The sequence below is a fragment of the Pseudomonas sp. YQ_6 genome, assembly GCF_043103245.1.
In the GTDB taxonomy this organism is placed as follows: Bacteria; Pseudomonadota; Gammaproteobacteria; order Pseudomonadales; family Pseudomonadaceae; genus Aquipseudomonas; species Aquipseudomonas alloputida.
The window spans coordinates 1-40,995 of the sequence record NZ_JBICJR010000079.1 but is presented as its reverse complement, the minus strand read 5'-3'; the positions used below and the strand labels follow the sequence as shown (position 1 = coordinate 40,995).

The window sequence follows — 40,995 nt, the reverse complement described above, 5'->3', positions numbered from 1 at the left end:
GTTCACTGTCGCTGCCGCCACCGTATTCGCGGGTAAACCCGCTCCTACAGGGGGCGGGGCCGTTACTTGAACCGCCTCTCCACGCCTTTTTCGACCAGGATCTTGGCGGAAATCTCTTCCACCGAAAAATGCGTGGAATTGATATTGGGGATGTTCTCCCTGCGGAACAGGCTTTCCACTTCACGCACTTCGAATTCGCACTGGGCAAAGCTGGAATAGCGGCTGTTGGGCTTGCGTTCGTGGCGGATGGCGGTGAGGCGGTCGGGGTCGATGGTCAGGCCAAACAGCTTGCTGTGGTGCTTTTTCAGCACCGCCGGCAGCTGCAGGCGCTCCATGTCGTCCTCGGTCAGCGGGTAATTGGCGGCACGGATGCCGAACTGCATGGCCATGTACAGGCAGGTTGGGGTTTTGCCACAGCGCGACACACCAACCAGAATCAGGTCGGCTTTGTCGTAGTAGTGGGTGCGTGCACCATCGTCGTTATCCAGGGCGAAATTCACCGCCTCGATGCGTTCCATGTAGTTGGAATTGCCACCAATCGAGTGGGATTTGCCCACGGAATACGACGAATGGGCGATCAATTCCTGCTCAAGTGGGGATAAAAACGAAGAAAAGATGTCGATCATGAAGCCATTCGACGTCGCCAGGATCTCGCGGATGTCCTGGTTGACAATGGTGTCGAAGATGATCGGGCGGACCCCATCCCGCTCGGCCGCAGCGTTGATTTGCTGGACCATGGCCCGCGCTTTGTCCGGCGAATCGATGTAAGGACGGGTGAATTTGTTGAATGGAATGCTCTCGAATTGCGCGAGCAAACTCTGGCCCAGGGTTTCGGCAGTGATACCCGTGCCGTCGGAGATGAAGAACGCGGTTCGTTTCATTTGCGATCTGGGCCTTAAGCTGATGACGATTCTTGGATATGATAAGTTCGGTTTGCCGAATGCGGCTGTCGACATTCTGCCACATTTGCAGAGCCTATTTTCCAGGTACAGGCCACAAACGCCCGGCCAAGTCACAGAAGACAGGCGGGCGCCTTTTGAGCTTTTCCAACACAGTTAGTGGAGAGATCACCTTGGTAGAGTACGTAGTTTCCCTCGATAAGCTCGGCGTCCATGATGTGGAGCATGTGGGGGGCAAGAACGCATCCCTGGGCGAGATGATCAGTAACCTCGCCGGTGCCGGCGTGTCGGTGCCGGGCGGCTTTGCCACTACGGCTCAGGCGTACCGTGACTTTCTCGAGCAGAGCGGGCTGAACGACCGCATTCACGCCGCGCTCGACGCGCTGGATGTTGACGACATCAATGCCCTGACCAAGACCGGCGCGCAGATTCGCCAGTGGGTCATGGAAGCCGAATTCCCGCCACGCCTGGATTCGGAAATCCGTACGGCCTTCGCAGAAATGGCCGCCGGCAACGACAACATGGCCGTTGCTGTCCGTTCCTCGGCTACCGCTGAAGACCTGCCAGACGCCTCGTTCGCCGGCCAGCAGGAAACCTTCCTCAACATCCGCGGCGTCGATAACGTGATCCGCGCGGCCAAGGAAGTGTTCGCTTCGCTGTTCAATGACCGCGCCATCGCCTACCGCGTGCACCAGGGCTTCGATCACAAGCTGGTTGCCTTGTCTGCCGGTGTGCAGCGCATGGTTCGCTCCGAAACCGGCACCGCCGGCGTCATGTTCACCCTCGACACCGAGTCGGGCTTCCGCGACGTGGTGTTCATCACTGGCGCCTATGGCCTGGGCGAAACCGTCGTACAGGGTGCAGTCAACCCTGACGAATTCTACGTGCACAAGAACACCCTCCAGGCCGGCCGCCCGGCCATCCTGCGCCGCAACCTGGGCAGCAAGGCGATCAAGATGGTCTATGGCGACGAAGCCAAGGCCGGCCGTTCGGTCAAGACCGTCGAAGTCGACCGCGCCGAGCGCGCACGCTTCTGCCTGACCGATGCCGAGGTCAGCGAGCTGGCCAAGCAGGCCATGATCATCGAGCAGCACTACCAGCGCCCGATGGACATCGAGTGGGCCAAGGACGGTGACGATGGCAAGCTGTACATCGTCCAGGCCCGCCCTGAGACGGTGAAGAGCCGTTCCAGCGCCAACGTCATGGAACGCTACCTGCTCAAAGAGAAAGGCACCGTGCTGGTCGAAGGCCGTGCCATTGGCCAGCGTATCGGCGCCGGCAAGGTTCGCGTCATCAACGACGTATCGGAAATGGACAAGGTCCAGCCAGGCGACGTGCTGGTCTCCGACATGACTGACCCTGACTGGGAACCGGTGATGAAGCGCGCCAGTGCCATCGTCACCAACCGCGGTGGCCGTACCTGCCACGCAGCGATCATCGCCCGTGAGCTGGGTATCCCGGCGGTTGTCGGTTGCGGCAACGCTACCCAGATACTGAAAGACGGCCAGGGCGTGACCGTTTCCTGTGCCGAAGGCGATACCGGCTTTATCTTCGAAGGCGAGCTGGGCTTCGACATCAAGCAGAACTCGGTCGATGCCATGCCGGAACTGCCGTTCAAGATCATGATGAACGTCGGCAACCCGGACCGCGCCTTCGACTTCGCCCAGCTGCCCAACGCCGGTGTCGGGCTGGCACGCCTGGAGTTCATCATCAACCGCATGATCGGCGTGCACCCCAAGGCGCTGCTGAACTATGCGGGCCTGCCTGCCGACCTGAAAGAAAGCGTCGACAAGCGCATTGCCGGCTACAACGACCCGGTTGGCTTCTACGTCGAGAAGCTGGTAGAAGGCATCAGCACCCTGGCGGCGGCCTTCTACCCGAAAAAGGTCATCGTGCGCCTGTCGGACTTCAAGTCCAACGAGTACGCCAACCTCATCGGCGGCAAGCTGTACGAGCCGGAAGAAGAAAACCCGATGCTGGGCTTCCGCGGTGCTTCGCGTTACATCAGCGAATCGTTCCGTGACTGCTTCGAGCTCGAGTGCCGTGCACTTAAGCGTGTGCGCAACGAGATGGGCCTGACCAACGTCGAGATCATGGTGCCGTTCGTACGCACCTTGGGCGAAGCCAGCCAGGTCGTGGACCTGCTCGCCGAAAACGGCCTGGCCCGCGGCGACAACGGCCTGCGCGTGATCATGATGTGCGAACTGCCGTCCAACGCCATCCTCGCCGAAGAGTTCCTGGAATACTTCGACGGCTTCTCGATCGGTTCCAACGACCTGACCCAGCTGACCCTGGGCCTGGACCGTGACTCGGGCATCATTGCCCACCTGTTCGACGAGCGTAACCCTGCGGTGAAGAAGCTGCTGGCCAACGCCATTGCCGCGTGCAACAAGGCTGGCAAGTACATCGGCATCTGCGGCCAAGGCCCATCGGACCACCCGGACCTGGCCAAGTGGCTGATGGAGCAGGGCATCGAAAGCGTGTCGCTGAACCCGGACTCGGTACTCGAGACCTGGTTCTTCCTGGCCGAAGGCCAAGGCGCGGCCTGATGCAGTAAACGCGGGGGGGCGTCTGGCGCCCTCCTGCCTGGTTTTTTTCCAGGGCGAGTTCCAGCAATGGACCCCGCCCTTTTTTGTGCACCAAGCAACCTTATGCAAAGCAGCAGCACTTTATTCCCCGTGGCCCTGCTCAGTGCCGAGCGCCGCGGCGATCTCAGCGAAGACGTGTATCGGATCAAGGCCGGTAATGGTCCGGATCCCAGCGTCGAGCTCGCCATCACCCGTCTGGGGCTGGCCGACCAGGTTCAGGCCCAAGGCGTGCCGGTCATTCTCCTGCACGGCAGTTTTTCCAATCGGCGCTTCTGGTATTCGCCCAAAGGGGTTGGCCTGGGTGCCTACCTTGCGCGCGCCGGTTTCGATGTCTGGATCCCGGAAATGCGAGGCCACGGCCTGTCGCCGCGTAACCATGACTGGAAACACAACAGCGTTGCCGCCTACGCCCGTGATGACCTGCCGTTGATCAACGCGTTCGTGCGCGAGCAATCGGGCCAGGCGCCGCACTGGGTTGGCCATTCCCTGGGTGGCACCACCCTGGTAGCTGCGCTGGGCGGTGGTTTTCTGGCTGCCGAGCAGTTGGCCAGCGTGGCGGTGTTCGGTACCCAGATCAGCCGTGTCTATTGGCCGTTGAAAGTGCCGCCGCTGGCTTGGGGCGCGAAGCTGGTGCTCAAGCGTTGGGGGCAGATATCCGGGCCACGTTTCAAGCGTGGGCCTGAAGACGAGCCGATAGGCCTCGCCCTGGAGAGCATGCGCTGGCACGGCCTGTTCGGGCGCTTTGGCGACAAGAAGCACGATTGGTGGGCAGGGCTGGCTGAAGTGGATGTACCGCTGCTGGCGGTGGCCGGTGCCGGGGACTTCCAGGACCCTGTGTGGGCCTGTCGCAAGCTGTTCGAGCAGTTGGGCGGCGAGCGCAAGCAGTTCCTGCGGCTGGGTCGTGAAGAAGGTTTCGAGGCCTTTGGGCATGTCGACATGCTGGTGAGCAAGGCCGCGCAGGTGCAGGTGTGGCCGCTGGTGGAGCGCTGGCTGCGCAACCCGCTGCTGCCGGTGCATGCGTCCACTGTCGTTGCCGACCCTGTGCCTGCCAGTTGAGTTCGCTGTACCTGTCATGGCCTCTTCGCGGGTTTACCCGCGAAAGGGCCGGGCCTGCTGGCCAATCTCCACCCGCCGTTCACTGTTGACGCCGCCACCGTATTCGCGGGTAAACCCACTCTTACGCTGGATAGCGGCGCGTTCCTGTGCAGGTGCGGTCCCGCGTGGAAGGACCGGTACAGGATGAATACAAATGACTGCCCGGTCCCGGATGACTACGACAGCCTCCAAGGTGTAGCCTTGGCCGATACCCGCTTTCGTTGTGACTGACAGGAGCTTCCCATGCAGCATTACGTAACGCCCGACCTGTGTGACGCCTACCCGGACCTGGTGCAAGTGCTGGAACCGATGTTCAGCAATTTTGGTGGCCGCGATTCGTTCGGTGGCCAGATCGTTACCATCAAGTGTTTCGAGGACAATTCGCTGGTCAAGGAGCAGGTCGAACTCGACGGCAAGGGCAAAGTGCTGGTGGTCGATGGCGGGGGGTCGCTGCGCCGTGCGCTGCTCGGCGACATGCTCGCCGAAAAAGCCGCAAAAAACGGTTGGGAAGGCTTGGTGATCTACGGCTGCGTGCGTGATGTCGACGTGCTGATCCAGACCGACGTTGGCGTGCAGGCCCTGGCCAGCCACCCAATGAAGACTGACAAGCGCGGTATCGGCGATCTCAACGTGGTGGTCACCTTCGCCGGGGTCACCTTCCGCCCGGGTGAGTATGTATATGCCGACAACAATGGCGTGCTGGTCTCGCCAAGCCCGCTGAAAATGCCGGAGTAATGCGCCGCACGCGCTGATGGAGCTTTGATGTTCGAGGAAGACAACGCGCAGTGGGGGCTGGTGCATGCCCTGGTGCTCGATGGCAAAGGTGGCGCGCGCTCGATTGCCCGTACCGAACTGGACGACCTGCAGTTGCAACCGGAGCAGAGCCTGTGGCTGCACTGGGACCGCAGCCATCCGCAAACCCGTTCCTGGCTGCTGCACGACAGCGGCCTGAGCGAGTTCGCCTGCGAGCTGCTGCTGGAAGAAAACACCCGGCCGCGCCTGCTGCCCATGGCGGACGAACAGCTGTTGCTGTTCCTGCGGGGGGTCAACCTCAACCCGGGTGCCGAGCCCGAAGACATGGTTTCGGTACGCATCTTCGCCGAGGCGCAGCGGGTTATCTCGCTGCGCCTGCGGCCGTTGCGCGCCAGCGATGAAATTCTCCAGTTGCTGGAACAGGGCAGGGGACCGAAATCGGCCTCGGAACTGTTGTTGTTGATGGGTGAGTTGCTGACCGAAAAGGTCCAGGGCCTGGTCAGCGACCTGGCCGAGCTCGTCGACCTGGAGGAAGAAAAGGTCGAATCCGACGAGCGGTACACCCCGGAGCAGGGCAGCCTGCAGCAGATCCGCCGCCGTGCCGCTGGCTTGCGCCGCTTTCTCGCCCCGCAACGGGAAATCTACGCGCAGTTGTCGCGCAGCAGATGGAGCTGGTTCGCCAATGCCGACGCCGATTACTGGAATGAACTCAACAACAGCCTGATCCGCTACCTCGAAGAGCTGGAACTGGCCCGCGAACGCGCTGCGCTGGTGCTGGAAAGCGAGGACCGGCGGCGTAGCGAGCGGATGAACCGCACCATGTACCGCTTTGGCATCATCACCTGCATCTTCCTGCCCATGAGCTTCGTCACCGGGCTGCTGGGCATCAATGTCGGCGGCATCCCCGGGGCGGAAAACCCTTTGGGCTTCCTGTTCGCCTGCATCGTCGTGCTGGGGTTGGCCGTGGGGCAGTGGTGGCTGTTCCGGCGGTTGCGGTGGGTATAGCTGTGCAATTTGAAACCTTCGTGCCAACAGGATGTGTGACCCGTCGCCCGGCCATCTCGTCTCTTGCTGACACTGCGCGAGGTGCCCATGCACGATCCGTTTGAAGAATCCCTGCGCGACCTGCTCAAGGCGTCACCCTCCGGCAATGACCGGGACGACCGGGACGACGCCGCTTGCCTGGGTCGCGTGCTGAAAACCGCCAACCGCCAGGTTGGCGCGGGTGATCTGTTCAGCCTGCTTGGCCGCTGGAGCCAGGCGCTGCTGATTGCCGTGAACAATGGCTCGGCGCATGTTGCGCCGGTGCGTCGACACTCTTCCCGCAACGCTGCCACCGGCAGCAAAGCAGATAAGGCCGATTGAATATGGAACTCGATCTCTGGACCCAGAGCCTGGTCACCGCGATGACTGCCCTTTGGACCAAGGTAGCGAACTTCATCCCCAACCTGTTCGGCGCGCTGGTCGTGGTGCTGCTCGGTTTCGTGGTGGCCAAGCTGCTCGACACGCTGCTGTCCAAATTGTTGGCCAAATTTGGCCTGGACCGCCTGATGGCCGGCACCGGCCTCACCAAAATGCTCGGTCGCGGCGGTATCCAGGTGCCGATCTCGACCCTGATCGGCAAGATCGTCTATTGGTTCGTGCTGCTCATCTTCCTGGTCTCGGCCGCCGAATCGTTGGGCCTTGAGCGGGTTTCGGCAACCCTCGACATGCTTGCCCTGTACTTGCCCAAGGTGTTCGGCGCGGCCCTGGTGCTGCTGGCCGGCGTGCTGCTGGCGCAGGTGGCCAACGGCCTTGTGCGTGGCGCTGCCGAAGGTATCGGCCTGGAATACTCGGCGGGTCTGGGGCGTATTACCCAAGGCCTTGTGATCATCATCAGCATCTCGGTGGCCATCAGCCAGCTTGAAGTGAAAACCGACCTGCTGAACCACGTCATCGTTATCGGGCTGATTACCGTTGGTCTGGCCGTTGCCTTGGCCATGGGCCTTGGCAGTCGCGAAATTGCCGGGCAGATCCTGGCCGGCATCTACGTGCGCGAGCTGTACCAAGTCGGCCAGCAGGTGCGGATTGGAGAGGTCGAAGGGCATATCGAGGAGATCGGTACGGTGAAGACGACGCTGCTGACCGATGATGGCGAACTGGTGTCACTGGCTAACCGCGAGCTGCTTGAACAGCGCGTCAATAGCCGCTAACCGCACAAAAGCTGTTAATGTATGCCGCCGCGAAATTCGACCCACGGGGTCGCGCGGCGACATTGACCTGACTGTCGGCCAGATCCGTTTTGAATAAAGTTCATTCGCCGCCCATGCGCTATGACCCCCGCGAGCTCACAGACGAAGAGTTGGTGGCGCGTTCGCATGAGGAGCTGTACCACGTTACCCGCGCCTATGAAGAGCTCATGCGGCGCTACCAACGGACCCTGTTCAACGTCTGTGCGCGTTATCTGGGGAACGACCGTGACGCGGACGATGTCTGTCAGGAAGTGATGCTGAAAGTGCTGTACGGGCTGAAAAACTTCGAGGGTAAGTCGAAGTTCAAGACCTGGCTCTACAGCATCACCTACAACGAGTGCATTACCCAGTACCGCAAGGAGCGTCGCAAACGTCGGTTGATGGATGCCTTGAGTCTGGACCCTGTTGAAGAGGCGTCCGAGGACAAGGCTCCAAAGCCGGAAGAAAAAGGCGGGCTGGACAAGTGGCTGGTGCATGTGAACCCGATTGACCGGGAAATTCTGGTGCTGCGTTTTGTCGCAGAACTGGAGTTCCAGGAAATTGCCGACATCATGCACATGGGCCTGAGCGCGACGAAAATGCGTTACAAGCGCGCGCTAGACAAGCTTCGGGAGAAATTTGCCGGCCTTGATGAAACTTAGTGGCGTGCAAATATCTCTAACGAACCGGCGAGTTCTGCTAGACTCGCCGTCGAGTTGTCCCTCTTGTTTGTGGTGGGACTGCTTAACTATCACCAGATGGGGATTTAACGGATGAAATTGAAAAACACCTTGGGCTTGGCCATTGGTTCGCTTGTAGCCGCCACTTCGATTGGCGCTATGGCACAAGGTCAAGGCGCCGTCGAGACTGAAATCTTCTACAAGAAAGAATTCTTCGACAGCCAGCGCGACTTCAAGAACGACGGCAACCTGTTCGGCGGCTCGATCGGTTACTTCCTGACCGACGACGTTGAGCTGCGTCTGGGCTACGACGAAGTGCACAACGCTCGTGGCGAAGACGGCAAGAACATCAAGGGCTCGAACACCGCCCTGGACGCCGTTTACCACTTCAACAACCCGTACGACGCCATCCGTCCGTACGTTTCCGCTGGTTTCTCGCACCAGTCGCTGGGCCAGACCGGCCGTGGCGGTCGTGACCACTCCACCTTCGCCAACGTTGGCGCTGGCGCCAAGTGGTACATCACCGACATGTTCTATGCCCGTGCCGGCGTAGAAGCTCAGTACAACATCGACCAGGGCGACACCGAGTGGGCCCCGAGCGTTGGTGTTGGCCTGAACTTCGGCGGTAGCCCGAAGCAAGCTGAAGCTGCTCCTGCTCCAGTTGCTGAAGTCTGCTCCGACTCCGACAACGACGGCGTGTGCGACAACGTCGACAAGTGCCCAGACACCCCGGCCAACGTTACCGTTGACGCCGACGGCTGCCCGGCTGTTGCCGAAGTCGTTCGCGTTGAGCTGGACGTCAAGTTCGACTTCGACAAGTCGGTCGTCAAGCCTAACAGCTACGGCGACATCAAAAACCTGGCTGACTTCATGAAGCAGTACCCACAAACCACCACCGTGGTTGAAGGTCACACTGACTCCGTGGGTCCAGACGCTTACAACCAGAAGCTGTCCGAGCGTCGTGCCAACGCTGTCAAGCAAGTGCTGACCCAGCAGTACGGCGTAGAATCCAGCCGTGTTGACTCGGTTGGCTACGGCGAAACCCGTCCGGTTGCTGACAACGCCACCGAAGAAGGCCGTGCTGTCAACCGTCGCGTTGAAGCTCAGGTAGAAGCCCAGGCCAAGTAATTGGTTTGAAGCTTCATGAAAAACCCGGCCTCGGCCGGGTTTTTCTTTGGCTGGGTTTAACCGGCCTCGAAGGCTGCTCCTGCAGTCAGCCTGCGATTGCGATCCGCCCCACAGCCTGCTGCTCTCCAACCACCTCTCCAATCACCAGGATTGCCGGGCTACGCAAGCCAAACGCCCGCGCAGCTTCCATCATTCCCTGCACATCGCTTCTGCACTCCCGCTGCTGCGGCAACGAGGCATTTTCGATCATCGCCACTGGCATTCCCGGCGCCATGCCCCCTGCCAGCAATCCCTGGCGCACCTGTTCCAGCCGCGCCACCCCCATGTAGACCACCAGCGTTGTCCCGCCCTGAGCCAAGGCCGCCCAGTTCAGCTCGCTATCGTCCTGGGTGTGCGCCGTCACCAGCGTCACCCCTCGGCTCACGCCCCGTGAAGTCAGGGGGATCCCGCATTGGGTGGCCCCGGCCAGGCCGGCGGTGATGCCATTGATCACCTCCACTTCGATGCCATGCCCTTGCAACCACAGCGCCTCTTCACCGCCACGGCCGAAAATGCAAGGGTCGCCGCCCTTGAGCCGCACCACGCAACGGCCCTGTCGCGCGTGGCGCAGCATCAGGCGCTGAATGAACGCTTGCGGTGTAGAGCGGCAGCCACCGCGCTTGCCCACGGTCATTACCCGGGCCTGCGGGCAATGCTCGAGCACTGCCGGGTTGACGAGGTCGTCGACCATGACCACGGCGGCTTGCTGCAACGCACGCACTGCCTTGAGGGTGAGCAGTTCAGGGTCACCAGGGCCGGCACCGACCAGCCATACTTTTGCATTCATCAGCGTTTCCTCATCGGCAAGGCGCGTTCAGCCCTTGAGCAGGGTGAACAGCAGTATCAGATTGATCAGCAACGACAACAGGGCCAGGGTGCGCCACACCTTCAGCGGCTCGCGCTCCAGCAGCGGCCGGGGGCGACTGGGCAGTTCCTGGCGGTCGCCACGCTCGAGCAGCAGCAACCAGTGTTCGGCGGTTTCGAAGCGCTGCGTCGGGTCGCTCGCCACAGCCTGCAGCAGGTTGTGCTGCAGCCATTCCGGCAGGTCGGGTCGGTAGCGCGCGGCGTTGACCGGCTGGCCGAAGCGCGGGCGCTGGAAAGCCTCTACCTCGCCGTACGGGTAGTGTCCGGTCAGCAGGTGGTACAGGGTCACGCCCACTGCATACAAGTCCTGACGCGGGCTGGGCGGGTGGCCTTCGAATGCTTCCGGGGCGATGTACGAGGGCGTGCCCGGCAGCTCGTGCAGCGGGTCTTCGGACAGGCCTGGGCAATAAGCCAGGCCGAAGTCCAGCAGGCGCAGCTGGCCATCACGGCCCAGGTGCAGGTTGTCTGGCTTGATATCGCGGTGCAGCAAGTTGCGCCGATGCAGCACACCGACTGCCTGCAGCAGTTGCCGGGCGACTTCCAGCCATTGCGGCAGGGGCAGCGGGCCTTGTTCGGCCAGCAACGCCGCCAGGTTCTGGCCGGGATATTCGCGCATTACGTAGTACAGGTGCTGGCGCTGACTGGCGGCGTGTAGCTCGGGGAAGTGCCGGCCGGCGATGCGGCGCAGAAACCACTCTTCCAGCAACAGCCCTTGCGCCGCCCCCGGTTCCTGTTCACGTGCAGTGGGCAGGGTCTTGAGCAGCCAAGGCTGGTTCTGGCTATCGCGCACTTTGTACAGCAAGGACTGGCGGCTGTGCGCATGCAATGTTTCGACCTGCCAGCCGTCGATCACCTGGCCTTCGCGCAGCGCGCCGGGCACTGGCCATTGTTGCAGTTGCGCCAGGGTATCGCCCAGGTTGGCCGTGCCCAGTTGCTCGACTTGTACCAGCAAGGCGCTGGCGTTGTCCTTGCTGCCGTTGAGGTGGGCACTGGCCACCAGGGTGTCGGCGGCCAGTTGCAGGTCAGTTTGCTCGCGCAGCACGGCCTGGATGTGCTGTTCGCCCAGGCTGGCCCAGACCCCGTCGCTAAGCAGCAGAAAACATTCGCCCGGTTGCAGCTCGCCTTCCAGGTAGTCCACCAGCAGGTGCTGGTCCAGGCCCAGTGCCCGTTTCAGTACATGCTGCATGCCCGGTTGGTCCCATACATGGTCTTCGCTCAGGCATTGCAGGTTCCCCTCGTGCCAGCGGTACACCCGGCAGTCGCCTACATGGGCCAAGGTAAAGCGCCGGCCGCGCAACACCAGCGCGCTAAGCGTGGTCAGCAACGGCTGGCCGCTGCCCTGGGCGCGCAACCAGCGGTTTTGCGCCAGCAGCAGGCGGTCGAGGGCCTGGGCCACGCTCCAGGTGGCCGGGGTGGCGTAGTAATCCAGTGCCAGTGCCTGCAGGCTGGCGCGCGCCGCCAGGCCGCCGTCGGCACATTGGCTGACGCCGTCGGCCAAGGCGAACAGGTAGCCTTTGCTGGCGGCCAGTTCTGGTGCCGGCGTCACCAGGCGCAGGGCGTCCTGGTTTTCCGCGCGCGGCCCGGTGGCGCTGGCCTGGGCAAAGCTCAGTAGCAGGCTCATCGGCGTGCCTCAGACCCGCGCTGCAGTGACTGCAGCCGAGCCCCAGGTGGTGCGCCAGCGCTGTTTCACCCCGTGCAGGCCGAACCAGGCCAGCAGGCCCAGGCTGGCGAACAGCCACAGCCCCAGTTGGTAATCGCCAGTGTGCTGTTTGATGGTGCCAAGCCCGGCCGCCAGCAGGAAGCCGCCGATGCCCCCGGCCATGCCGATCAGGCCGGTCATTACCCCGATCTCTTGGCGGAAGCGTTGTGGCACCAGTTGGAACACTGCGCCATTGCCGGCACCCAGGCCGAGCATGGCGCTGACGAACAGCGCCAGTGCGGCTGCGGCAGAGGGCAGGTTGAAGCCGACTGCGGCAATGCAGATGGCGGCGACGCCGTACATGCCCAGCAGGGTGCGGATGCCGCCAAAACGGTCAGCCAGGGCGCCGCCGAGCGGGCGCATCAGGCTGCCGGCGAACACGCAAGCGGCGGTGTAGTAGCCGGCGGTGACCGGGCTCAGGCCGTACTGGTCACTGAAGTAGCCGGGCAGGGCACTGGCCAGGCCGATGAAGCCGCCGAAGGTAACGCTGTAGAAAAACATGAACCACCAGCTGTCACGGTCGCCCAGTGCCTTGAGGTAGTCGGCCATGGCTTTCGGCTTGGGCCGTTGCGGGGCATTGCGCGCCAACAGGGCGAACACCACCAGCGCCAGTGACAGCGGGATCAGCGCAAAGCCGAACACATTGTTCCAGCCAAAGCCCGCTGCCAGTGCCGGTGCCAGCAAGGCCGCGAACACCGTGCCGGAGTTGCCGGCGCCGGCGATGCCCATGGCCTTGCCTTGGTGCTGTGGCGGGTACCACTGTGAGGCCAGCGGCAGCGAGACGGCGAAGGACGCACCGGCAAAGCCCAGGAAAACACCTAGCAGCAGGGCCTGTTCATAGCTGTGTACGCCAAGGTACCAGGCTGCGGCGAGGGCGACGATGACCACCACCTGGCCGATCAGGCCAGCCGTCTTGGGCGACAGGCGGTCGACCAGAACGCCCATGGCGAAGCGCAGAATCGCCCCGGCCAGGATCGGCGTGGCCACCATCAGGCCCCGTTGTTGTGCGCTCAGTTGCAGGTCGGCAGCAATCTGCACCGCCAACGGGCCCAGCAGGTACCAGACCATGAAGCTGAGGTCGAAGTACAGAAATGCGGCGAACAGCGTGGGCACATGCCCGGATTTCCAGAAGCTGGCACTCATCGAACACCTCACTCGGTAGTACAACGGAACGAAAAAGACGCCGCTACCCGCTCCATGGGTGTGGAGGGGAGAGCGACGTCTTTGTCGGGATTCAAGTGGGGTAACCGCCGTTGGCTACCGGTGAAATTTGTTGAGCAAGAGATGGGCCAACTTCTGGTGGGGCTGGCTTGAGATTTTCAGCGCATCAGCCGAGCATCTCATGCATGGCAATGATCTGTTCGGCCACCTGGATCAGCTTCTGCTGCCGGCTCATGGCCTGGCGACGCATCAGGGTATAGGCCTGCTCTTCGTTGCAATCCTTCATCTTCATCAGCAAACCCTTGGCCTGCTCGATGCGCTTGCGTTCGGCCAATTGCTGGTCGCGCGCCAGCAACTGCGCCTTCAGTGCCTGGTCGCTTTCGAAGCGGGCCATGGCCACGTCCAGGATCGGCTGCAGCCGCGCAGCATGGATGCCTTCGACGATATAGGCACTGACCCCTGCCTGGATCGCCTGGCGCATCATCCCGGGGTCGTGCTCGTCAGTGAACAACACGATGGGCCGCGGCTGGTCACGGCTGACCAGCACTACCTGTTCCATCACATCGCGGTCTGGCGAGTCGGTATCGATCAGCACCACGTCCGGGCGCACCGTTTCGACGCAGGCGGGCAGGTCGATGGTCAGGTCTGGGGCTTCGATGATCTCGAAGCCGGCCTCACTCAACGCCGCCCTGAGGCGACCGAGCTTGCTCTGGGTATCGTCGATCAGCAGGATGCGCAACATGTTCGTCCCCCTCACGCGCCGACACGGGCATCGGGCAGGTCGCCCAAGGCATGCAAGCTGAAACTGCGGGCATAGCCGAAGGGGTCGCTGCCGTCCCAGCGGGAGCCATCGATCAGCAGGCTGCTGCGCATCGGTTGGCCTGGGCAAGCGATGCCCAGGCTCTGTGCGGCCTCGCTGTACAACTGCAGTTGCTGGACATGCCGGGCCACGCCGAGGTAGTCGGGGTCTTCGCGCAGCAGGCCCCAGCGGCGGAACTGGGTCATGAACCACATACCGTCGGACAGGTAGGGCAGGTTGGCCCGGCCTTGGTCGAACAGGCGCAGGGCGTGTGGGTCTTGCCACTGGTTGCCCAGGCCATCCTCATAATGGCCGAGCAGGCGGGGGGCTATGCTGTCCAGCGGGGTGTCCAGGTAGGCGCTTGCGCTGAGCAGTTGCGCGGTGCTGCGGCGGTTTTCCGGGCTTTGCTCGATGAACCGGCTGGCGGTGAGGATCGCCTTGATCAGCGCACGGGCGCTGTTGGGGTATTGCTCGGCAAAGACGCGGGCGCAGGCCAGGACCTTTTCCGGGTGATCCGGCCAGATCGACTGGCTGGTGGCCAGGGTGAAGCCTTGGCCTTTGGCCACGGCGTCGGCGGCCCAGGGCTCGCCGACGCAGAAACCGTCAATGCGCCCGGCCTGGAGGTGTGCAGCCATCTGCGCCGGTGGCACCACTACGCTGTCGACGTCGCGCAGCGGGTGAATGCCCTGGCTGGCCAGCCAGTAATACAGCCACATGGCGTGGGTGCCGGTGGGGAAGGTCTGGGCGAACGTCAGGCGTGCGCCATGCTGGTGCACCAGACGCGCCAGTGCCTCAGGGTTGGTCACGCCCTTGCGCTGCAAGGCAGGGGACAGGTTGATAGCCTGGGCATTCTGGTTCAGCCCCATTAGCACGGCCATGTCGCTGGCAGGTACGCCGCCAATGCCCAGGTGCACGGCGTAGACCAGGCCATACAGGCAATGCGCGGCGTCCAGTTCGCCGCTGACCAGCTTGTCGCGCAGCCCGGCCCACGAGCCCTGGCGCTGGAGGTTGAGGGTAAGGCCGTGCTGCTGGGCAAAGCCCTGGGTGGCGGCGACCACGACCGAGGCGCAGTCGGTCAGGGCCATGTAGCCGATGTTCAGGCTGGTTTTTTCCGGCGCGTCGCTGCCGTTGACCCAGGCCAGGGGCGTTGCTCGGGGTACAGTGTTCACAAGAGTCCTCGCCCTTACTGATAAGGCTGTGGGCTGAACGGGTGCAACCGATGTGCCAAGCGCTCCACGATTTGCTGTCCTGTCAGCCCCGCGCTGGCTATAATCGCCCCCTCACTCACCCTGAGCCTTGCCCGCCCATGTATACCCTGGCCCGCCAGCTGCTGTTCAAGCTTTCCCCGGAAACTTCCCACGACCTGTCCCTGGACCTGATCGGCGCCGGTGGCCGTTTGGGCCTCAACGGCATGCTGTGCAAGCAACCGGCGTCATTGCCGGTTTCGGTCATGGGCTTGAACTTCGCCAACCCGGTGGGGCTGGCAGCTGGCCTGGACAAGAACGGCGCGGCCATCGACGGCTTCGCCCAGCTGGGCTTCGGTTTTGTCGAAATCGGCACTGTCACCCCGCGTCCGCAGCCTGGCAACCCCAAGCCCCGGTTGTTCCGCCTGCCGGAAGCCACGGCCATCATCAACCGCATGGGCTTCAACAACCTGGGCGTTGATCACCTGCTCGAGCGCGTACGCGCCTCGCGCTACAAGGGGGTGCTGGGCATCAACATCGGCAAGAACTTCGATACCCCGGTCGAACGTGCCGTCGATGACTACCTGATCTGCCTGGACAAGGTCTACACCGCCGCCAGCTACATCACGGTCAACGTCAGCTCGCCCAATACCCCGGGCCTGCGCAGCCTGCAGTTCGGGGACTCGCTCAAGCAGTTGCTCGACGCCCTGGCCGAGCGCCGCGAACAACTGGCCGGTGCACATGGCAAGCGCGTGCCCCTGGCAATCAAGATCGCGCCGGACATGAGCGACGAAGAAACGGCGCTGGTGGCCGCCGCGCTGATGGAGTCGGGCATGGATGCGGTGATCGCCACCAACACCACGCTGGGCCGTGAAGGTGTCGAAGCATTGCCGTACGGTGGCGAGGCGGGCGGCCTGTCGGGCGCACCGGTGCTGGAGAAGAGCACCCATATCGTCAAGGTGCTGGCAGGTGAGCTGGGCGGCAAGTTGCCGATCATTGCCGCTGGGGGCATCACCGAAGGCCGTCATGCTGCCGAGAAGATCGCGGCCGGGGCGAGCCTGGTGCAGATCTACTCGGGCTTCATTTACAAAGGGCCGGCGCTGATTCGCGAAGCGGTGGATGCTATCGCGGCAATGCCGCGGTAACCTGACCAGCCCGCCCCTGCAGGGGGAGTGTGGGTACAGCTGATGAGGTTTGCCAAGGCATAAAAAGGGCCCCTTCAAGGGGCCCCTGGGCCTTAGCCCGCCGCCCGGATGGGGCGTGCATGGTAAATCGAATTCAGTGTCCTCGTTCAGCCAACGGCGTGATTTTCGTTGAGTCTATGGATGCCAGCGGTGCCAGTCATTCCGTCCCAGTTATCACCGCGACCTTCACGCCAGCCGTTGATCCAGGCTTGGCGAACAGAAGGAAGATTGAAGGGGCAAAGTTCGCGGGATTTGCCGGTGACCCCGTATTGGTAGCCACGTGAATATGCTCTTTCCAACGGATCACGCTTAAGTCTTCTCATAGGGTGTTGCCCTCACTTGTTGACTGTAATGTCCCGTCGGCCTCTCCGAGGCCGGGCAGAGTCGTTCTGCCGGTTTGCGCTCGCTGCCGGCGTGGCGAGCTGAAAGTGCCGCCTCGTTGCGAAGCGGCCTGAGACCAGTTCTATCGAATGCGAGTCACGGTGTGAATGATCGATTTGTCATAAGCACGTAACCTTTCCAAGGGTGAGGGGATAAGTAAATAAATGCGACTCAACCTTATTTGGTGTTTAGCCCTGCAATGATCGGGGTTTGCCGTTCTTTGACGTCATTTCGCCAGCGTTGTTTGCGGATGACAGAAATAATTTGAAATGCGACGAAGGGTCACATTGGCCCGCAGATCGCCAGAATTACGCGTACTGCCTGATGATCTAAGCTGTCTTTGCCACTGGGCCAGGCACGGATCGGTCAGGCGGCCCGGCTTTTCTGCAGCGCGTTGTGTGCCGCAGAAAGTCACCCGCACGCCTGCTGGAAAGGTGTACGGGCAAACATCGCGGGGCGATGCGTCGCCCCGTCAGTCAAATAGCCCAAGGCGCTGGAATACTCATGTCGGACCGTTTCGAACTTTACCTCACCTGTCCCAAAGGCCTTGAAAGCCTGCTCGCCGAAGAGGCCAGGGGCCTCGGCCTTGACGAGGTGCGCGAGCACACCTCGGCCATTCGCGGCGCCGCCGACATGGAAACTGCTTACCGCCTGTGTGTCTGGTCACGTCTGGCCAACCGCGTATTGCTGGTGCTCAAGCGCTTCTCGATGAAGAACGCCGACGACCTTTACGACGGTGTGCACGCGGTCGACTGGGCTGACCACCTGGCAGCCGACGGCACCCTGGCTGTGGAGTTCAGCGGCCATGGCTCTGGCATCGACAATACCCACTTCGGTGCGCTGAAGGTCAAGGATGCGATCGTCGACAAGCTGCGTAACCGCGAAGGCCTGCGCCCGTCCGTGGAAAAGATCGACCCTGACGTGCGCGTGCACCTGCGCCTGGACCGCGGCGAGGCCATTCTGTCCCTCGACCTGTCCGGGCACAGCCTGCACCAGCGTGGCTACCGCCTGCAGCAAGGCGCCGCGCCGCTGAAGGAAAACCTGGCGGCGGCGGTGCTGATCCGTGCTGGCTGGCCGCGTATCGCGGCCGAAGGTGGTGCGCTGGCCGACCCGATGTGCGGTGTGGGTACCTTCCTGGTCGAGGCAGCGATGATCGCCGCCGATATTGCCCCCAACCTCAAGCGCGAACGCTGGGGCTTCAGTGCCTGGCTCGGCCATGTGCCGGCGCTGTGGCGCAAGGTGCATGACGAAGCGCAGGCGCGCGCGCAGGCCGGCCTGGCCAAGCCACCGCTGTGGATCCGTGGCTACGAGGCTGACCCGCGGCTGATCCAGCCGGGCCGCAACAACGTCGAGCGTGCCGGCCTGGGCGACTGGGTGAAGATCTACCAGGGCGAAGTCAGCACCTTCGAGCCACGCCCGGACCAGAACCAGAAAGGCCTGGTCATCAGCAACCCGCCCTACGGTGAGCGTCTGGGTGACGAAGCCAGCCTGCTGTACCTCTATCAGAATCTGGGCGAGCGCCTGCGCCAGGCCTGCATGGGCTGGGAAGCAGCGGTATTCACTGGTGCGCCGCAACTGGGCAAGCGCATGGGCATTCGTAGCCACAAGCAGTACGCGTTCTGGAACGGCGCATTGCCATGCAAGCTGCTGCTGTTCAAGGTGCAGCCTGACCAGTTCGTCACCGGTGAACGCCGCGAAGCGCAGCCTGAAGGCACCGAAGCCCGCCAGCAGGTGCCGCAGGCCAGCGAGCCCGCGCGGCTATCGGAAGGGGCGCAGATGTTTGCCAACCGCCTGCAGAAGAACCTCAAGCAACTGGGCAAGTGGGCCCGTCGCGAGCAGATCGACTGCTACCGCTTGTACGATGCCGACATGCCTGAATATGCCCTGGCGGTCGACCTGTACCAGGACTGGGTACACGTGCAGGAATACGCCGCACCACGTTCGGTCGACCCGGACAAGGCTCAGGCCCGTCTGCTCGATGCACTGGCTGCCATCCCGCAGGCGCTGGGCATTTCGCCGCAGCGTGTAGTGCTCAAGCGTCGCGAGCGGCAGAGCGGCACGCGCCAGTACGAACGCCAGGCTACCGAGGGCCGCTTCCAGGAGGTGAACGAAGGAGGCGTCAAGCTGCTGGTCAACCTCACCGACTACCTGGATACCGGGCTGTTCCTCGACCACCGCCCGATGCGTATGCGCATCCAGCGTGAGGCTGCCGGCAAGCGCTTCCTCAACCTGTTCTGCTACACCGCCACGGCCACCGTGCACGCGGCCAAGGGTGGTGCGCGCAGCACCACCAGCGTCGACCTGTCGAAAACCTACCTGGACTGGGCACGGCGTAACCTGGCGCTCAATGGCTATTCCGAGCGCAACCGCCTGGAGCAGAGCGATGTAATGGCCTGGCTGGAAGGTAACCGTGACAGCTACGACCTGATCTTCATCGACCCGCCAACCTTCTCCAACTCCAAGCGCATGGAAGGTGTATTCGACGTGCAGCGTGACCATGTTCAGCTGTTGGACCTGGCCATGGCCCGTCTGGCGCCGGGTGGTGTGCTGTATTTCTCCAACAACTTCCGCAAGTTCCAGCTGGACGAGCACCTGATGGCGCGTTACGTGGTGGAAGAAATCAGCGCGCAGACCCTGGACCCGGACTTCGCCCGTAATAACCGTATCCATCGCGCCTGGCGTTTGCAGCTTCGTTGAGGCGACGAGGTACATTGCACGGCTAATGGCCAATAGCTATAACTGAGGGCAGGGCAAGATAATCCGCAGGACGCTGACGTGACGAGATGGGTGTATGTCAAAGTGTGGCGTGCGTGCGCGGTTGCTTGGCTTGTGCACAGAGAGGGCGTCCGCGTGGGCGATGGCGCTGATTGCACTGGTGGCGGGCGGCTTGTTGACCGCTGCCTTGGCATTTGCCGCGCACACCTTCTATAAACAGCAGCTGCGCCAGCGCTTCGAGCTGCTGGCCAGCGAGCGCGCCAGCCGTATTGCCGAGCGCTTTGACGAACAGCAGCAGCGCCTGGATGGGCTGCGGCGGTTCTTCAGTTTTTCCAGCGAGATCACCCCGCGCGAATTCGACGGCTATGCCCGACCACTGCTGCAACGCACCTTGGCCTATGCCTGGGCGCCGCGCGTCGAGGCTGCGCAACGCGCCGAATTCGAGCGCCTGGCCAGTGCCCATACCGGCCCAGGCTATGTGATCCGTGACCAGGACGCGCAAGGCCAATGGCGCCCGGCTTCGCAGCGCGACCATTACTTCCCGGTGCTCTATACCCAATCGAGCGAACGGCCCGGGTTGCCTTATGGCCTGGACCTCGCTGGTCAAAGCGGGCCTCAGGCGGCCCTGGCGCGGGCGCTGGCGCCGGGCAGCATGGCGGTGTCCGAGCCATTGGCCCTGTTCGATACCCAATCGGCAGGGCGCGGCCTGCTGATGGTAGCGCCGGTATTTTCCGATGCCGACCCCCGCGGTGCGGCAGTGGGCTATGTGATGGCGTTGCTGAGCATGCGCGAGCTGGTCAGCGACGGTCGACCGGTAGCGGTTGATGACAACCTGGTCGTGCGCATCACGGACCCGTCCGGGTTACAAGGCCCCGTCGTGATGTTCGATTCGCAAAATCCGGTCGCGCCCTTGGCCCTGGCCAGCAATCAGTTGTTGCGCCTGGCCGATCACCATTTCCAGCTGAGCATTCAGCCAAGCCAGGCGTTCGCGCAGGCGAACCGCTCCTCGGCGGTGATGGCGGTCGGTTTGTTGGGCGGACTGTTGAGCCTGTTGCTCAGCGTGCTGCTCTACAGCCTGTTCAGCCAGCGTCAGCGCGCCCTGGCCCTGGTCGCTCAGCGTACTGCCGAGTTGCAGGTCAGCGAGCAGTCGTTGCGTGGCACCCACAACCAACTGCGAAGTGTGCTGGATGCCGCGACCCAGGTGGCGATCATCGCCACCAACCTCAAGGGGGTGGTCAGCACGTTCAACGCCGGTGCCGAACGCATGCTCGGTTACGCGGCCAGCGAAGCGATCGGCCGCTTGCGCCTTGAAGACCTGGTACTGCCGGAGGAGCTGAACCTGCGTGCCCAGGCCTTGAGCTTGCGTTTTGGCCGCGCCATTGCTGGCGGCCAGGCGATGTTCGCTGAAACGGTGCAGGAGCACGGGGCCGAGCCTGGCGAGTGGACCTTGCTACGGGCCGATGGCAGCCAGCTGGTCGCCAACATGCTGGTGACTGCCATGCTCGACGAACAGGGGTTGTGGGTTGGCTACCTGGCCATCTGCATTGACGTGACCGAGCGGCGCCGGGTGCATGAGGCGTTGGCAGCGCGTGACCGGTTGCTGGAAAAGCTCAGCGCCGAGGTGCCGGGCGGTATCTACCAATATCGCCTGGATGCCAACGGCCATTCGTGTTTTCCATACGCCAGCATGGGCCTGTATGACATTTATGAGATCGACCTGATGCAGTTGCGTGAGGATGCCTCGGCGGTGTTCGAGCGTATCCACCCCGATGACCTGGAACGCGTGCGCCGCTCGGTGCGCTATTCGGCCGAACACTTGTCACCCTGGCGCGAGGAGTATCGAGTCTGCCTGCCACGGGCCGGAATGCGCTGGGTGCGCGGCGAGGCGACCCCGGAAGTGGGCGAGCAGGGCTGCACCCTGTGGCATGGCTACCTGACTGACATCTCCGACCTGAAGGGCGTGGAGGAAGAGTTGCGGGCGCTGTCGGTCACCGACTCGCTGACCGGTATCCATAACCGTCGCTATTTTCAGGAGCGGCTCAAGATCGAACTGGAAAGGGCCCAGCGCGATGGCTTGCCGCTGGCGGTGATCATGCTCGACATCGATCACTTCAAGCGCATCAACGACCGCTTCGGCCATGCTGTCGGCGACCGGGTGCTGCGTAGCCTCTGCCAGCGCATCGCTCAGCGTTTGCGCCGTACCGATGTGTTCTGCCGCTTGGGCGGGGAAGAGTTCATGGTGCTTTGCCCGGGCAGCGATGCCGATCAGGCCCGGCTGCTGGCGCTGGAGTTATGGCAAGGGGTGCGCAATGTACCGGTGGAAGGCGTGGGCCAGGTGACTGCAAGCTTCGGTGTGGCGGGCTGGCGGGCTGGCGGTCGGGCGAAGGCGCCGATGCCTTGCTGTTGCGCGCCGACGCCGGCGTGTATGCGGCCAAACAGGCCGGGCGGGACCGGGTGGAGGGGGAGCTGGTATAAAACCGTGCGCGCGGTCGGCGTGGGGGCCGCTTTGCGGCCCTTTCGGGACGCAAAGCCGCTCCTGCATCGACTGCGCAATCGGGCCCGGCTGAGTGGCAGCTGGCGTCAGTTGGCCGCTGTACTGCCAGCCAGCTTCGGCTGGCGATACAGGTCAAGCAACACCTGATCCAGCACCTGCGAGGCACCCCACGGTTTCGGGTCGTTGAGAATTGCCGCTACCGCCCAGGTATGGCCGTTGCTGTCGCGGCTGAAGCCGGCAATCGCCCGCACAGTGTTCAGTGTGCCGGTCTTGATGTGCCCTTCACCGGTCATCGCGGTGCGCTTGAGACGCTTGCGCATTGTGCCGTCCATGCCCACCAGCGGCATCGAGCTCATGAACTCGGCAGCGTAAGGGCTCTTCCAGGCGGCTTTCAGCATCTCCGCCATTTCCCGGGTACTGACCCGTTCGGCACGCGACAGGCCAGAGCCGTTTTCCATCACCAGATGCGGCGCGGTGATGCCCTTTTTCGCCAGCCATTGGCGTACCACGCGCTGGGCAGCACGGGCGTCGTCGCCATCGGCATCGGTGCGGAACTGCGCGCCAAGGCTCAGGAACAGCTGCTGGGCCATGGTGTTGTTGCTGTACTTGTTGATGTCGCGGATCACTTCCACCAGGTCTGGCGAGAAGGCTCGGGCCAGCAGGCGAGCACTCTTGGGCACATTCTCGATGCGGTCGCCACCCTGGATGTTGCCACCCAGTTCGTTCCAGATTGCGCGCACGGCACCGGCGGCGTAGGTGGGATGGTCGAGCAGTGACAGGTAGGTTTGCGAGTTGCAGCCGTCACCCAGTTGGCCGCTGACCGTTACACTGATGCCGTCGGCTTGGGGCACCGGGTTGTAGCGCACATCACCGGTGCATTTCTTCGAGGCTACCGGCTTGATCTGGTTGTCGATACGGATACTGGCAATCGGCGGCTCGACTGCGACGGTGACCTTGCCACCATCATTGCGCGCCACGAAGCGCAGGGCCTTGAGGTTGACCAGCAGCGAGTCGGGCTTGACCAGGAACGGCTTGTTTTCATCACCGCCGTCGTCGTTGAACTGCGGCAGGTTGGGTTGCACGAAGTGGCTGCGGTCCAGCACCAGGTCACCGGTGACGGTGCGCACGCCATTGGCGCGCAGGTCACGCATCAGCAGCCACAGCTTTTCCATGTTCAGTTTGGGGTCACCGCCACCTTTAAGGTAGAGGTTACCGTTAAGCACGCCGTTGCTCAGGGTGCCGTCGGTGTAGAACTCGGTTTTCCACTGGAAGGTCGGGCCGAGCAGTTCGAGGGCGGCGTAGGTGGTGACGAGTTTCATGGTCGACGCCGGGTTCACCGACACATCGGCATTGAACACGGTCGGGGTGCCGGGGCCGTCCAGCGGCAGCATCACCAGCGACAGTGCTGTGTCCTGCAGTTTGTTGGCCTTGAGCGCCTGCTGCACTTTGGCAGGCAGGGTGGTATTGACGGCGGCGTGGCTGGGCAAGGCAAGTGGCAACAGCAGGCCGGCAAGTATGAAGGGACGAAGCGTTTTGATCATAGCGAGTGAATACCCTGCGGCGAGGGAAAAGGGCTTTGGGGCTGTAAGAGATGATGGCCCCACGACGTAAACAGTACGCATTATGCCCCAAGCGCAGCCGCGATGCGTCACGTTCGACGGAAAAGCATCGCCAATAAAAAGGCCACCCGAATGGGGTGGCCTTTTCAGCAATCAACCTTTCAGCCCGAAGCTGACAAGTATCACTCAGCCTTGTTGATAGGCTTTTCCGGGTACCAGGCATCCAGCAGCGGGCTGACTTCGATCTTGGTCAGTTCGCTGCGGCCTTTGAGCCAGGCTTCAACGGCAGCGCGCTGTTCTTCGCTGACCGAGCCGCGTTTGACCGAGCACACCAGGCCGAAATCGTCACCGCCTACATAATCCAGGCCGTTGGCGTCCATGGCTTCTTCCAGGAACGCGTCGAGGAAAGCATCGATTGCCTGGTCATCCAGATCTTCCTTGAATTCCAGGTTCAGCTCGAAGCCCAATTCCTGAAACTCGTCGACACACAGCTTCTTGCGCAGACGACGGGAGCGGTTTGTGGCCATGAAACAATCCTCTTAGGTAATAACGCCGCGCAGTCTACCAGTTAACACGTGTGGTTGCCTGCCTGAGTATTCGTGCTTGTGGCCAATTCCTTGGCCAGGGCACGTTCCACTCGGCACATATGCCGTGCCAGTGCCTGGCGCCGAAGGCGCACCTGGGCAATGGGCAAGTCGCTGGCCTCGAGGGCTTCACAGGCCGCCATCAGGTCAGGGGCTTCCAGCATGCGTGCGGCGCTGAGCACCTTGTGGGCCTGCTCGGCAATGGCGCCGCTGTCGTGTTGCGGGTGAAGCGCCATCAGGCTGGCCAGGTCGGCCTGAAGGCTCTGATGCAAGGTTTCCAGGAAGCGCTGACGGTCAACCGGGTCAGGCCCGACCACGGCGGCCAGGCCGTCCAGCTGGTACAGCTTGCGTCGGGGGCATTGCTGGCGGCGCGGGCGAATGCCAGCCAGGCGCTGGCTGAGGGTGCTCAGGCTGATGGGCTTGAGCAGGCAGTCGTCCATGCCGGCGGTCAGGCACTTGCGGCGTACTTCCGGCTGTGCGTTGGCGGTGTAGCCGAGGATGGTGCAGGGTGGTCGCTTGCCCTGGCGTTCTTCGGCGCGCACGGCAGTCGCCAGCTGGTAACCGTTCATGTGCGGCATGTTGCAGTCGAGTACCAGCACATCGAAGTCGCCTTCCCGCCAGGTCGCCAGGCCTTCCTGCCCATCGCGGGCGCTGGCGTGCTCCAGGCCCAGGTAGCCAAGTTGTTGCGCCATCAGTTGCAGGTTGGCCGGGTGATCATCGATGACCAGCACGTTCAGCCGTGGGTCGGGCACGTCGAGCTGCTCGGGCAGCGGTTTCGGCTGCTCTGCGCCATCCACCCGTTGCAGCGGCATCTTCAGGCGCACCTGGGTACCGACATCCTCCAGGCTCTTCATGGACAGGCTGCCGCCCATCATTTCGCACAGGTTGCGGCAGATGGCCAGGCCCAGCCCGGTACCTGCGCGGGCGCCCTGGCTGTGCGGGTTGGCCTGGATGAACGGGTTGAACAGGCGCTGCAGGTCGTCGGGGTGGATGCCGATGCCACTGTCGCGCACCTCCAGCTCCAGTACGGCTGGTGTGCTGGTGCCGTCATCCAGCAGCCTGACGCAGATGCGCACCTGACCGTGCTCGGTGAACTTGATGGCATTGCTCACCAGGTTGGACAGCACCTGCTTGAAGCGCAGCGGGTCAAGCAGGACATGGCAGCGTGCGGCCGGGGCGATCTGCACCTCCAGGGCCAGCCCTTTCTGCCGCGCCTGGCCATCGAAAATGCGCGCCACCGATTCGACCAGCGCCGCCAGGTCGACCACCTCCGGGGCCAGGGACAAGTGCCCGGACTCGATGCGCACGATGTCGAGAATGTCACCGATCAGGCCCAGCAGGTCTTTGGCCGAATGGTGTGCCAGTTCCAGCGCGCTGCGGTCCACCCGGCCCTGGTCGGCGCGCTTGACCGCCAGTTCCAGCATGCCGATGACGGCATTCATCGGGGTGCGGATTTCGTGGCTGATGGTCGCCAGGAACGTGCTCTTGGCCCGGTTGGCATCGTCGGCCTGCTGCTTGGCCTGGCGCAGCTCAAGGACCAGTTGGCGGCGTTCGCTGATGTCGATCCAGCCGCCGATGATCCCCTGCACCTCACCCAGGGAGTCACGGTACGGCAGGATCCAGTGGTAGATGGTCAGGTCCCGGTCCTTGATCCGTAATGGACGGTCCTTGATCAGTGGTGAACCCGCCGCCATGACTTTCTGGTAATCCGCCTGGATCTGCCGAGCCTGCTCGGAATCGGCAAACAGGCTGTCCTTGAGTTTTTTGCCGATCACCTGATCGGAGCGGGCCTGCACGGCTTCAAGGTAGCTGTAGTTGCAACTTTTCAGGCAACCCTCGCGGTCGCGCACATACATGGGGTGGGGCGTACCGTTGAGCAGGGCGCGCATGAATGCCAACTGGTCGTTCAGCGCGCGTTCGGCGCGCTGGCGCTGGCGAATCTGCAGGCGCAGGCGGGCATTCCAGAGCAGGGCCAGCAACAAAAGCACGGCCGTGGCCAGCACCACCTGCAGGGCAAGGCGGCTGTAGCCTTTGGTGTTGTCATCCTCATGCCTGCCAAAGCCGCGCCAACGGTTGTTGATTACCCCCAGCTCCTCGGGTGAGATACTCAGCAAAGCCTTGTCGAGGATAGACAACAGCGCCGGTGACGGGGCAGTGGTGGCCATGGCGAAGTTGGCGGGTTCGCTGCCGACCGAGGTGCGGATGACCAGTTCGGGGTTGCTGGCCAAGGCGTGGTTGGCGTCGATCAGGGTGGTGATCACCGCATCGACAGCCCCGCTGCTGAGCAACGCCATGGAGTAGAACGCGCTTTCGGTCTCGACCCAGCTTATCTTTGGATAATCCCGGGACAGCATGGCGTTCATGGTGCTGTAGCGGGTAATGGCGATGCGATGCCCCTGCAACTGCTCCAGTGAACTCAATGTGTTGTTGTCCTTGTGGTTGACCAGCACATAAGCGCTTTCGAGGTAGGGGCGGCTGATTTGCAGGTCGTCCCCTGCTTTGCCGGCGCTGGCCAGTGCGGCGATGACATCGGCCCGGCCATCCTTGAGGCGGGCGACCATGTCGGCAATGCCACTGGCGCGCTGCACTTCGAAACGCAACCCGGTGCGCAGGCGAATGAGGTCCAGCAGGTCGGCGGTGATGCCTCGGAAATGCCCCGAATCATCGAAGTAGGACAGTGGTGCAGCCGCGTCATCGGCTGCCACGCGCATCACGGGGTGCTTCTCCAGCCACTGCTGCTCGGCCGCGCTCAATTGCAGTTGGCGATCGCTCAGCAACAGGTCGCTGCCGGCGCTCCAGCGTTTGAAGATACTGGAGCGAATGGCCGGGCTTTGCCTGTCCAGGATGGTGTTCACCAGGTCCAGCAGCACGGTATCTTGCTGACGCAAGGCAAAACCGAAGCCGATGGCCTCGTGTTTGCCGAAGTTGGCCATGCGCAGGCGGGGCAGATGACCACGGTTGAGCTGGTAGTGCGTGGAGATGGTATCGCCGATGAACACGTCGGCCTGCCCGAACGCGACAGCATTCAGTGCCTGGCTGGAAGAACCGAAGGCCAGCAGCTCGGCCTTGGGGTAGGCGGTGAGTACTTCCTGTCTGGGCAAATAGTGGTAGAGCATGCCCAGGCGCATGCCGGCAAGGTCCGTGTCCAGTGCCCGGTTTTCGTCTTCACGGGTTACCAGTACAGGTTGGTCGACGGCATAGGGGCGCGACAGTGCCAGGCCGTCACTGGCCGCTTCGTAGCCATTGGCGCTGCCCAGCAGGTCGATATCACCGTGCCTGAGCGCCTCCACCGCCGCCTGCCGGCTGGAGAAACGCAGCACCCTCACTGGCAACTGCACGGCCTTGCCGATCAGGTTTGCGTACTCGGCGGTCAGGCCCTGGTAGTCGTTGCCGCCACCGGTGATGTCAAACGGCGGATAGTCGGGTGCCGATGTGCCCAGCACCAGTTCCTGCCGGCCTTCGAGCCATTGCCGTTGTTCGGGCGTGAGCACGGGCTGGACGGGGTGGGCCGATGAGCGCGCCAGTAACGTAAAGGACGCGGCTTCGCGATGGCCAGCCTGTGTCGCGCCGCTGAGCAGCAGCAGGACGAGCAGCAGGCGATTGATAGCTCGGGCCATGACCACGTTCAGACCAGCGCGTTGCGCTTGGCCATCTCGATCAGATCGACCAGCGTATTGACTTGCAGTTTGTGCATGAGACGCTTCTTGTAGGTACTGACAGTCTTGCTGCTGAGGAACATGCCTTTGGCAATTTCCTTGTTGCTGCGGCCTTGGGCGAAAAGTTGAAGCACCATCAGTTCGCGGTCATTTACCTGGCGGAAAAGTTGCAGGTCACTGTCGGTCGTCTGGTTGTTTTTTATTGCCTGGCTGGGGAAGTAGTTATAACCGGCCAGTACGGCCTTGATAGCACTGAGCAGTTCACTCAAGTCTTCCTGCTTGCAGACATAACCTGCTGCGCCCGAGTGCATGCAACGTACGGCAAACAATGCCGGGGACTGTGCAGTCAATACCAGAACCTTCAAGGGCAGGGCCATGCTCTGAAAACGGGCCAGCACCTCCAGGCCGTCTAGCTTGGGGATGCTGATGTCGAGGATGACCAGGTCGGGGTTGCTCTCGCGGATCATCTGCATGGCGTCTACGCCGTTGTCCGACTCGCCGACAATCTTGTAATTCTGGTTTTCCAGCAGCATACGGACGGCCAGGCGAATCACCGGATGGTCGTCAACGATAAATATGGAGTGCATGTTCAACTTCCCTGCGGTCGATTGAGGGTGACAGTGGGCACCTTATCGCAGTTGGAAGTCCTCAGGCGTGCGAGGAGTGGCTGTTAGGCCTATATGGGAAACGGCTTACAAGATAAAACAAAATGGGCTACGGAATAGGTGTGCTTAACTCGCTGTCAAAGCGATTTTGGTAACTTTTCATTAGTTTTTATTCATGCCGTTTAGTGTGGCCCCCGTTGGTGTAGGAAGTTTCCTGCAAGCGTGGTGCAGCGCCTGGCCGAACCTGCGCTGCACCGACGCGTTTCAGGTCGGGCTGGAACGCCCGGTCATCTCCCGGGCCATTTCGCTGGCATAGCTGTCGGTCATGCCGGCGATGAAGTCGATCATGCGCAGGAAGGCGCTGTGCAACGAGGCATGCGGGTCTGGCGCATTGTTGCCGATCAGGTCCAGCACCCTGCGACTCTTGAACGATGGCGTACGTCCACCGTGCTGCTCGAGGGCCGCACCGCAGAACGTGTTCAGCAGAATCTCCAGGGTGGTGTAGGCGCCGATTTCGTGCAGGGTCTTGCGCTTGTCCTGGAAGATCTTGTTGCGTGCCATGTCCTTGGCTTGCAGTACGCAGCGTTTGGCTGGGCCATGCATGTGTTCCACCAGGTCGCCCGGCAGTTGCCCGGCCAGCAACGCCTGCTGCTGCTCGACGAATGCGTGGGCGGCGGCGTTGGTCAGGTGTTCGATGGCCTTGCCGCGCAGGATGGCCAGTTTGCGCCGACGAGAATCGCGTGGACCGAGCTGGCGGTAGGTTTCTGGCAGGTCTTCGCCGACCAGGTCGAGCAACAGTGCCTCGACTTCTGCGTATTGCAGCAGCTCCATTTCCAGGCCGTCTTCCAGGTCGATCAGCGCGTAGCAGATGTCATCGGCAGCCTCCATTAGATACACCAGCGGATGGCGCGCCCAGCGCTGGTGTTCCAGCTGCGGCAGGCCGAGTTTGCGGGCGATCTGTTCGAGCAGGGGCAGTTCGCTCTGATAGCTGCCGAACTTGTGCTTCTTGTAGCCCAGGGCGTCGGCGTGGCGGGCGCTCCACGGGTACTTGAGGTAGGTGCCGAGGGTGGCATAGGTCAGCCGGGTCCCCCCATCGAACTGGTGGTATTCCAGTTGGGTGAGCACACGAAAGCCCTGGGCATTGCCTTCGAAGTTGAGAAAGTCGGCCCGTTCGTCATCGCTCATGTCGTCCAGCCAGCCACGCCCGGCCGCCTGCTGGAACCAGTGGCGAATGGCGTCTTCGCCGGAGTGGCCGAATGGCGGGTTGCCGATGTCGTGGGCCAGGCAGGCAGACTGCACGATCATCCCCAGGTCACTGGGGGCGCACCAGTCCGGCAGGTTGTCGCGCAGGGTCTCGCCGACGCGCATCCCCAACGAGCGGCCGACGCAGCTGACTTCCAGCGAATGAGTCAGGCGCGTATGGATATGGTCGTTGCTCGACACCGGGTGCACCTGGGTCTTGCGGCCGAGGCGGCGGAAGGCACCGGAGAAAATGATGCGGTCATGGTCTTTGTGGAAGGGGCTGCGCCCGAGTTCATCGGCGCTGTACAGGGCTTTGCCCAGCCGTTCGCGGGTAAGCAAGGTGTGCCAGTCCAAGGCGCGGTCTCCTGTCGTTCGAAGGCAGCAGCATACCCTGCAGGAAGCGCATTGTGCTGCGAAGAAGAGGTCAGCCCTACGATGCATTCGTATTGATCGAACGGGCCTCTTCGCAGCACAAGGCTGCTTCTGCCGGGGCGAACCCTGGTCAGGGGCGGCGGCTGCCCTGCAGGTAGAGGCGTACCAGCGGCAGCAGGGTGCTGCCCAACCGTACCAGGCGCGTCAGGTTGCCGCTGCGTACGCCCTTGCCGGTGAGAAAGCCCAGCGCCACCACGGCACCGATGCCCCACAGTGGCGCATGCTTGATACCCAGGCCTTCATGTAGCGAGCTGCCCATACCGCGCACGCGGCGCAGCGGTTCAAGCAACTGACCGGACTCATGACGGATTTCCTGGCGGTGCATTTCCATGCGCAGGCGCAGCAGCGCCTTGCGCAGTTCGCGCGGGTTACGCGTGTTTGGCAGTTCTGGCAGGCTCATGGCAACAGGCGCTCCCTGTCCTTGGCAAGTTCGTCGAGGGTGGCGCCGAAGGGCGATGATTCGTCGAACACCGCCGCCTTCAGGCGCACGCCGCAGTACAGTGCAGCAATGCCATAGAACACGCACAGGCCAATGATACCGGCCAGTCGATAGCTGTCCCACAGCAGCACCAGCAGCAGCCCGGACAGCGCGGTCAACAGCAGCAGGGCGAACACCAGCGCCAGGCCGGCGAACAGCAGCAGGCTCAAGGTACGGCCTTTCTGCTCCTGCAACTCGATACCGAACAGTTCGATGTGACTGTGCAGCAGCCCCAGCATGGCCGCGCCCAGGCGCTTGCCCGAAGCGCCAGCGCCGTTGGCGTCATTCTCCATGGGTTCCCCTTAGCGCCGGTTGGCCAGCAGACCGATCAACAGGCCGACGCCGGCTGCGATGCCGATTGCGCGCCACGGGTTTTCCTGCACGTACTGCTCGGCGCTGCCAAGCGCTGCCTGACCGCGTTCACGTACCGAGTCCTGGGTCAGTTGCAGGGTTTCGCGGGCCTGGGCCAGGCGCTCGTGAATCTGCTCGCGCAATTCGTCGGCCTGGTCGCCGGCCAGGTTGGCGGTGTCGGCCAGCAGCTTCTCGGTGTCTCGCACCAAGGCCTGGAAGTCAGCCATCAATATCTCTTGTGCATTCTTTGCCGATTTGCTGGCCATGGGTCTCTCCCTGTCGATGAGTGTTGGTAGTTCGAGTGACAGCACGCATGGAAGGTTCAAGTGCGGCTGCTGGTACGGGCCTTGCTAAGTTTTTGCCACGTTGCGGAGCGCCCCTGACAGGTTTTGCGCCAATTCAGAGCGCCCGCGCAGCGGATACCGATAAACCTTAACCCAATCCACGACAAACCCAAGAAAAAACCACGCAGGCTTCACCCCGCTCACCTGAACAGGGTAGTGGCTGGCACCGATTCGGTGCAGGGATGCAGGTTCTTGAACTGTCCTGGTGCCTTTTTCAGCAGGTCTGCCTATTTCATGGAAAACATGCACAGCGCTATGGACTCTCTGGTCCACGGTTCCAACACCCTGTTCATTCTCATGGGCGCCATTCTGGTGCTGGCCATGCATGCCGGCTTCGCGTTCCTTGAAGTGGGCACGGTGCGCCACAAGAACCAGGTCAACGCCTTGTCGAAGATCCTCAGCGACTTCGCCATCTCGGCGCTGGTCTACTTCTTTATAGGCTACTGGATCGCCTATGGGGTCAACTTCTTCCAGCCGGCGACAACGCTGGCTGTCGACCATGGCTATGCGCTGGTCAAGTGCTTCTTCCTGCTGACCTTCGCGGCGGCGATTCCGGCGATCATCTCCGGGGGCATTGCCGAGCGGGCGCGGTTCGTGCCGCAGTTGTGTGCTACGGCGTTGATCGTGGCGTTCGTCTATCCGTTCTTCGAGGGGGTGGTGTGGAACGGCAACCTGGGCGTGCAGGCCTGGCTGCAGGCACGCTTCGGCGCACCGTTCCACGACTTTGCCGGGTCTGTGGTGGTACACGCCATGGGGGGCTGGCTGGCGCTGGCCGCGGTAATGCTGCTGGGGGCGCGCCGTGGGCGTTACCGCGATGGGCGATTGGTGGCGTTTGCGCCGTCGAGCATTCCCTTTCTGGCGTTGGGTTCGTGGATCCTCATCATCGGCTGGTTCGGCTTCAACGTCATGAGTGCGCAGACTTTGCAGGGCGCCAGCGGCCTGGTGGCGATCAACTCGTTGATGGCCATGGTGGGTGGCACCCTTTCAGCGTTGCTGGCCGGGCGCAACGACCCGGGCTTCCTGCATAACGGCCCGCTGGCCGGGCTGGTGGCGATTTGCGCAGGTTCCGATCTGATGCACCCGGTGGGTGCGCTCGCCACCGGCCTGGTGGCGGGGGCTCTGTTTGTCTGGACCTTCACCGCTGCGCAAAATCGCTGGAAAATCGACGACGTCCTGGGTGTGTGGCCGTTGCATGGTCTGTGTGGCGTGTGGGGTGGCATTGCCTGTGGCGTGTTCGGCCAGGTGGCGTTGGGTGGCTTGGGGGGTGTCAGCCTGGTCAGCCAACTGCTGGGCAGCCTGATGGGCGTGCTGGTGGCCTTGGCCGGTGGCTTTGCCGTGTACGGAGCCATTCGTGCGTTGCATGGCCTGCGCTTGAGCCATGAGCAGGAGTTCCAGGGGGCGGACCTGTCGCTGCACCGGATCGGTGCTACCAGCCAGGATTGAGCCTGGTCAGGTGCAGGGTGGGCGTGGCGCGCCTAGAATAGGCTTCTGTGTATGCCAACCCGGGACCTGCCACATGCTGCCTGAATGTCAACTGTTCGGCACCCTCGGCTGCCACCTCTGCGAAGTGGCCGAGGCTGTGTTGATGCCTCTCGTCGATCATGGCCTGCTGGTAGAGCTGGTCGACATCGCCGAGAGCGAGCCTTTGTTCGAGCGTTATGGCCTGATCATTCCGGTGCTGCGGCGCTGTGACAACGGCGCCGAGTTGCACTGGCCGTTCGATACCGAACAAGTGGTGGCCTTTCTTGGGCAATGATGGCTGCAGAGGAGTTGCAACCCTGCTCCATGATCTGTGAAGCGAGCTGATGATCCGGTGGAGGCGCACCGTCGCCGGTAACCTTCTCCATCATCGGAATAGCTCGCCATGTTGATCACTCCACATTTCACCCTCGATGAAATGACCGTTTCCCAGCTCGCCGCCCGCGACGGGTTCGATAATGCACCGCCCCTCGAAGCCAGGGCCAACCTGCAATTACTGTGTGGTGCGCTGGAACAGGTACGTGCATTGTTCGACGCGCCCATCATCATCAGCAGTGGGTATCGCAGTGAAAGGGTCAATCGGTTGATCGGTGGCGCCTCCGATAGCCAGCACGTGCAAGGGCTGGCGGCGGACTTCACGGTGATCGAGGTCAGCCCGCGCGAGACCGTCCGGCGAATCAGCGAAAGTGCGGTGCCCTTCGATCAGCTTATCCTGGAGTTCGACAAATGGGTGCATCTGTCGGTGACGCGCGGCACGCCGCGTAGGCAGGTGCTGACCGTGCGCAAAGGCAGCGGCTACCTGGCGGGGCTGCAATGAAGCGCATTGACGGCAGCAAGGGGATGTTCGTATGCTGTATATAAATACAGTATCGAGGTGAAGCCATGCTCAATGTCGAGCAACTCAAGTACAGCGTCAACCGCATGCCCGTGGACCGGGTGGCTGACGCCGTTCTGGAACTGCGCCTCGAAGGCCTGGTGACCGGCGACTGCACGCCGTTCGGCAAAGTCCACTTCAATACCTGCTTCGCCGAGATCGAGGCTTTGTTCCAGCGGGCCGGTTACCACCGAGGGCTGGATGTGGTGGGCTATGAGGGGTTGCTCTATGCACTCTACGACCCTGGCCGCTGGGAGCCGGTGCAAGTACTGCGCTGGCTGAAGGATCGCTGCGAGGCGATGGCCCAGGCTGGTTGAGGGGGCGGGCTTGGGCGATAATGCGCGGCCATGAACGTCTCGAGTCCAGCCATGACCACGCCTTTCGACCCCGCCCGCCAGCAAGCCAGTACGGTGTGCCTGCCACCTGGTAACTGGGTGACTGTGCTCGATTGCTTGTGTGATCATTTCAAGGCCATCGACCGCGCCCAGTGGCTTGACCGCTTCGCCCGTGGCCGGGTGCTGGATGCCGAGGGGCAGGCAGTTGCCGCCGACCTGCCTTACAAGCGTGGCATGCGTTTGCATTATTTCCGCGAAGTGCCGAACGAACGGCCGATCCCGGTGCAGGAGGTGGTGCTGCATGTGGACGAGCACCTGGTGGTGGCCGATAAACCGCATTTCCTGCCGGTGACGCCGACCGGTGAATACGTCGAGCAGACCTTGTTGCGCCGCCTGATCCGGCGCCTGGACAACCCGCACCTGGTGCCGTTGCACCGCATTGACCGGCACACCGCCGGGCTTGTGCTGTTTTCCGCCAACCCGCACAGCCGCAGCGCCTACCAGCGGCTGTTCCCCGAGCGGCGTATCGACAAGCGTTACCAAGCCATTGCCGCTGCCATGCCACAGCATGCCTTTCCGCTGGTGCACAAAAGCCGCCTGGTGCATGGCGAGCCATTTTTCCGCATGCATGAAGTGGAGGGGGAGGCCAACAGTGAAACCCTGGCCGAGGTGCTGGAGAAGAACGGTGAGCGATGGCGCTATGGGCTGTCGCCAGTGACCGGCAAGACCCATCAGTTGCGTGTGCACATGGCGGCTTTGGGGGCAGGGATCAGCAATGACCCGTTCTATCCGCAATTGCTCAACGAAGAGGATGACTACCAGCGGCCGCTGAAACTGTTGGCGCAGAGCCTGCGTTTCGAGGACCCGCTGAGTGGCGAAGAGCGCTACTTCGAGAGCCGCTTGCGGTTGGACTGGTAACACCGCAAGCGAACTTACCCGGGAAAGGGCCGGGCCTGCTGGCCAATCTCCACCCGCCGTTCACCGTCGCCGCCGCTACCGTATTCGCGGGTAAACCCGCTCCTACGCGTAGGTGATTCGGCACATTCCGTTGTAGGAGCGGGCTTGCCCGCGAACACCGGCAGAGCCGGTGCCCTCCACCGCGGTGGAGGGCCAAGTCGCGAGCTTCAGCGGTTGAAGCGCTCTACCAGCGAATACTGGCTGCCCGCCGTGCTGGTCAGTTCTTCGCTCAGCAGTGCCGAGTGCTGCGCCTGTTCCGCGGTCTGGTCGGCCAGTTCGGCAATGGTGCTGATGTTGCGGCTGATCTCGTCAGCCACTGCGGTCTGCTCCTCGGTTGCAGCTGCAATCTGGGTGGCCATGTCGGTGATATTGGCCACCGCTTCGCTGATGCCTACCAGCGCCTCGTCGGCCTGCATTACCCGATCGACGCCTTCCTGTGCCTGGCGGTGGCCGGTTTCCATGGTCAGCACTGCGTTGCTGGCGGTCTGTTGCAGTTTGGCGATCAGGCCGTGGATCTGCCCGGTGGATTCGGCGGTGCGCTGGGCCAACTGACGCACTTCATCAGCCACCACTGCAAAGCCACGGCCCATTTCACCTGCGCGCGCCGCTTCAATGGCTGCGTTAAGCGCCAGCAGGTTGGTCTGGTCGGCGATGCCCTTGATCACGTCGACCACGCCACCAATCTCGTCGCTGTCTTTGGCCAGTTGCGTAACCGTCTGGCCGGTCTCGCCCACTGCCGCCGACAGGCGCTCGATGGCCTCGCGGGTTTCTCCGGCAATCTGCCGGCCCTGGCTGGTCAGCCGGTTGGCTTCCTGGGTGGCATCGGCGGTGCGCTGTACATGGTTGGCCACTTCCTGAGTGGTGGCGGCCATCTGGTTTACTGCGGCGGCGACTTGCTCGGTCTCCACCCGCTGGCGCTCCAGCCCAGAAGAGCTCTTGTGCGCCAAGGCATCGGACTGGCGTGCTTGGTCGCTCAGGTGTTCGGCACTGTCTTGTAGCCGCGTCAGGCAGGTTTTCATGCGTGCGTCCTGGCTGAGCATGGCCATTTCCAGGCGCGCCTGCACGCCACGGCTGTCGGTGTACATCTGCGCGATCAGTGGGTCGGAAGTGGTTTGCTCGGCCAGGCGCAGCAGGCGCTTGAGGCCGCGCTGCTGCCAGCTCAGGCCGAGCAGGCCCAGTGGTACCGAAAGCCCTGCGGCCAAGGCAAAGCCCCAGGAATGACCCAGCCAGTTGCCGATCAGGAAGCCCACCTGGCTGATCAAGATGAACGGTAGCCAGTCCTGCAGCACTGGCAGCCACTTGTCGCGGCGCGGTACCGGCGGCTTGCCCTGGTTGATGCGCTGGTACAGGGCCTCGGCGCGGCGGATCTGCTCGGCGGTGGGCTTGACCCGCACCGACTCGAAGCCGACAACCTGGTTGTTATCGAAGATGGGGGTGACATAGGCGTTGACCCAGTAATGGTCGCCGGACTTGCAGCGGTTCTTGACGATACCCATCCACGGCTGGCCCTGCTTGAGGGTTTGCCACATATGGGCAAACACGGCAGGCGGTACGTCGGGGTGGCGCACCAGGTTGTGCGGTGCGCCAGTCAGCTCCTCGCGGGTGAATCCACTGATTTCGATAAAGGCATCGTTGCAGTAGGTGACCACACCCTTGGCGTTGGTAGTGGAGATCAACCGCTGCTGGGCAGGGAAAGTCCGTTCTCTCTGGGTAATCGGCTGGTTGTTACGCATGGGTGATAGTCCGCAGGGCTTTCGACAGGTATCGGCAAGCCGCTGGTTTTATTGAATGGATATTTGATTCATGGATTGCAGAGATTGAGCGCCGCCCCCGCGGCGCTCGGTTTCAAGAACGGAACGAATCTTCGGCCAGACTCAACCGGCGATCATCTGGCGCAACACATAATGCAGAATCCCCCCCGCCTTGAAGTATTCCACCTCGTTCAGGGTATCAATGCGGCATAGCACCTCGATCTGTTCCTGTTGGCCATCCTCGCGGGTGATGCGCAATGGCAGGCTCATGCCGGGGTGGATATGTGCGCCGTCCAGCCCCAGTACATCGATCTGCTCCTTGCCGGTCAGCCCCAGCTGTTTGCGGTTGTGCCCAGCCTTGAATTGCAGCGGCAACACGCCCATGCCCACCAGGTTGGAGCGGTGAATACGCTCGAAGCTTTCTGCCAGCACGGCCTTGACCCCCAGCAGGTTGGTACCCTTGGCTGCCCAGTCGCGGCTCGAGCCGGTGCCGTACTCCTGGCCGGCAATCACCAGCAGCGGGGTGCCTTCCTGCTGGTAACGCATGGCCGCGTCGTAGATCGACAGCTTCTCGCCAGTGGGCACATGCAAGGTGTTGCCGCCTTCTTCGCCTGCCAGCATTTCGTTGCGGATACGGATGTTGGCGAAGGTGCCGCGCATCATCACTTCGTGGTTGCCACGCCGCGAACCGTAGGAGTTGAAGTCGCGTGGCTCCACACCCTGTTCCCGCAGGTAGCGCCCGGCCGGGCTGTCGGTCTTGATGTTGCCGGCGGGGGAAATGTGGTCGGTGGTCACTGAGTCGCCCAGCAGCGCCAGCACCCGTGCGCCGTGAATATTGGCAATTTGTGGCGGCGGCCCGCCGATGCCGTCGAAGAACGGTGGGTGCTGGATGTAGGTGGAGTCAGCCTGCCACACGTAAGTGGCGGCCTGTGGCACCTCGATTGCCTGCCATTGCGCATCACCGGCAAACACTTCGGCGTACTCCTTGTGGAACATCGCCGTATCGACCTTGGCCACGGCCTCGGCAATTTCCTTTTGGCTCGGCCAGATATCCCGCAGGTAGACCGGTTGGCCGTCCTTGTCTGACCCCAGCGGGTCGCGCGTCAGGTCCAGGCGCACGCTACCGGCCAAGGCGTAGGCCACCACCAGTGGGGGCGAGGCCAGCCAGTTGGTCTTGACCAGTGGGTGCACGCGGCCCTCGAAGTTGCGGTTGCCCGATAGCACCGAGGCCACGGTGAGGTCGGCGCTGCCAATGGCTTTTTCGATCGCCTCGTCCAGCGGGCCGGAGTTGCCGATGCAGGTGGTGCAGCCATAACCGACCAGATCGAAGCCAAGCTGGTCGAGGTAAGGCGTGAGCCCGGCTGCCTTGAAGTAGTCAGTGACCACCTTGGAGCCCGGCGCCAGCGAGCTCTTGACCCAAGGTTTGCGTTGCAGGCCTTTTTCCAGGGCTTTTTTCGCCACCAGCCCGGCAGCCATCATCACGCTGGGGTTGGACGTGTTGGTACATGATGTGATCGCGGCAATCACCACGGCGCCATCGCGCAGGGTGTGGGTCTGGCCCTGATGGCTGTAGTCGATCTCGCCGGCCTGATCGGCGTTGCCCACCGCCACGCCGCCGCCACCTTCGTTTTCCAGGCGGCCAACCTCTTTGGCCAGCGGTTTGGGCTGCAGCTCGATGAAGTGGTCGAAGGCCTGGCTGACCTGGCCCAGTGCTACGCGGTCCTGCGGCCGTTTGGGCCCGGCCAGGCTGGCTTCGACCTCGTCCATGTTCAGTGCCAGCGTGTCGCTGAATGACGGCTCCTGGCCGGGCAGGCGCCACATGCCCTGCGCCTTGCAGTACTGCTCGACCAGCCTTACGGTCGCTTCGGGGCGGCCCGAAAGGCGCAGATAGTCCAGGGTGACCTGGTCGACCGGGAAGAAGCCACAGGTGGCGCCATATTCCGGTGCCATGTTGGCGATGGTCGCGCGGTCTGCCAGGGGCAGCTCGGCCAGGCCGTCGCCGTAGAATTCGACGAACTTGCCCACCACGCCTTTCTTGCGCAGCATCTGCGTCACGGTCAGCACCAGATCAGTGGCAGTGATGCCCTCTCGCAGCTTGCCGGTCAGCTTGAAGCCGATCACTTCGGGGATCAGCATCGATACCGGCTGGCCGAGCATGGCCGCTTCCGCTTCGATGCCGCCGACACCCCAGCCGAGGACGCCCAGACCGTTGATCATAGTGGTGTGCGAGTCTGTGCCCACCAAGGTATCGGGGAAGGCATAGGTGCGGCCATCAGCCTCACGGGTCCATACCGTGCGGCCCAGGTATTCCAGGTTGACCTGGTGGCAAATGCCGGTGCCCGGCGGGACCACGCGGAAGTTGTCGAATGCGCTCTGGCCCCAACGCAGAAAGGCATAGCGCTCACCATTGCGTTGCATCTCGATGTCGACGTTTTCGGCGAAGGCTTGCGGCGTGCCGTAGCGGTCGACCATTACCGAGTGGTCGATCACCAGGTCGACCGGTGACAGCGGGTTGATCCGCTGCGGGTCGCCACCAGCCTTGGCCATGGCGGCGCGCATGGCCGCCAGGTCGACCACGGCGGGCACGCCGGTGAAGTCCTGCATCAACACCCGCGCCGGGCGGTACTGGATCTCGCGGTCGGAGCGCCGTTCGCCAAGCCATTGGGCAATGGCGCGTAAGTCCTCTCCGGTGACGGTCGCGCCATCCTCCCAGCGCAGCAGATTTTCCAGCAGCACTTTCAGCGACATGGGCAGGCGCTGCAGGTCACCCAGCTGGCGGGCGGCCTCGGTGAGGCTGAAGTAGTGGTAGGTCTTGTCGCCGACCTTGAGGGGCTTGAGGGTGTTCAGGCTATCGAGCGAGGGCATTGCCAACTCCTTCTGCACCGGTGCCCGGCAAATATTCACGGTTTGCCTGCAGCACCGCTCTGTATCGGTCCGCACGGCACGGACCTGGCTGAATGGTCAGGTTAGACCGGTTTACGCTACCTGACCTTTTTCTGGACCGGCGGGGCGTGTCGCAGGTTCCGAACTTCCTTTATCATCGCCGCCCTGCCGGCGCCTGTGGTGCGCCAGCCGTAGTGGAGTGAGAGATGAATACCCTGTTCATGCATTGCCGGCCCGGTTTCGAGGGCGAGGTTTGCGCCGAAATCAGCGAACATGCCGCCCGCCTGGGTGTTGCCGGCTATGCCAAAGGCAAGCCGCAAAGTGCCAGTGCCGAGTTTGTCTGTAGCGAGGAGGGCGGTGCCGAGCGCTTGATGGGGGAACTGCGTTTCAACCAGCTGATTTTCCCGCGGCAGTGGGCACGTGGCGGTTACGTCGAACTGCCGGAAAGTGACCGCATCAGTGTGTTGCTGGCGCAGTTGGCTGATTTCCCGGTGTTCGGCAGCCTTTGGCTAGAGGTGCTGGACAGCAACGAAGGCAAGGAATTGTCCACCTTCTGCCGAAAGTTCGAAGTGCCGTTGCGCAAGGCCCTGGAGAAGGCCGGCCGCTTGGTAGACGACCCTGGTCGCCCACGCTTGCTGCTGACCTTCATCAGCGGCCGCCGGGTATTTGTCGGCGTTGCATCGGCCAGCAACAGCGCCTTGTGGCCCATGGGCATCCCGCGCCTGAAGTTCCCTCGCGAGGCACCTAGCCGTTCGACACTCAAGCTGGAAGAGGCCTGGCACCAGTTCATTCCGCGTGAGCAGTGGGAGCAGCGCCTGGGTGATGACATGACCGGCGTCGACCTGGGAGCCTCGCCGGGTGGCTGGACCTACCAGCTGGTGCGCCGCGGCATGCTGGTGACAGCCATCGACAACGGGCCGATGGCCGAAAGCCTGATGGACACCGGCCTGGTCCAGCACTTGATGGCCGATGGGTTTACCTGGCAGCCGAAGCAGCCGGTAGACTGGATGGTGTGCGATATCGTCGAGAAGCCGGCGCGTACCACCTCGCTGATTGAAACCTGGCTGGGTGAGGGGCTGTGCCGCGAGGCGGTGGTCAATCTGAAGTTGCCGATGAAGCAGCGTTATGCCGAAGTACGGCGCCTGCTCGACCGTATGGAGGCAACATTCAAGGCACGCAAGATCAGGGTGTCGATTGCCTGCAAGCAGCTGTACCACGACCGTGAAGAAGTAACCTGCCACCTGCGGCGGCTCGACTTGAAGCCACGCTGAGGCCAGCACGTCGTTCTGCTTCTGCTTCTGCTTTTGCTTCTAAGCGCGCGATAGTTCAGGCGACGCAGATTGCGACTTCAGGAGGCCGAGTGCAGGGCTTGCGAAGGGAGGTGACGGGCATGGATGCCCGTCAAGCGCTGGGCCCCAGGATGGGGCCTGCAGCGCGGTCCTCCCGGGAGCAAGCCCGGAGCGAGGGGACCCCGGAGCGCAGCGCAGGGGCCGGATGATGGGAGCCGACGGTTTTTGGTTCCTTTTTGCCACGACAAAAAGGGACCCGCCGTAAGGGCGGAAAGGTGACTATGCGCCACCGTCGCAAATGAA

General features: G+C 62.7%; 33 protein-coding genes and 1 pseudogene. 17 read left to right on the top strand and 17 right to left on the bottom strand.

The window, feature by feature from the left end; genetic code table 11:
- Positions 1-62: 62 nt before the first annotated feature.
- On the bottom strand, positions 63-881 hold the full coding sequence (locus ACF8FG_RS26050; protein WP_003248634.1) for a pyruvate, water dikinase regulatory protein: 819 nt from the start codon (positions 879-881) through the stop codon (positions 63-65).
- A gap of 191 nt (positions 882-1,072) precedes the next feature.
- Between ACF8FG_RS26050 and ppsA the strand changes: the two genes are divergently transcribed.
- The 8 genes from ppsA to ACF8FG_RS26010 all read left to right on the top strand — a co-directional run bounded on the left by ppsA (position 1,073) and on the right by ACF8FG_RS26010 (position 9,353).
- On the top strand, positions 1,073-3,448 hold the full coding sequence (gene ppsA / locus ACF8FG_RS26045; RefSeq protein ID WP_019437371.1) for a phosphoenolpyruvate synthase: 2,376 nt from the start codon (positions 1,073-1,075) through the stop codon (positions 3,446-3,448).
- 102 nt (positions 3,449-3,550) lie between these two features.
- The gene (locus tag ACF8FG_RS26040; protein ID WP_223279160.1) at positions 3,551-4,543 is read left to right on the top strand and encodes an alpha/beta fold hydrolase; all 993 of its coding nucleotides are present in this window, start codon (positions 3,551-3,553) and stop codon (positions 4,541-4,543) included.
- A 282-nt stretch (positions 4,544-4,825) separates the two neighbouring features.
- Positions 4,826-5,317: a ribonuclease E activity regulator RraA gene (gene rraA / locus ACF8FG_RS26035; protein WP_003248652.1), complete on the top strand. Its 492-nt coding sequence runs from the start codon at positions 4,826-4,828 to the stop codon at positions 5,315-5,317.
- Between the two features lie 27 nt (positions 5,318-5,344).
- A complete protein-coding gene (locus tag ACF8FG_RS26030) occupies positions 5,345-6,340 on the top strand; it encodes a zinc transporter ZntB (protein WP_110159867.1) in 996 nt (331 codons plus the stop codon).
- Between the two features lie 87 nt (positions 6,341-6,427).
- Positions 6,428-6,700: a hypothetical protein gene (locus ACF8FG_RS26025; protein WP_014591816.1), complete on the top strand. Its 273-nt coding sequence runs from the start codon at positions 6,428-6,430 to the stop codon at positions 6,698-6,700.
- Between the two features lie 2 nt (positions 6,701-6,702).
- Positions 6,703-7,527, top strand: a complete 825-nt coding sequence (locus ACF8FG_RS26020) for a mechanosensitive ion channel domain-containing protein (RefSeq protein ID WP_010953088.1) — start codon at positions 6,703-6,705, stop codon at positions 7,525-7,527.
- A gap of 113 nt (positions 7,528-7,640) precedes the next feature.
- Positions 7,641-8,207 (top strand): RNA polymerase sigma factor SigX, encoded by a 567-nt coding sequence (gene sigX / locus ACF8FG_RS26015; protein ID WP_003248665.1) that lies wholly within the window; start codon positions 7,641-7,643, stop codon positions 8,205-8,207.
- 111 nt (positions 8,208-8,318) lie between these two features.
- The gene (locus tag ACF8FG_RS26010) at positions 8,319-9,353 is read left to right on the top strand and encodes an OmpA family protein (RefSeq protein ID WP_010953090.1); all 1,035 of its coding nucleotides are present in this window, start codon (positions 8,319-8,321) and stop codon (positions 9,351-9,353) included.
- An 85-nt stretch (positions 9,354-9,438) separates the two neighbouring features.
- Here ACF8FG_RS26010 and cobA read toward each other — a convergent pair whose 3' ends face one another.
- The 5 genes from cobA to ACF8FG_RS25985 form a co-directional block, all read right to left on the bottom strand.
- A complete protein-coding gene (cobA, locus tag ACF8FG_RS26005; RefSeq protein ID WP_134697557.1) occupies positions 9,439-10,179 on the bottom strand; it encodes a uroporphyrinogen-III C-methyltransferase in 741 nt (246 codons plus the stop codon).
- A 27-nt stretch (positions 10,180-10,206) separates the two neighbouring features.
- Positions 10,207-11,877 carry a bifunctional protein-serine/threonine kinase/phosphatase gene (locus ACF8FG_RS26000; RefSeq protein WP_134697556.1) on the bottom strand — a complete coding sequence of 557 codons (1,671 nt, stop codon included), beginning with the start codon at positions 11,875-11,877 and terminating at the stop codon, positions 10,207-10,209.
- Positions 11,878-11,886: 9 nt separating this feature from the next.
- Complete coding sequence (locus ACF8FG_RS25995) at positions 11,887-13,098, bottom strand: NarK/NasA family nitrate transporter (RefSeq protein WP_012053187.1); 1,212 nt, start codon at positions 13,096-13,098, stop codon at positions 11,887-11,889.
- Positions 13,099-13,282: 184 nt separating this feature from the next.
- A complete protein-coding gene (locus ACF8FG_RS25990) occupies positions 13,283-13,858 on the bottom strand; it encodes an ANTAR domain-containing response regulator (RefSeq protein WP_003248677.1) in 576 nt (191 codons plus the stop codon).
- Between the two features lie 11 nt (positions 13,859-13,869).
- Positions 13,870-15,084: a CmpA/NrtA family ABC transporter substrate-binding protein gene (locus ACF8FG_RS25985; RefSeq protein ID WP_014591813.1), complete on the bottom strand. Its 1,215-nt coding sequence runs from the start codon at positions 15,082-15,084 to the stop codon at positions 13,870-13,872.
- 137 nt (positions 15,085-15,221) lie between these two features.
- Between ACF8FG_RS25985 and ACF8FG_RS25980 the strand changes: the two genes are divergently transcribed.
- Entirely contained in the window at positions 15,222-16,244 is a 1,023-nt protein-coding gene (locus ACF8FG_RS25980) for a quinone-dependent dihydroorotate dehydrogenase (RefSeq protein ID WP_014591812.1), read from the top strand.
- Positions 16,245-16,390: 146 nt separating this feature from the next.
- Here the strand turns inward: ACF8FG_RS25980 and rmf are convergent, their stop codons facing one another.
- Positions 16,391-16,606 (bottom strand): ribosome modulation factor, encoded by a 216-nt coding sequence (rmf, locus tag ACF8FG_RS25975; protein ID WP_003248687.1) that lies wholly within the window; start codon positions 16,604-16,606, stop codon positions 16,391-16,393.
- A gap of 562 nt (positions 16,607-17,168) precedes the next feature.
- Between rmf and rlmKL the strand changes: the two genes are divergently transcribed.
- Both rlmKL and ACF8FG_RS25965 read left to right on the top strand, forming a co-directional pair.
- Positions 17,169-19,361, top strand: coding sequence for a bifunctional 23S rRNA (guanine(2069)-N(7))-methyltransferase RlmK/23S rRNA (guanine(2445)-N(2))-methyltransferase RlmL (gene rlmKL, locus ACF8FG_RS25970; protein ID WP_014591811.1), 2,193 nt, complete (start codon positions 17,169-17,171; stop codon positions 19,359-19,361).
- 94 nt (positions 19,362-19,455) lie between these two features.
- Positions 19,456-21,854: pseudogene (locus ACF8FG_RS25965) on the top strand (diguanylate cyclase).
- Positions 21,855-21,959: 105 nt separating this feature from the next.
- On the opposite strand, the gene dacB reads toward ACF8FG_RS25965, so the two are convergent.
- The 8 genes from dacB to ACF8FG_RS25925 all read right to left on the bottom strand — a co-directional run bounded on the left by dacB (position 21,960) and on the right by ACF8FG_RS25925 (position 31,046).
- Positions 21,960-23,414, bottom strand: coding sequence for a D-alanyl-D-alanine carboxypeptidase/D-alanyl-D-alanine-endopeptidase (gene dacB / locus ACF8FG_RS25960; RefSeq protein WP_014591809.1), 1,455 nt, complete (start codon positions 23,412-23,414; stop codon positions 21,960-21,962).
- Between the two features lie 200 nt (positions 23,415-23,614).
- On the bottom strand, positions 23,615-23,959 hold the full coding sequence (locus tag ACF8FG_RS25955; RefSeq protein WP_003248695.1) for a YggL family protein: 345 nt from the start codon (positions 23,957-23,959) through the stop codon (positions 23,615-23,617).
- Between the two features lie 41 nt (positions 23,960-24,000).
- Positions 24,001-27,633, bottom strand: a complete 3,633-nt coding sequence (locus tag ACF8FG_RS25950; protein WP_392519363.1) for an ATP-binding protein — start codon at positions 27,631-27,633, stop codon at positions 24,001-24,003.
- Between the two features lie 8 nt (positions 27,634-27,641).
- A complete protein-coding gene (locus tag ACF8FG_RS25945) occupies positions 27,642-28,259 on the bottom strand; it encodes a response regulator transcription factor (RefSeq protein ID WP_003248700.1) in 618 nt (205 codons plus the stop codon).
- Positions 28,260-28,541: 282 nt separating this feature from the next.
- Positions 28,542-29,873 carry a deoxyguanosinetriphosphate triphosphohydrolase gene (locus ACF8FG_RS25940; protein ID WP_014753953.1) on the bottom strand — a complete coding sequence of 444 codons (1,332 nt, stop codon included), beginning with the start codon at positions 29,871-29,873 and terminating at the stop codon, positions 28,542-28,544.
- Between the two features lie 148 nt (positions 29,874-30,021).
- The gene (locus ACF8FG_RS25935) at positions 30,022-30,351 is read right to left on the bottom strand and encodes a hypothetical protein (RefSeq protein WP_014591805.1); all 330 of its coding nucleotides are present in this window, start codon (positions 30,349-30,351) and stop codon (positions 30,022-30,024) included.
- Positions 30,348-30,722, bottom strand: coding sequence for a phage holin family protein (locus ACF8FG_RS25930; RefSeq protein ID WP_003248706.1), 375 nt, complete (start codon positions 30,720-30,722; stop codon positions 30,348-30,350). The genes ACF8FG_RS25935 and ACF8FG_RS25930 overlap by 4 nt, the downstream gene beginning before the upstream one ends.
- 9 nt (positions 30,723-30,731) lie before the next feature.
- Complete coding sequence (locus tag ACF8FG_RS25925; protein WP_010953104.1) at positions 30,732-31,046, bottom strand: YqjD family protein; 315 nt, start codon at positions 31,044-31,046, stop codon at positions 30,732-30,734.
- Positions 31,047-31,358: 312 nt separating this feature from the next.
- Here ACF8FG_RS25925 and ACF8FG_RS25920 point away from each other — a divergent pair, with 312 nt between their 5' ends.
- The 5 genes from ACF8FG_RS25920 to ACF8FG_RS25900 all read left to right on the top strand — a co-directional run bounded on the left by ACF8FG_RS25920 (position 31,359) and on the right by ACF8FG_RS25900 (position 34,730).
- Entirely contained in the window at positions 31,359-32,567 is a 1,209-nt protein-coding gene (locus tag ACF8FG_RS25920) for an ammonium transporter (RefSeq protein ID WP_019437378.1), read from the top strand.
- 73 nt (positions 32,568-32,640) lie between these two features.
- The gene (locus ACF8FG_RS25915; RefSeq protein ID WP_010953106.1) at positions 32,641-32,880 is read left to right on the top strand and encodes a glutaredoxin family protein; all 240 of its coding nucleotides are present in this window, start codon (positions 32,641-32,643) and stop codon (positions 32,878-32,880) included.
- A 108-nt stretch (positions 32,881-32,988) separates the two neighbouring features.
- Positions 32,989-33,420, top strand: a complete 432-nt coding sequence (locus ACF8FG_RS25910) for a D-Ala-D-Ala carboxypeptidase family metallohydrolase (protein ID WP_019437379.1) — start codon at positions 32,989-32,991, stop codon at positions 33,418-33,420.
- A gap of 65 nt (positions 33,421-33,485) precedes the next feature.
- On the top strand, positions 33,486-33,794 hold the full coding sequence (locus ACF8FG_RS25905; RefSeq protein ID WP_014591801.1) for a hypothetical protein: 309 nt from the start codon (positions 33,486-33,488) through the stop codon (positions 33,792-33,794).
- A 51-nt stretch (positions 33,795-33,845) separates the two neighbouring features.
- On the top strand, positions 33,846-34,730 hold the full coding sequence (locus ACF8FG_RS25900; RefSeq protein WP_014591800.1) for a pseudouridine synthase: 885 nt from the start codon (positions 33,846-33,848) through the stop codon (positions 34,728-34,730).
- A 206-nt stretch (positions 34,731-34,936) separates the two neighbouring features.
- On the opposite strand, the gene ACF8FG_RS25895 is transcribed toward ACF8FG_RS25900, so the two are convergent.
- Positions 34,937-36,502 (bottom strand): PAS domain-containing methyl-accepting chemotaxis protein, encoded by a 1,566-nt coding sequence (locus ACF8FG_RS25895; protein ID WP_014591799.1) that lies wholly within the window; start codon positions 36,500-36,502, stop codon positions 34,937-34,939.
- Between the two features lie 141 nt (positions 36,503-36,643).
- Entirely contained in the window at positions 36,644-39,385 is a 2,742-nt protein-coding gene (gene acnA / locus ACF8FG_RS25890; RefSeq protein WP_014591798.1) for an aconitate hydratase AcnA, read from the bottom strand.
- Between the two features lie 224 nt (positions 39,386-39,609).
- Here acnA and rlmM point away from each other — a divergent pair, with 224 nt between their 5' ends.
- Positions 39,610-40,674, top strand: coding sequence for a 23S rRNA (cytidine(2498)-2'-O)-methyltransferase RlmM (gene rlmM, locus ACF8FG_RS25885; RefSeq protein WP_004577178.1), 1,065 nt, complete (start codon positions 39,610-39,612; stop codon positions 40,672-40,674).
- Positions 40,675-40,995: the final 321 nt, after the last annotated feature.

Excerpts from the sequence above, each read along its gene's own strand:
- ACF8FG_RS26050 (WP_003248634.1), bottom strand. The coding sequence starts at position 881 with ATGAAACGAACCGCGTTCTTCATCTCCGACGGCACGGGTATCACTGCC.
- ACF8FG_RS26040 (WP_223279160.1), top strand. The coding sequence starts at position 3,551 with ATGCAAAGCAGCAGCACTTTATTCCCCGTGGCCCTGCTCAGTGCCGAG.
- rraA (WP_003248652.1), top strand. The coding sequence starts at position 4,826 with ATGCAGCATTACGTAACGCCCGACCTGTGTGACGCCTACCCGGACCTG.
- ACF8FG_RS26030 (WP_110159867.1), top strand. The coding sequence starts at position 5,345 with ATGTTCGAGGAAGACAACGCGCAGTGGGGGCTGGTGCATGCCCTGGTG.
- ACF8FG_RS26025 (WP_014591816.1), top strand. The coding sequence starts at position 6,428 with ATGCACGATCCGTTTGAAGAATCCCTGCGCGACCTGCTCAAGGCGTCA.
- ACF8FG_RS26020 (WP_010953088.1), top strand. The coding sequence starts at position 6,703 with ATGGAACTCGATCTCTGGACCCAGAGCCTGGTCACCGCGATGACTGCC.
- sigX (WP_003248665.1), top strand. The coding sequence starts at position 7,641 with ATGCGCTATGACCCCCGCGAGCTCACAGACGAAGAGTTGGTGGCGCGT.
- ACF8FG_RS26010 (WP_010953090.1), top strand. The coding sequence starts at position 8,319 with ATGAAATTGAAAAACACCTTGGGCTTGGCCATTGGTTCGCTTGTAGCC.
- cobA (WP_134697557.1), bottom strand. The coding sequence starts at position 10,179 with ATGAATGCAAAAGTATGGCTGGTCGGTGCCGGCCCTGGTGACCCTGAA.
- ACF8FG_RS26000 (WP_134697556.1), bottom strand. The coding sequence starts at position 11,877 with ATGAGCCTGCTACTGAGCTTTGCCCAGGCCAGCGCCACCGGGCCGCGC.
- ACF8FG_RS25995 (WP_012053187.1), bottom strand. The coding sequence starts at position 13,098 with ATGAGTGCCAGCTTCTGGAAATCCGGGCATGTGCCCACGCTGTTCGCC.
- ACF8FG_RS25990 (WP_003248677.1), bottom strand. The coding sequence starts at position 13,858 with ATGTTGCGCATCCTGCTGATCGACGATACCCAGAGCAAGCTCGGTCGC.
- ACF8FG_RS25980 (WP_014591812.1), top strand. The coding sequence starts at position 15,222 with ATGTATACCCTGGCCCGCCAGCTGCTGTTCAAGCTTTCCCCGGAAACT.
- rmf (WP_003248687.1), bottom strand. The coding sequence starts at position 16,606 with ATGAGAAGACTTAAGCGTGATCCGTTGGAAAGAGCATATTCACGTGGC.
- rlmKL (WP_014591811.1), top strand. The coding sequence starts at position 17,169 with ATGTCGGACCGTTTCGAACTTTACCTCACCTGTCCCAAAGGCCTTGAA.
- dacB (WP_014591809.1), bottom strand. The coding sequence starts at position 23,414 with ATGATCAAAACGCTTCGTCCCTTCATACTTGCCGGCCTGCTGTTGCCA.
- ACF8FG_RS25955 (WP_003248695.1), bottom strand. The coding sequence starts at position 23,959 with ATGGCCACAAACCGCTCCCGTCGTCTGCGCAAGAAGCTGTGTGTCGAC.
- ACF8FG_RS25950 (WP_392519363.1), bottom strand. The coding sequence starts at position 27,633 with ATGGCCCGAGCTATCAATCGCCTGCTGCTCGTCCTGCTGCTGCTCAGC.
- ACF8FG_RS25945 (WP_003248700.1), bottom strand. The coding sequence starts at position 28,259 with ATGCACTCCATATTTATCGTTGACGACCATCCGGTGATTCGCCTGGCC.
- ACF8FG_RS25935 (WP_014591805.1), bottom strand. The coding sequence starts at position 30,351 with ATGAGCCTGCCAGAACTGCCAAACACGCGTAACCCGCGCGAACTGCGC.
- ACF8FG_RS25930 (WP_003248706.1), bottom strand. The coding sequence starts at position 30,722 with ATGGAGAATGACGCCAACGGCGCTGGCGCTTCGGGCAAGCGCCTGGGC.
- ACF8FG_RS25925 (WP_010953104.1), bottom strand. The coding sequence starts at position 31,046 with ATGGCCAGCAAATCGGCAAAGAATGCACAAGAGATATTGATGGCTGAC.
- ACF8FG_RS25920 (WP_019437378.1), top strand. The coding sequence starts at position 31,359 with ATGGAAAACATGCACAGCGCTATGGACTCTCTGGTCCACGGTTCCAAC.
- ACF8FG_RS25915 (WP_010953106.1), top strand. The coding sequence starts at position 32,641 with ATGCTGCCTGAATGTCAACTGTTCGGCACCCTCGGCTGCCACCTCTGC.
- ACF8FG_RS25910 (WP_019437379.1), top strand. The coding sequence starts at position 32,989 with ATGTTGATCACTCCACATTTCACCCTCGATGAAATGACCGTTTCCCAG.
- ACF8FG_RS25905 (WP_014591801.1), top strand. The coding sequence starts at position 33,486 with ATGCTCAATGTCGAGCAACTCAAGTACAGCGTCAACCGCATGCCCGTG.
- ACF8FG_RS25900 (WP_014591800.1), top strand. The coding sequence starts at position 33,846 with ATGACCACGCCTTTCGACCCCGCCCGCCAGCAAGCCAGTACGGTGTGC.
- ACF8FG_RS25895 (WP_014591799.1), bottom strand. The coding sequence starts at position 36,502 with ATGCGTAACAACCAGCCGATTACCCAGAGAGAACGGACTTTCCCTGCC.
- acnA (WP_014591798.1), bottom strand. The coding sequence starts at position 39,385 with ATGCCCTCGCTCGATAGCCTGAACACCCTCAAGCCCCTCAAGGTCGGC.
- rlmM (WP_004577178.1), top strand. The coding sequence starts at position 39,610 with ATGAATACCCTGTTCATGCATTGCCGGCCCGGTTTCGAGGGCGAGGTT.